At 71.5% G+C, this 57,388-nt stretch carries 46 protein-coding genes, 1 tRNA gene, 1 rRNA gene and 2 pseudogenes (1 of these 50 cut by a window edge); 30 read left to right on the plus strand and 20 right to left on the minus strand.

The window, feature by feature from the left end:
* The 3 genes from rrf to ACWC94_RS21240 form a co-directional block, all read left to right on the plus strand.
* Window positions 1–93, plus strand: a 5S ribosomal RNA gene (gene rrf / locus ACWC94_RS21230); the annotation flags it as partial.
* Between the two features lie 115 nt (window positions 94–208).
* A complete protein-coding gene (locus tag ACWC94_RS21235; RefSeq protein ID WP_450798547.1) occupies window positions 209–871 on the plus strand; it encodes a DegT/DnrJ/EryC1/StrS family aminotransferase in 663 nt (220 codons plus the stop codon).
* An 85-nt stretch (window positions 872–956) separates the two neighbouring features.
* Window positions 957–1,029 (plus strand) — tRNA-Thr (locus tag ACWC94_RS21240).
* Window positions 1,030–1,080: 51 nt separating this feature from the next.
* Here the strand turns inward: ACWC94_RS21240 and ACWC94_RS21245 are convergent.
* On the minus strand, window positions 1,081–3,840 hold the full coding sequence (locus tag ACWC94_RS21245; RefSeq protein WP_450798354.1) for a SpoIIE family protein phosphatase: 2,760 nt from the start codon (window positions 3,838–3,840) through the stop codon (window positions 1,081–1,083).
* A gap of 427 nt (window positions 3,841–4,267) precedes the next feature.
* On the opposite strand from ACWC94_RS21245, the gene ACWC94_RS21250 reads away from it, so the two are divergent.
* The 9 genes from ACWC94_RS21250 to ACWC94_RS21290 all read left to right on the plus strand — a co-directional run bounded on the left by ACWC94_RS21250 (window position 4,268) and on the right by ACWC94_RS21290 (window position 18,706).
* Window positions 4,268–9,730 carry a HAMP domain-containing protein gene (locus ACWC94_RS21250; protein ID WP_450798356.1) on the plus strand — a complete coding sequence of 1,821 codons (5,463 nt, stop codon included), beginning with the start codon at window positions 4,268–4,270 and terminating at the stop codon, window positions 9,728–9,730.
* 298 nt (window positions 9,731–10,028) lie between these two features.
* Window positions 10,029–10,709 carry a response regulator gene (locus ACWC94_RS21255; RefSeq protein ID WP_351245186.1) on the plus strand — a complete coding sequence of 227 codons (681 nt, stop codon included), beginning with the start codon at window positions 10,029–10,031 and terminating at the stop codon, window positions 10,707–10,709.
* Between the two features lie 124 nt (window positions 10,710–10,833).
* The gene (locus tag ACWC94_RS21260; protein WP_450798359.1) at window positions 10,834–13,569 is read left to right on the plus strand and encodes a DNA translocase FtsK; all 2,736 of its coding nucleotides are present in this window, start codon (window positions 10,834–10,836) and stop codon (window positions 13,567–13,569) included.
* A gap of 279 nt (window positions 13,570–13,848) precedes the next feature.
* Window positions 13,849–14,694, plus strand: coding sequence for a helix-turn-helix domain-containing protein (locus ACWC94_RS21265; RefSeq protein WP_450798361.1), 846 nt, complete (start codon window positions 13,849–13,851; stop codon window positions 14,692–14,694).
* 95 nt (window positions 14,695–14,789) lie between these two features.
* Complete coding sequence (gene rimO / locus ACWC94_RS21270) at window positions 14,790–16,262, plus strand: 30S ribosomal protein S12 methylthiotransferase RimO (RefSeq protein ID WP_450798363.1); 1,473 nt, start codon at window positions 14,790–14,792, stop codon at window positions 16,260–16,262.
* Window positions 16,259–17,017, plus strand: a complete 759-nt coding sequence (gene pgsA, locus ACWC94_RS21275) for a CDP-diacylglycerol--glycerol-3-phosphate 3-phosphatidyltransferase (RefSeq protein ID WP_450798365.1) — start codon at window positions 16,259–16,261, stop codon at window positions 17,015–17,017. The genes rimO and pgsA overlap by 4 nt, the downstream gene beginning before the upstream one ends.
* Window positions 17,014–17,559 (plus strand): CinA family protein, encoded by a 546-nt coding sequence (locus tag ACWC94_RS21280; protein ID WP_450798367.1) that lies wholly within the window; start codon window positions 17,014–17,016, stop codon window positions 17,557–17,559. The genes pgsA and ACWC94_RS21280 overlap by 4 nt, the downstream gene beginning before the upstream one ends.
* A 109-nt stretch (window positions 17,560–17,668) precedes the next feature.
* Window positions 17,669–18,043 (plus strand): helix-turn-helix domain-containing protein, encoded by a 375-nt coding sequence (locus ACWC94_RS21285; RefSeq protein ID WP_404065948.1) that lies wholly within the window; start codon window positions 17,669–17,671, stop codon window positions 18,041–18,043.
* 192 nt (window positions 18,044–18,235) lie between these two features.
* Window positions 18,236–18,706, plus strand: coding sequence for a Dps family protein (locus ACWC94_RS21290; protein WP_450798370.1), 471 nt, complete (start codon window positions 18,236–18,238; stop codon window positions 18,704–18,706).
* A 349-nt stretch (window positions 18,707–19,055) separates the two neighbouring features.
* Here the strand turns inward: ACWC94_RS21290 and ACWC94_RS21295 are convergent, their stop codons facing one another.
* From ACWC94_RS21295 to ACWC94_RS21305, 3 genes are all read right to left on the minus strand, one after another.
* Window positions 19,056–19,820 carry an SDR family NAD(P)-dependent oxidoreductase gene (locus ACWC94_RS21295; RefSeq protein ID WP_450798371.1) on the minus strand — a complete coding sequence of 255 codons (765 nt, stop codon included), beginning with the start codon at window positions 19,818–19,820 and terminating at the stop codon, window positions 19,056–19,058.
* Between the two features lie 113 nt (window positions 19,821–19,933).
* The gene (locus ACWC94_RS21300; protein ID WP_450798373.1) at window positions 19,934–20,779 is read right to left on the minus strand and encodes an Fpg/Nei family DNA glycosylase; all 846 of its coding nucleotides are present in this window, start codon (window positions 20,777–20,779) and stop codon (window positions 19,934–19,936) included.
* A gap of 188 nt (window positions 20,780–20,967) precedes the next feature.
* Window positions 20,968–25,959 carry an ATP-dependent helicase gene (locus ACWC94_RS21305; RefSeq protein WP_450798375.1) on the minus strand — a complete coding sequence of 1,664 codons (4,992 nt, stop codon included), beginning with the start codon at window positions 25,957–25,959 and terminating at the stop codon, window positions 20,968–20,970.
* Window positions 25,960–26,131: 172 nt separating this feature from the next.
* Between ACWC94_RS21305 and ACWC94_RS21310 the strand changes: the two are divergent.
* Both ACWC94_RS21310 and ACWC94_RS21315 read left to right on the plus strand, forming a co-directional pair.
* Window positions 26,132–26,473 (plus strand): annotated as a pseudogene (locus ACWC94_RS21310) (AzlC family ABC transporter permease); the annotation flags it as partial.
* Window positions 26,470–26,779, plus strand: a pseudogene (locus ACWC94_RS21315) (AzlD domain-containing protein). The pseudogenes ACWC94_RS21310 and ACWC94_RS21315, both read left to right, overlap by 4 nt.
* 112 nt (window positions 26,780–26,891) lie before the next feature.
* Here the strand turns inward: ACWC94_RS21315 and ACWC94_RS21320 are convergent.
* Window positions 26,892–27,836 (minus strand): hypothetical protein, encoded by a 945-nt coding sequence (locus ACWC94_RS21320; RefSeq protein ID WP_450798377.1) that lies wholly within the window; start codon window positions 27,834–27,836, stop codon window positions 26,892–26,894.
* A gap of 80 nt (window positions 27,837–27,916) precedes the next feature.
* On the opposite strand from ACWC94_RS21320, the gene ACWC94_RS21325 reads away from it, so the two are divergent.
* The gene (locus ACWC94_RS21325) at window positions 27,917–28,111 is read left to right on the plus strand and encodes a DUF3046 domain-containing protein (protein WP_450798378.1); all 195 of its coding nucleotides are present in this window, start codon (window positions 27,917–27,919) and stop codon (window positions 28,109–28,111) included.
* A gap of 114 nt (window positions 28,112–28,225) precedes the next feature.
* Entirely contained in the window at window positions 28,226–29,470 is a 1,245-nt protein-coding gene (locus ACWC94_RS21330; RefSeq protein ID WP_450798379.1) for an AI-2E family transporter, read from the plus strand.
* A gap of 43 nt (window positions 29,471–29,513) precedes the next feature.
* Here ACWC94_RS21330 and ACWC94_RS21335 read toward each other — a convergent pair whose 3' ends face one another.
* Entirely contained in the window at window positions 29,514–30,257 is a 744-nt protein-coding gene (locus tag ACWC94_RS21335) for a hypothetical protein (RefSeq protein ID WP_450798380.1), read from the minus strand.
* A gap of 280 nt (window positions 30,258–30,537) precedes the next feature.
* Between ACWC94_RS21335 and recA the strand changes: the two genes are divergently transcribed.
* From recA to ACWC94_RS21350, 3 genes are all read left to right on the plus strand, one after another.
* Window positions 30,538–31,665 carry a recombinase RecA gene (recA, locus tag ACWC94_RS21340; protein ID WP_450798381.1) on the plus strand — a complete coding sequence of 376 codons (1,128 nt, stop codon included), beginning with the start codon at window positions 30,538–30,540 and terminating at the stop codon, window positions 31,663–31,665.
* A 3-nt stretch (window positions 31,666–31,668) separates the two neighbouring features.
* Window positions 31,669–32,520 carry a recombination regulator RecX gene (gene recX / locus ACWC94_RS21345; RefSeq protein ID WP_450798382.1) on the plus strand — a complete coding sequence of 284 codons (852 nt, stop codon included), beginning with the start codon at window positions 31,669–31,671 and terminating at the stop codon, window positions 32,518–32,520.
* A 216-nt stretch (window positions 32,521–32,736) separates the two neighbouring features.
* The gene (locus ACWC94_RS21350; RefSeq protein WP_450798383.1) at window positions 32,737–35,265 is read left to right on the plus strand and encodes an ABC transporter permease; all 2,529 of its coding nucleotides are present in this window, start codon (window positions 32,737–32,739) and stop codon (window positions 35,263–35,265) included.
* Between the two features lie 28 nt (window positions 35,266–35,293).
* Here the strand turns inward: ACWC94_RS21350 and ACWC94_RS21355 are convergent, their stop codons facing one another.
* The 8 genes from ACWC94_RS21355 to ACWC94_RS21390 all read right to left on the minus strand — a co-directional run bounded on the left by ACWC94_RS21355 (window position 35,294) and on the right by ACWC94_RS21390 (window position 41,652).
* The gene (locus ACWC94_RS21355) at window positions 35,294–35,713 is read right to left on the minus strand and encodes a rhodanese-like domain-containing protein (protein WP_450798549.1); all 420 of its coding nucleotides are present in this window, start codon (window positions 35,711–35,713) and stop codon (window positions 35,294–35,296) included.
* Window positions 35,704–36,237 carry a cysteine dioxygenase gene (locus tag ACWC94_RS21360; RefSeq protein ID WP_450798384.1) on the minus strand — a complete coding sequence of 178 codons (534 nt, stop codon included), beginning with the start codon at window positions 36,235–36,237 and terminating at the stop codon, window positions 35,704–35,706. Before ACWC94_RS21360 ends, ACWC94_RS21355 begins: the two co-directional genes overlap by 10 nt.
* A gap of 69 nt (window positions 36,238–36,306) precedes the next feature.
* Complete coding sequence (locus ACWC94_RS21365; protein ID WP_313960178.1) at window positions 36,307–36,393, minus strand: putative leader peptide; 87 nt, start codon at window positions 36,391–36,393, stop codon at window positions 36,307–36,309.
* A gap of 77 nt (window positions 36,394–36,470) precedes the next feature.
* Window positions 36,471–38,093, minus strand: coding sequence for an FAD-dependent monooxygenase (locus tag ACWC94_RS21370; protein ID WP_450798385.1), 1,623 nt, complete (start codon window positions 38,091–38,093; stop codon window positions 36,471–36,473).
* Between the two features lie 176 nt (window positions 38,094–38,269).
* Window positions 38,270–39,226, minus strand: coding sequence for an amino acid ABC transporter permease (locus tag ACWC94_RS21375; protein ID WP_450798386.1), 957 nt, complete (start codon window positions 39,224–39,226; stop codon window positions 38,270–38,272).
* The gene (locus ACWC94_RS21380; protein ID WP_450798388.1) at window positions 39,223–39,888 is read right to left on the minus strand and encodes an amino acid ABC transporter permease; all 666 of its coding nucleotides are present in this window, start codon (window positions 39,886–39,888) and stop codon (window positions 39,223–39,225) included. Before ACWC94_RS21380 ends, ACWC94_RS21375 begins: the two co-directional genes overlap by 4 nt.
* 75 nt (window positions 39,889–39,963) lie before the next feature.
* Complete coding sequence (locus ACWC94_RS21385) at window positions 39,964–40,797, minus strand: glutamate ABC transporter substrate-binding protein (RefSeq protein WP_450798389.1); 834 nt, start codon at window positions 40,795–40,797, stop codon at window positions 39,964–39,966.
* A 75-nt stretch (window positions 40,798–40,872) separates the two neighbouring features.
* On the minus strand, window positions 40,873–41,652 hold the full coding sequence (locus ACWC94_RS21390; RefSeq protein ID WP_450798391.1) for an amino acid ABC transporter ATP-binding protein: 780 nt from the start codon (window positions 41,650–41,652) through the stop codon (window positions 40,873–40,875).
* A 289-nt stretch (window positions 41,653–41,941) separates the two neighbouring features.
* Here ACWC94_RS21390 and ACWC94_RS21395 point away from each other — a divergent pair, with 289 nt between their 5' ends.
* Together ACWC94_RS21395 and ACWC94_RS21400 are read left to right on the plus strand one after the other, a co-directional pair.
* Window positions 41,942–42,628, plus strand: coding sequence for a response regulator transcription factor (locus ACWC94_RS21395; protein WP_450798392.1), 687 nt, complete (start codon window positions 41,942–41,944; stop codon window positions 42,626–42,628).
* A 9-nt stretch (window positions 42,629–42,637) separates the two neighbouring features.
* The gene (locus ACWC94_RS21400; protein ID WP_450798393.1) at window positions 42,638–44,041 is read left to right on the plus strand and encodes a sensor histidine kinase; all 1,404 of its coding nucleotides are present in this window, start codon (window positions 42,638–42,640) and stop codon (window positions 44,039–44,041) included.
* 283 nt (window positions 44,042–44,324) lie between these two features.
* Here the strand turns inward: ACWC94_RS21400 and ACWC94_RS21405 are convergent, their stop codons facing one another.
* Window positions 44,325–45,323, minus strand: coding sequence for a TAXI family TRAP transporter solute-binding subunit (locus ACWC94_RS21405; RefSeq protein WP_450798394.1), 999 nt, complete (start codon window positions 45,321–45,323; stop codon window positions 44,325–44,327).
* A 106-nt stretch (window positions 45,324–45,429) separates the two neighbouring features.
* Between ACWC94_RS21405 and ACWC94_RS21410 the strand changes: the two genes are divergently transcribed.
* Entirely contained in the window at window positions 45,430–45,882 is a 453-nt protein-coding gene (locus ACWC94_RS21410) for a pyrophosphohydrolase domain-containing protein (protein ID WP_450798395.1), read from the plus strand.
* On the opposite strand, the gene ACWC94_RS21415 is transcribed toward ACWC94_RS21410, so the two are convergent.
* The 3 genes from ACWC94_RS21415 to ACWC94_RS21425 form a co-directional block, all read right to left on the minus strand.
* Window positions 45,879–47,309, minus strand: coding sequence for a hypothetical protein (locus tag ACWC94_RS21415; protein WP_450798396.1), 1,431 nt, complete (start codon window positions 47,307–47,309; stop codon window positions 45,879–45,881). The two genes, ACWC94_RS21410 and ACWC94_RS21415, sit on opposite strands and share 4 nt — an antisense overlap.
* A gap of 234 nt (window positions 47,310–47,543) precedes the next feature.
* Complete coding sequence (locus tag ACWC94_RS21420) at window positions 47,544–47,987, minus strand: MarR family winged helix-turn-helix transcriptional regulator (protein WP_450798397.1); 444 nt, start codon at window positions 47,985–47,987, stop codon at window positions 47,544–47,546.
* A gap of 78 nt (window positions 47,988–48,065) precedes the next feature.
* Complete coding sequence (locus tag ACWC94_RS21425) at window positions 48,066–48,425, minus strand: DUF6204 family protein (RefSeq protein ID WP_450798398.1); 360 nt, start codon at window positions 48,423–48,425, stop codon at window positions 48,066–48,068.
* Window positions 48,426–48,625: 200 nt separating this feature from the next.
* Here ACWC94_RS21425 and ACWC94_RS21430 point away from each other — a divergent pair, with 200 nt between their 5' ends.
* Both ACWC94_RS21430 and ACWC94_RS21435 read left to right on the plus strand, forming a co-directional pair.
* Window positions 48,626–49,375 carry a PP2C family protein-serine/threonine phosphatase gene (locus tag ACWC94_RS21430; protein ID WP_450798399.1) on the plus strand — a complete coding sequence of 250 codons (750 nt, stop codon included), beginning with the start codon at window positions 48,626–48,628 and terminating at the stop codon, window positions 49,373–49,375.
* A gap of 104 nt (window positions 49,376–49,479) precedes the next feature.
* A complete protein-coding gene (locus ACWC94_RS21435; protein WP_450798400.1) occupies window positions 49,480–49,758 on the plus strand; it encodes a hypothetical protein in 279 nt (92 codons plus the stop codon).
* Window positions 49,759–49,807: 49 nt separating this feature from the next.
* Here ACWC94_RS21435 and ACWC94_RS21440 read toward each other — a convergent pair whose 3' ends face one another.
* Window positions 49,808–50,233: an SRPBCC family protein gene (locus ACWC94_RS21440; RefSeq protein ID WP_450798401.1), complete on the minus strand. Its 426-nt coding sequence runs from the start codon at window positions 50,231–50,233 to the stop codon at window positions 49,808–49,810.
* Window positions 50,234–50,611: 378 nt separating this feature from the next.
* On the opposite strand from ACWC94_RS21440, the gene ACWC94_RS21445 reads away from it, so the two are divergent.
* The 5 genes from ACWC94_RS21445 (at window position 50,612) to ACWC94_RS21465 (ending at window position 55,339) form a co-directional block, all read left to right on the plus strand.
* A complete protein-coding gene (locus tag ACWC94_RS21445) occupies window positions 50,612–51,487 on the plus strand; it encodes an ATP-binding cassette domain-containing protein (protein WP_450798402.1) in 876 nt (291 codons plus the stop codon).
* A complete protein-coding gene (locus ACWC94_RS21450) occupies window positions 51,484–52,143 on the plus strand; it encodes a hypothetical protein (protein ID WP_450798403.1) in 660 nt (219 codons plus the stop codon). The genes ACWC94_RS21445 and ACWC94_RS21450 overlap by 4 nt, the downstream gene beginning before the upstream one ends.
* A 285-nt stretch (window positions 52,144–52,428) precedes the next feature.
* Window positions 52,429–53,961, plus strand: a complete 1,533-nt coding sequence (gene miaB / locus ACWC94_RS21455; RefSeq protein WP_450798404.1) for a tRNA (N6-isopentenyl adenosine(37)-C2)-methylthiotransferase MiaB — start codon at window positions 52,429–52,431, stop codon at window positions 53,959–53,961.
* A 57-nt stretch (window positions 53,962–54,018) separates the two neighbouring features.
* A complete protein-coding gene (locus ACWC94_RS21460; protein WP_450798405.1) occupies window positions 54,019–54,306 on the plus strand; it encodes a hypothetical protein in 288 nt (95 codons plus the stop codon).
* Window positions 54,307–54,625: 319 nt separating this feature from the next.
* Window positions 54,626–55,339 (plus strand): class III extradiol dioxygenase subunit B-like domain-containing protein, encoded by a 714-nt coding sequence (locus ACWC94_RS21465; protein ID WP_450798406.1) that lies wholly within the window; start codon window positions 54,626–54,628, stop codon window positions 55,337–55,339.
* A 236-nt stretch (window positions 55,340–55,575) separates the two neighbouring features.
* On the opposite strand, the gene ACWC94_RS21470 is transcribed toward ACWC94_RS21465, so the two are convergent.
* Entirely contained in the window at window positions 55,576–56,406 is an 831-nt protein-coding gene (locus ACWC94_RS21470; protein ID WP_450798407.1) for a dienelactone hydrolase family protein, read from the minus strand.
* Window positions 56,407–56,549: 143 nt separating this feature from the next.
* Between ACWC94_RS21470 and ACWC94_RS21475 the strand changes: the two genes are divergently transcribed.
* Window positions 56,550–57,388, plus strand: partial view of a GlxA family transcriptional regulator gene (locus ACWC94_RS21475; RefSeq protein ID WP_450798408.1) — the 5' portion only. It continues 208 nt past the right edge of the window; the window shows 839 of its 1,047 coding nt (coding positions 1–839); it begins with the start codon at window positions 56,550–56,552; its stop codon lies off the right edge, out of view.

Consider the following 57,388-nt stretch of genomic DNA (forward strand, 5'->3'; position numbering starts at 1 on the left):
ACGCCCGGTTACATTCCGAACCCGGAAGCTAAGCCTCACAGCGCCGATGGTACTGCAGGGGGGACCCTGTGGGAGAGTAGGACACCGCCGAACAATCTTTCAAAAAGGTCGGATCCTGAACTTCGGTTCGGGGTCCGACCTTTTTATGTTTTCCTTAACGTGTCGTTCACGTCGCGCCCCCAGCATCCAGCACATGGGAACTGCTGCAATGCTCAGGGCCGCCGGTGTCGGAGTCGGAGACGAAGTCGTCGTGCCGGCCTTCGGGAACGTCGAGGTCGCCGAGGCGGTGACCCTGGCCGGTGCCCTCCCGGTGTTCGCCGACATAGACCCGGTGACGTACTGCCTCGACCCCGGCGCTGTCGAGGCAGCGGCAACTCCCCGTACCGCCGCCGTCGTTGTCGTACACCGCTTCGGGCGGGGGGCCGACCTGGGGCGGTTGCACGCGATCGGGCAGCGGCAGGGGCTGCTGGTGCTAGAGCAGGGCGAGTCCGAGGCGCCGTACGACGAGATAGCGCAGCGCAGGGAGAGAGCGGCGTATCTCGATGCCAAGTTGAAGGGTGTGCGGACGCCGGACGGTGGGGACGGGCACACCTATCAGCAGTACGTCGTGCGGGTGCCGGGGAACGGCCGGCCGGACCGGGACGCCTTCGCGCTGGCCTTGCGCGCCAAGGGAGTTGAGTGCCGGGTGCCGGTCAAGACACCCGTGCACCGGCTGCCGGAGTTCCGTCGGTGCGTGTCCCTGCCGGAGACCGAGCTGGCCGCCGACGAGACACTGACGCTGCCCGTCGACGCCTCCCTCACCAAGCGGGAGATGCAGCGGATCGTGTCCGCCTGCAACGCCCTGGGGGGCCTGCTCCAGCCCGCCTTCTGAGCGGGCACCCGAACGCATTTGGGAACTCGGGCCTGCTCGGGGTACAGTTTCTTCGTCGCCGCGAGGGAAACCTCCACAACGACAGGCCCCTATAGCTCAGTCGGCAGAGCGTCTCCATGGTAAGGAGAAGGTCAACGGTTCGATTCCGTTTGGGGGCTCAATGAAAAAGACCCCGCCCTTCCGGGCGGGGTCTTTTTCATGCCCTCTGCTCAGGCCTCCTTGTGGATTCCCGGGACGCGCATCGCCAGGATCGCCATGTCGTCCGACGGGGCGTCCGACGCGAAGCGTTCCACCGCGCGCATGATGCGTGCCGCGACCGCGCCCGCCGTGAGACCCGTGCAGGTCGTGAGGACATCGGCGAGGCCGTCGTCGCCCAGCATGCGTGCCCCCTCACGGCGTTCGGTGACGCCGTCGGTGACACAGAGCAGCACGTCACCGGGGTCGAGGGTGACCGTCTCCTCGTGCAGCTCCAGATCCTCGATCACGCCCAGCAGGGGCTGCGGCTCGGCGGCCGCCGTGACCGTGCCGTCCTGGCGCAGGCGCAGCGGGAGCGGGTGGCCGGCGCAGACCACCTTCAGCTCGGCGCTGCCGTCCTCCTGCGGGCGCATCTCGCCGTACAGGAGGGTCAGGAAGCGGCTGCGGTCGCCCTCGTCGAGGATCGCGGAGTTCAGGCGCTGCAGGACCGCGGGGCCGCTCAGGCCCTCGCGGGCCAGCAGGCGCAGGGCGTGCCGGGCGAGGCCCGTGACCGCCGCCGCGTTCGGGCCCGTACCGCACACGTCGCCGATGGCGAAGCCGTAGGCGCCGTTGCCGATCGGGAAAAGGTCGTAGAAGTCACCGCCGACCTCGTTGCCCTCGCCGGCCGCGCGGTAGATGACCTCGACCTCGACGCCGTCGATGTGCGGTGTACCCGGTGGGAGCAGGCTGCGCTGGAGGGCCTGGCTGATGGCCGTGCGCTCCGAGTAGAGACGGGCGTTGTCCAGGGCGAGGGCGGCCCGGCGGGAGAGGTCCTCGGCCAGTTCCAGGATCTCCTGGCGGAAGTGTTCGTCGGTGGGCTTGCCGAGGACCAGCATGCCGATGACGCGGTTGCGGGCGACGAGCGGGAGCACGACCGTCTCACCGCCCACCGCGGAGGCCGTGGCGAGGGTCGGGCCGATGCCCGCGGAGATCTGGTGCGTGGGTCCACCGGCCAGGCCGAGGCTGCGCATGGAGCTGCGCAGTGCGGCCTGGTGGGCGACCTCGGCGGGGGTCGTCCAGACACGGGCGCCCGGCGTCGGTACCGGGTCCGGCGGCGCGATCTTCGAAAGCAACGACTTGATGCCGTCGATCAGTTCCTCGTCCTCGTGCAGGACGTACGACAGGTACGGTTCCGAGGCCTGGTCGGCGATCGTGTAGACGGCACACCAGGTGGCCAGGGTGGGGACCGTCATCTGGGCCATCAGGGCGAGCGTCTGGTCGCGGTCCAGGGTGCCGGCCAGCAGGTCGGAGGCCTCGACCAGGAAGCTCAGGGAGCCGCGGCGCAGCCGCTCCAGCTCGCCCAGGCGGGCCGACTCGACGGCCAGGGCGATGCGGTCGGCGGCGAACTGCAGGCGCAGTGCCTCCTCGTTGGAGTACCGGCCGGGTGCCTCGGCGGCGACGCCGAGGGAGCCGGTCAGGCGGCCCTCGACCTTCAGCGGGACCGTGACGACCGAGCGCATGCCGGTGCCGTTCAGCAGTGGGACGGCGCCGGGGACGGCCGTGAGGTCGTCGTGGACGGCCGGCATGCGTGCGGAGCCGTAGCGGCCGGGGCCGGCCTCGACGGGCACGCGCGCGAAGCGCTGTCGGGCGGAGGGCAGGCCGGTGGAGGCGCGCACCTCCAGCTCGGTCTCGTCGTCGGTGGCCAGCAGCAGGAACGCGGAGTCCCCGTCGAGCATGTCGCGGGCGCGCTCCACCGTGCGCTGCAGCAGGCCGTCGAGGTCGTCCGGGGCGGGGGAGCCGATGAACACCTCGAAGGGGTCGGTGTTCTGGCCGTCGGAGGTCTGGCTCTGGTCGCCGGCCGGGACGCGCGGCGGGCTCTGCAGGACGGCGCGTTCGTGGTCGCGGACCAGGAGGCAGACGGTGGAGGGTTCGCCGCCCGTGTCGCGGACCCGGAGGTGGGAGGCGTAGACCGGGGCCACGCGGCCGTCGGCGCCGCGGATGCCGTAGCTGCCCTCCCAGCGGGAGAGTTGGAGGGCCTCGGCCACGCCGGTGCTGGTGCCCGGGGTGTGCGGCCAGGCCGCGAGTTCGGTGAGGGGCCTGCCGACGACCTCGGCGGCGGCATGGCCGAAGAGGTCCTCGGCGTCCTCGTTCCAGGAGGTGACGGAGCCCTTGCGGTCGACCTGGACGACGGCGACGCGGACCCGGCCGTCGGCCAGCGGCAGCAGGTCGGCGGGGAGGGACGGGCCGGCGGTGCGGGTGCCGACCACGCGTTCGGGCAGGTTGAGCTGGAACCAGACGTTCTTGTGGGTGGGGGTGTAGTCGACGCCCCAGCGGGTGGCCAGGGCCGCGCACAGCTGGAGGCCTCGGCCGCCCTCGCGGTCGGGGCTGCCCATCGTGGCGGCGCTGTTCTGGAGGGGGACCTCGCGCTCGGGATAGCGGTCGGAGACCTCGATGCGTACGCCGTCCTCGGTGCGCAGGCACAGGACGTCCGCGTGCGTGCCCGCGTGTACGACGGCGTTCGTCACGAGCTCGCTGGTGAGGACGACGGCGTCGTCGACGATGTCGGCGAAGCCCCAGCCCTGCAGGGTGTCGCGGACGAAGGACCGGGCGGTCGCGACCGATCGCCCGACGGGCTCGAAGGTGGCGGCCGCGCGCGCGGTGATCACAGAACTCCTCGGCCGGTTGTCTACGTGCAGGGCTGCGTGGCCGGCCGGCTCGCTCCGCTGCTGCGGCATCGGCGCGCCCGTCGGCTGTGGCTCCGGGGGCTGTCCCCCGGGGATGACTCCGGTGGTCATGGTCTGCGGCCGCCCCTCCGATGCCCGCTCGTTCTCGTGCCACCGCCCAGGCCGGTCGGACCGGTGCGGCTGGACAGCCGCATGCAAGGTTACTTACCTTCGCCGTCCGAGCGGGTGCCGGTCGCCGGTGTTTACCCCCCAGGGTGTGCGGACGATGTGCGAAGCTGCCGAACTGTTATGGCCTGGTTCGGGCAGGGTGAAACACTGGGCAGGCTTGTGATGAAGGTCTGGGTCGGGCTGCGTGTGTTCCGTGTACGGCGGGCAGCAGCCCCTGGTGTGGCCGGATCTCGTCTGGCAGAAATACGCAGCAGTAACAGATACGCAGCAGTAAGAGGTACGCAGAGGTGACCGGCACGCCGACGACCGGCGCGCCGGGCCGAAGCGGCCGAGCACAGCAGTGACGGTCTACCCCTCCGGGAGGGACACAGTGGAGTCTGGCGCGGCGACGCGTGGCACGAAGACGCGCGCGAAAGGCGGACCGTCCCTGGGCAGGCGCGGCGGCACCACCGAAGTGGACACGGCTGCCCTGAACCGGCTGTTGGTGGCTCTCGTCTCGATGCGTGACGGGAACTTCCGCAAGCGGCTCACCGTCTCCGGCGACGGTGTGATGTCGGAGATCGCGGCCGTCTTCAACGAGGTGGCCGACCGGAATCTGCATCTGACCGGTGAGCTGTCCCGGGTGCGGCGCATGGTGGGCCGTGAGGGAAAACTCACGGAACGGCTGGAGACGGGGGCCTGTGAGGGCTCCTGGGCGTCCGCGATCGACGCTTCCAACGCGCTGGTGGACGATCTCGTCTGGCCGGTCTCGGAGGTCGGCCGGGTGCTCACGGCCGTGGCCGAGGGTGATCTTTCGCCGCGGATGGAGCTGCGGACGCAGGCACCGGACGACGGTACGGGGCATCCGCTGCGCGGTGAGTTCCTGAAGGTCGGCCGTACGGTCAACAACCTGGTCGACCAGTTGTCGACGTTCACGGACGAGGTCACGCGCGTGGCCAGCGAGGTCGGTACCGAGGGCAAGCTCGGCGGTCAGGCCCAGCTGCGCGGTATGTCGGGTTCCTGGAAGGACCTGACCGAGTCCGTCAACACCATGGCCAATCGGCTGACCGCGCAGGTGCGCGACATCGCGCTGGTGACGACGGCCGTCGCGCGCGGTGACCTGTCACGCAAGGTCACCGTCCATGTCGCGGGCGAGATGCTGGAGCTGAAGAACACCGTCAACACGATGGTGGAGCAGCTGTCGTCCTTCTCCTCGGAGGTCACGCGCGTGGCCCGCGAGGTGGGCACCGAGGGCATCCTCGGGGGGCAGGCGCAGGTGCCGGGTGTGGCCGGTGTGTGGAAGGAGCTGACCGACTCCGTCAACACGATGGCGGGCAACCTGACCGCGCAGGTCCGTGGGATCTCGCAGGTCACGACCGCTGTGGCCAACGGTGATCTGTCGCGGAAGGTGACGGTGCCGGCGCGCGGCGAGGTGGCGCAGCTCGCCGAGACGATCAACCAGATGACCGAGACGCTGCGGATCTTCGCGGACGAGGTCACGCGCGTCGCGGACGAGGTCGGCGAGGAGGGCCGGCTGGGTGGTCAGGCGAACGTGCCGGGCGCGGCCGGTACGTGGAAGGACCTGACGGACTCGGTCAACACGGTCTTCCGGAACCTGACCACGCAGGTGCGGGACATCGCCACCGTGACGACGGCTGTGGCCAGCGGCGATCTGTCGCAGAAGGTCACGGTCGACGTGGCCGGCGAGATGCTGGAGCTCAAGAACACCGTCAACGGGATGGTGGACCAGCTGTCGGCGTTCGGTGCCGAGGTGACCCGGGTCGCCCGGGAGATCGGTGTCGAGGGTGAGCTGGGCGGTCAGGCGCAGGTGCCGGGCGCGGCCGGCGCCTGGAAGGATCTGACCGACTCCGTCAACACCGCGTTCCGCAACCTCACCGGGCAGGTGCGCAACATCGCGCAGGTGACCACGGCGGTGGCCAACGGCGATCTGTCCCAGAAGGTCACCGTGGACGTCTCCGGCGAGATGCTCCAGCTGAAGAACACCGTGAACACGATGGTGGACCAGCTGTCGAGCTTCGCCGACCAGGTCACGCGGATGGCCAGGGACGTGGGTACGGAGGGCCGGCTGGGCGGTCAGGCCCGGGTGGACGGCGTGTCCGGCACGTGGAAGGAGCTGACGGACTCCGTCAACTTCATGGCCGGCAACCTGACCTCCCAGGTGCGGCAGATCGCCCAGGTGACGACGGCCGTGGCGCGCGGTGACCTGTCGCAGAAGATCGACGTCGACGCGCGCGGCGAGATCCTCGAGCTGAAGAACACGATCAACACGATGGTTGATCAGCTGTCCGCCTTCGCCGACCAGGTGACGCGGGTGGCGCGTGACGTGGGTACGGAGGGCCGCCTCGGCGGTCAGGCGCAGGTGCCCGGTGTCGCCGGTGTGTGGCGCGACCTGACCGACTCGGTGAACGGCATGGCCGGCAACCTGACGGCCCAGGTGCGCAACATCGCGCAGGTCGCCACCGCGGTGGCCCGTGGTGACCTCTCCCAGAAGATCACCGTGGACGCGCGCGGGGAGATCCTGGAGCTGAAGAACACGCTGAACACGATGGTGGACCAGCTGTCGTCGTTCGCCCAGGAGGTCACGCGGGTGGCCCGTGAGGTGGGTACGGAGGGCATCCTCGGCGGTCAGGCCGAGGTGCAGGGGGTCTCCGGCACCTGGAAGGACCTCACGCAGTCCGTGAACTTCATGGCGAACAACCTGACGATCCAGGTGCGCAACATCGCCGAGGTCACGACCGCGGTCGCCAAGGGTGACCTGTCGAAGAAGATCACTGTTGACGCGAAGGGCGAGATCCTTGAGCTCGTCACGACGGTCAACACGATGGTTGATCAGCTGTCCAGCTTCGCCGAGCAGGTGACCCGGGTGGCCCGCGAGGTGGGCACCGAGGGCATCCTGGGCGGCCAGGCGCACGTGCCGGGCGTCACCGGCATCTGGAAGGACCTCAGCAACAACGTCAACCTGATGGCCAACAACCTGACCATGCAGGTGCGCAACATCTCGCAGGTGGCCGCGGCCGTCGCCAACGGTGACCTGACGCGTCAGGTCACCATCGAGGCGCGCGGTGAGGTCGCGCAGCTCGCCGACACCATCAACACGATGGTGAAGACGCTGAGCTCGTTCGCCGACCAGGTCACCAAGGTGGCCCGCGAGGTGGGCACGGACGGCATCCTGGGCGGCCAGGCGCACGTGCCGGGTGTGGCCGGCACCTGGAAGGACCTCACCGAGTCCGTGAACCAGATGGCGTCCAACCTCACCGGTCAGGTGCGCAACATCGCCATGGTCACCACGGCCATCGCCAAGGGTGACCTGACGAAGAAGATCGACATTGACGCCCGCGGCGAGATCCTCGAGCTGAAGACGACGATCAACACGATGGTCGACCAGCTGTCCAGCTTCGCGGAGGAGGTCACGCGCGTGGCCCGCGAGGTGGGCACGGAAGGACAGCTCGGCGGTCAGGCACGCGTGCGTGACGTCGACGGGACCTGGCGGGACCTCACCGAGTCCGTGAACGAGATGGCCGGGAACCTGACCCGGCAGGTGCGTGCCATCGCGCGCGTGGCGACCGCGGTGACCCGCGGCGACCTGAACCTGAAGATCGACGTCGACGCCTCCGGCGAGATCCAGGAACTGCAGGACTACATCAACAAGATGATCGCCAACCTGCGCGACACGACGATCGCGAACGAGGAGCAGGACTGGCTCAAGGGCAACCTCGCCCGTATCTCCGCGCTGATGCAGGGACGCCGGGACCTGGAGGACGTCGCCTCACTGATCATGAGCGAGCTGACGCCGGTGGTCTCCGCCCAGCACGGCGCGTTCTTCGTGGCGATGTCCCTCATGGAGGGCCAGGAGCTGAGCGGGGAGGCCGAGGACCGGTACGAGCTGCGCATGCTCGGCTCGTACGGCTACTCGATGGGCTCCATGCCGACGTCGTTCCGGCCGGGTGAGGCGCTGGTCGGCACGGCCGCGCAGGAGAAGCGCACGATCCTGGTCGAGAACGCGCCCAGCGGGTATCTGAAGATCTCCTCGGGGCTCGGCGAGGCCCCGCCGGCGCAGGTGATCGTGCTGCCCGTGCTGTTCGAGGGCACGGTGCTCGGTGTGATCGAGCTGGCCTCCTTCACGCCGTTCACGCAGATCCAGAAGGACTTCCTCAACCAGATCGCCGAGATGATCGCTACGAGCGTCAACACCATCTCGGTCAACACCAAGACCGAGCAGCTGCTGAAGCAGTCGCAGGAGTTGACGGAGCAACTGCGCGAGCGGTCGGCCGAGCTGGAGAACCGGCAGAAGGCGCTGCAGGCCTCCAACGCCGAACTGGAGGAGAAGGCCGAGCTGCTGGCCCGGCAGAACCGCGACATCGAGGTGAAGAACACCGAGATCGAGGAGGCCCGGCAGGTCCTGGAGGAGCGCGCCGAGCAGCTCGCGGTGTCGATGCGCTACAAGAGCGAGTTCCTCGCCAACATGTCGCACGAGCTGCGTACGCCGCTCAACTCGCTGCTGATCCTGGCGAAGTTGCTCGCCGACAACGCCGAGGGCAACCTCTCGCCCAAGCAGGTGGAGTTCGCCGAGACCATCCACGGTGCGGGCTCGGATCTGCTGCAGCTGATCAACGACATCCTCGACCTGTCGAAGGTCGAGGCGGGCAAGATGGACGTCTCGCCGACGCGTATCGCGCTCGTACAGCTCGTGGACTACGTGGAGGCCACTTTCCGGCCGCTGACCGCGGAGAAGGGCCTGGATCTGTCCGTACGGGTCTCCCCGGAGCTGCCGGCGACCCTGCACACCGACGAGCAGCGGCTGCTGCAGGTGCTGCGCAACCTGCTGTCGAACGCGGTGAAGTTCACCGACTCCGGGTCGGTGGAACTGGTGATCAGGCCGGCCGGCGCGGATGTGCCGGTGGGTATCCGGGAGCAGTTGCTGGAGGCCGGCTCGCTGACCATTGCGGACGCACCCCTGATCGCGTTCTCGGTGACGGACACCGGCATCGGTATCGCGGCCAGCAAGATGCGGGTGATCTTCGAGGCGTTCAAACAGGCGGACGGCACGACCAGCCGCAAGTACGGCGGTACCGGCCTCGGCCTGTCCATCTCCCGGGAGATCGCCCAGCTGCTCGGCGGTGAGATCCACGCGCAGAGCGAACCGGGCCGCGGCTCGACGTTCACGCTGTACCTGCCGCTGCACCCGAGTGAACTGCCGCCGCAGGGCTACCAGCAGTCCGTGCCCGCGCTGGAGGCCGGCGAGCTGCTCGCCTCCGAGGCACAGCAGTCCTTGGAGCTGTCCGCCGTGGAGATCGAGACCCCGGCCGAGGTGAAGTCGTACCGCGAGACGCAGAACGGTCCCGCGGCGCTCTTCCGGCGCCGGCGGCGGGGTCTGCCGCAGGACGAGCAGCGGACCGAGCACCGGTTGGCGGCCCCGGAGCCGGAGAGCGCGGCGCAGTCCGCGCACGGGGTACGGTTCGGCGGCGAGAAGGTCCTGATCGTCGACGACGACATCCGCAACGTGTTCGCGCTGACCAGCGTCCTGGAACAGCACGGTCTTTCGGTGCTGTACGCCGAGAACGGCCGCGAGGGCATCGAGGTGCTGGAGCAGCACGACGACGTGGCGGTCGTGCTGATGGACATCATGATGCCGGAGATGGACGGGTACGCGACGACCACGGCGATCCGCAGGATGCCGCAGTTCGCCGGGCTGCCGATCATCGCGCTGACCGCGAAGGCGATGAAGGGCGACCGGGAGAAGGCGATCGAGTCCGGGGCCTCCGACTACGTGACCAAGCCGGTCGACCCGGATCATCTGCTGGCCGTGATGCAGCAGTGGATGGGCGGGGAGTGACAAGATCGGCACACCCGGATGTGAACGGCCGGGGAACCCTGGGCGGGTGTCGGGAGTTGCCCATGTGAGGTGACTGCGTACGGACGGCTTAGGGTGACGGGAGACGTATGGGAATGCGGGATTCCGGGAACCATCCTGGCCTCCGCCGCGTTTCGGGTACGTGCACAGTGACATCGCGGTGACAGGGTGTGGCGACAGGCGGGGTGCGGCTACGATGACCGGCACAAGGACGGGCGGCGAAAGGGAGTCGTCCCCTGGGGCGGCGCCCGGTGTACCGCCGGGGCGAGGAGGGCGGGCCATGGTGCAGAAGGCCAAGATCCTCCTGGTCGATGACCGGCCGGAGAATCTGCTGGCGCTGGAGGCCATTCTCTCTGCGCTCGATCAGACGCTGGTGCGGGCATCGAGCGGGGAGGAAGCGCTCAAAGCACTGCTCACGGACGATTTCGCGGTCATTCTGCTGGACGTCCAGATGCCGGGCATGGACGGGTTCGAGACGGCCGCGCACATCAAGCGGCGCGAGCGGACCCGGGACATCCCGATCATCTTCCTCACGGCGATCAACCACGGCCCGCACCACACCTTCCGCGGGTACGCGGCGGGTGCGGTCGACTACATCTCCAAGCCGTTCGACCCGTGGGTGCTGCGCGCGAAGGTCTCGGTGTTCGTCGAGCTGTACATGAAGAACTGCCAGCTGCGGGAGCAGGCGGCGCTGTTGCGGCTGCAGTTGGAGGGCGGCGGCAAGGGCGCGGTCGGCGGCAAGGAGTCCGCCGGGCTGCTGGCCGAGCTGTCCGCGCGGCTCGCGGCCGTCGAGGAGCAGGCCGAGGCGCTGTCCAAGCAGCTGGACGACGACTCGGCGGATGCGGCCGCGGTGGCCACGGCGGCCCATCTGGAGCGGAAGCTCACCGGGTTGCGGCGCGCCCTGGACGCCCTGGAGCCGGGCGCCGGCACCGGCGGTTCGTCGGTTCCGGCGCAGAACTGACATACGCCCGGGCGGCGGTTACTCATGAGCGTGCGTCAGTTCCGTGCCTCTGCGGGGGCGACACGAACGGGTGAAGCTGTGGGCACACGTGTCCGCCGTCGTCTGCCCCGGTAACCTCACACCCATGGCCTCACGTCCCTCCGCAGCCAAGAAGCAGCCCGCCAAGAAGGCGGCTGCTCCCGCGAAGGCTCCGGCGAAGAAGGCCGCAGCGAAGAAGGCCCCGGCCAAGAAGGCGCCCGCCAAGAAGGCCCCGGCCAAGAAGGCCGCGCCGAGGCCGGCGCCGAGCCCCACCGGGGGCGTGTACCGACTCGTACGCGCCCTCTGGCTGGGCCTCGCGCACACCGTCGGCGCCGTCTTCCGCGGCATAGGGCAGGGCGCGAGGAACCTCGACCCGGCCCACCGAAAGGACGGCATCGCGCTGCTGCTGTTCGGTATCGCGCTGATCGTCGCCGCCGGCACCTGGGCCGACCTGAAGGGCCCCGTCGGGGATCTCGTGGAGATCCTCGTCACCGGTGCCTTCGGCCGGCTCGACCTGCTGGTGCCGATCCTGCTCGCGGTGATCGCCGTACGGTTCATCCGGCACCCGGAGCAGCCGGAGGCCAACGGACGGATCGTGATCGGCCTGTCGGCGCTCGTCATCGGCGTGCTCGGCCAGGTCCACATCGCCTGCGGCTCGCCCGCGCGCAGCGACGGCATGCAGGCCATAAGGGACGCCGGCGGCCTCATCGGCTGGGCGGCGGCCACCCCGCTGACGTACACCATGACCGACATGCTGGCCGTACCCCTGCTGGTGCTGCTGACGGTCTTCGGTCTGCTCGTGGTGACCGCCACCCCGGTCAACGCCGTCCCGCAGCGGCTGCGGGCACTGGGTGTGCGCCTGGGCGTGCTGCACGACCACGAGGCGCAGGAGTTCACCGAGGACGACGCGCGCTACGACGAGCAGTGGCGCGAGGCGCTGCCCGCGCGCCCCCGTAAGCGCTCGTCCGCCCCCCGCGCGTACGACCCGGACAGCGCCGAGCAGGAGGCCCTCTCGCAGCGCCGCGGCCGCCCCCGGCGTTCCGCGGTGCCCCAGCCGGATCCGCAGCGCCAGATGGACGCCGTGGACGTGGCCGCGGCGGCCGCCGCGGCGCTCGACGGCGCGGTGCTGCACGGCATGCCGCCCTCCCCGCTGGTCGCCGACCTCACCCAGGGCGTCAGCGTCGGCGACCGGGAGGAGACCACGCCGGTGCCCGCGCCGGCGCCGGAACCCATGCCCTCGCCGGTCCCGGCCGCGCGGCCCAAGGAGGGAAAGCCCAAGGCCGGAATCGTCCCCGACCTGACCAAGAAGGCCCCCGAGGAGCCGCGCGACCTGCCGCCGCGGGCGGAGCAGCTCCAGCTGTCCGGGGACATCACCTACGCGCTGCCGTCGCTGGACCTCCTCACGCGCGGCGGGCCCGGCAAGGCGCGCAGCGAGGCCAACGACGCGGTCGTCGCCTCGCTCACCCAGGTCTTCACCGAGTTCAAGGTCGACGCCGCCGTCACCGGCTTCACGCGCGGCCCGACGGTCACCCGCTACGAGGTCGAGCTCGGCCCCGCCGTGAAGGTCGAGCGCATCACCGCGCTGACCAAGAACATCGCGTACGCCGTCGCCAGCCCCGACGTGCGGATCATCAGCCCCATCCCCGGCAAGTCCGCGGTGGGCATCGAGATCCCGAACACCGACCGGGAGATGGTCAACCTCGGTGACGTGCTGCGTCTCGCGGAGTCCGCCGAGGACGACGACCCGATGCTGGTCGCCTTCGGCAAGGACGTCGAGGGCGGGTACGTGATGCACTCGCTGGCGAAGATGCCGCACATGCTGGTCGCCGGTGCCACCGGTTCCGGCAAGTCGTCCTGCATCAACTGCCTGATCACCTCGGTCATGATGCGGGCGACCCCCGAGGACGTCCGGATGATCCTGGTCGACCCCAAGCGCGTCGAGCTGACCGCCTACGAGGGCATCCCGCACCTGATCACGCCGATCATCACCAACCCCAAGCGGGCCGCCGAGGCGCTGCAGTGGGTGGTGCGCGAGATGGACCTGCGCTACGACGACCTCGCGGCCTACGGCTACCGGCACATCGACGACTTCAACCGGGCCGTCCGCGAGGGCAAGGTCCAGCCGCCTCAGGGCAGCGAACGGGAGCTGCAGCCGTACCCGTACCTGCTGGTGATCGTGGACGAGCTGGCCGACCTGATGATGGTCGCCCCGCGCGACGTCGAGGACGCCATCGTGCGCATCACCCAGCTCGCGCGCGCGGCCGGCATCCACCTGGTGCTCGCCACCCAGCGGCCCTCGGTGGACGTCGTGACGGGTCTCATCAAGGCCAACGTTCCCTCCCGGCTGGCCTTCGCCACCTCCTCGCTCGCCGACTCCCGGGTCATCCTCGACCAGCCCGGCGCCGAGAAGCTGATCGGCAAGGGCGACGGCCTGTTCCTGCCGATGGGCGCGAACAAGCCGACCCGTATGCAGGGCGCGTTCGTCACCGAGGCCGAGGTCGCGGCCGTCGTCCAGCACTGCAAGGACCAGATGGCGCCCGTCTTCCGCGACGACGTCACGGTCGGCAGCAAGCAGAAGAAGGAGATCGACGAGGACATCGGCGACGACCTCGACCTCCTGTGTCAGGCGGCCGAGCTGGTCGTCTCCACCCAGTTCGGATCGACCTCCATGCTCCAGCGCAAGCTGCGGGTCGGCTTCGCCAAGGCGGGGCGGCTCATGGACCTCATGGAGTCCCGCAACATCGTGGGACCGAGCGAGGGCTCCAAGGCGCGCGACGTGCTGGTGAAGCCCGACGAGCTGGACGGTGTGCTCGCCGTGATCCGAGGGGAATCGGGGGAGTAGGGCGAAGGGCCGTCCGGCGGACGCTGTCTACGCCGGGTGGCCGGATCGCCGTGATCCACCTGTTAGAGAACGGCGAGCAACCGTTTCCCTTTGTCGTACGTCCAGTTGAGCGAGAGGACAGGTAGTAGTCCCATCATGGGGTATGTGCCTGTCAAGCCCTCGGTGCGTCCGGCCGTTCCGATGGCGTACAAAGTCCCACCGCCCGGTTGCCCCACCCTTTCGTACCACCCCTAGACTGAGCTTCCAGCACAGGTGGCTACACGCTCGAAAGGCGCCCCCGTGTCCATCGGCAACTCCCCTGAAGACGAGCGTCCGTTCCCCGACGAGTCCCGGGAGGCCCGTGTCTCCGTGGGCCGTGCCCTGCAGCAGGCGCGGATCGCGGCCGGGCTCACCGTGGACGACGTCAGCAGCGCCACTCGTGTCCGTATCGCCATCGTGCACGCCATCGAGGCGGACGACTTCGCCCCGTGCGGCGGCGACGTGTACGCCCGCGGGCACATCCGTACGCTGGCCAGGGCCGTCCGACTCGATCCCGCCACCCTGATCGCCCAGTACGACGCCGAGCACGGCGGCCGTCCCGCGCCCACCCCGGCCGCACCCCTGTTCGAGGCGGAGCGCATCCGGCCCGAGCGGCGCGGCCCGAACTGGACGGCGGCCATGGTGGCCGCGATCGTCGTCGTGATCGGTTTCGTCGGTTTCACCGCGGTCAGCGGCGGCGGCTCCGGAAACGACGCGAAGTCGCAGGTCGCCCAGGGCAGCGGTACACCCGCCGCGAGCAGGTCCGCCTCGCCCACGCCGAAGAAGGACAAGCCCGCGGCGCCGAGCACCGAGCCCTCCGACAGCGCCATCGCCGCCGCGCCCCAGGACAAGGTGACCGTCCAGGTCAGCGCACCCAACGGACGCAGCTGGATCTCGGCCAAGGACCACAACGGCCGGATGCTCTTCGACGGACTGCTGAAGAAGGGCCAGTCCAAGACCTTCCAGGACGGCTCGAAGATCAACCTGATCCTCGGTGACGCCGGCGCGATCGAGCTGTACGTCAACGGCAAGAAGATCGACGACAATTTCCAGCCGGGCGCTGTGGAACGCCTGACCTACACCAAGGGCGACCCCGTCGCGGGCTAGGCGGCCCTTCGGGAACAGCGTGTGTGACGGGGTTGGCCAAGATCGGCCAACCCCGTCGACATGGGCTGTCAGTGAGACGAAGTAGTCTTGAGCCCATGCCTGAACGCCGTACCGTCGCCCTCGTCACTCTTGGCTGCGCCCGTAATGAGGTGGACTCCGAGGAGCTCGCAGGCCGTTTGGAGGCGGACGGCTGGCAGCTCGTGGAGGACGCCGCGGACGCCGACGTCGCCGTGGTCAACACCTGTGGCTTCGTCGAGGCCGCCAAGAAGGACTCCGTCGACGCCCTCCTCGAGGCCAATGACCTCAAGGATCATGGCAGAACCCAGGCCGTCGTGGCGGTGGGCTGCATGGCCGAGCGGTACGGCAAGGAGCTGGCCGAGGCGCTGCCCGAGGCCGACGGCGTGCTCGGCTTCGACGACTACGCCGACATCTCCGACCGCCTGCAGACCATCCTGTCCGGTGGCATCCACGCCTCCCACACCCCGCGCGACCGCCGCAAGCTGCTCCCGATCAGCCCGGCCGAGCGGCAGGAATCGGCCGCCTCCGTCGCGCTGCCCGGCCACGGCCCGGCCGACCTCCCGGAGGGCGTCGCGCCCGCCTCCGGTCCGCGCGCCCCCCTGCGCCGCCGCCTCGACGGCTCCCCGGTCGCCTCGGTGAAGCTCGCTTCGGGTTGCGACCGGCGCTGCTCCTTCTGCGCCATCCCGTCCTTCCGGGGCTCCTTCATCTCCCGCCGCCCCAGCGACGTGCTGAACGAGACCCGCTGGCTGGCCGAGCAGGGTGTGAAGGAGATCATGCTCGTCTCCGAGAACAACACCTCCTACGGCAAGGACCTGGGCGACATCCGCCTGCTGGAGTCCCTGCTGCCCGACCTCGCCGAGGTCGACGGCATCGAGCGGGTGCGGGTGAGCTACCTGCAGCCGGCCGAGATGCGCCCGGGACTCATCGACGTGCTGACCTCCACCGCGAAGGTCGTCCCGTACTTCGACCTGTCCTTCCAGCACTCCGCGCCCGACGTGCTGCGGGCCATGCGCCGCTTCGGCGACACCGACCGCTTCCTGGAGCTGCTCGACACGATCCGCTCCAAGGCCCCCGAGGCCGGCGTGCGCTCGAACTTCATCGTCGGCTTCCCCGGCGAGAGCGAGGCGGACCTGGCCGAACTGGAGCGTTTCCTGAACGGCGCCCGCCTGGACGCCATCGGTGTCTTCGGCTACTCCGACGAGGAGGGCACGGAGGCGGCGACGTACGCGGACAAGCTCGACGAGGACGTCGTCGCCGAGCGCCTCGCACGGGTGTCCCGGCTGGCCGAGGAGCTCGTCTCGCAGCGCGCCGAGGAGCGCGTCGGGGAAACCGTGCGCGTCCTGGTCGAGGCTGTCGACGAGGAGGAGGGCGTGTACGGCCGCGCCGCACACCAGGCCCCCGAGACCGACGGGCAGGTGCTCCTCACGAGCGGCGAAGGCCTGAGTGTCGGACGTATGGTCGAGGCGAAGGTGGTCGGTACGGAAGGTGTCGACCTGGTCGCCGAGCCGCTGACCGGCTCGCTCGCGTGTAGTGAGGAGGCGGGCAGATGACCGGAGTCCCGGCATCCGCCGCGGGCGGCTCCTCCGGCGCGCACGGTGCCCGGGGGTCCGCCGCCGCTGCCGACGGCGCCGCGTCCGAGGTCTCCGGTTCTGCTTCAGGTCCCGAGGGCGGCGGCAGGGCACCGCGCGGCGGGAAGATCGCGGCCGCGGCCGTCAACCAGGCCAGCGTCTGGAACGTCGCCAATCTGCTGACCATGCTCCGGCTGGTCCTCGTGCCCGGCTTCGTGGCGCTGATGCTGGCGAACGGCGGATACGACCCGGCCTGGCGCTCGCTGGCCTGGGCGGCCTTCGCCGTCGCCATGATCACCGACCTGTTCGACGGACATCTGGCGCGCACGTACAACCTGGTCACGGACTTCGGGAAGATCGCCGACCCCATCGCCGACAAGGCCATCATGGGCGCGGCGCTCATCTGTCTGTCGGGTCTGGGCGACCTGCCGTGGTGGGTGACGGCCGTGATCCTCGGCCGGGAACTCGGCATCACCCTGCTGCGTTTCCTGGTCATTCGCTACGGCGTGATCCCGGCCAGTCGGGGGGGCAAGCTCAAGACCCTCACCCAGGGGGTGGCGGTCGGGATGTACGTCCTGGCGCTGACGGGGTGGCTGGCCACTCTGAGGTTCTGGGTGATGGCCGCGGCCGTCGTCCTCACCGTCGTCACCGGCCTTGACTACGTAAGACAAGCCATTGTGCTGCGCCGACGGGGAATCGCCGAGCGCGCGGCAGCGTTGGAGGAGAAGGACGCGTGAGCTCACAGGCCACCGAACTGGTGCGACTACTGACCGTGAGGGGCGAGACCCTCGCTGTCGCCGAGTCGCTCACCGGTGGTCTGGTGGCGGCGGAGATCACAGCAGTGCCCGGGGCGTCCAAGGTGTTCCGGGGGTCGGTCACCGCCTACGCCACCGAGCTGAAGCATGAGCTGCTGAATGTCGACGCCACCCTGCTGGCCCAGCGGGGAGCGGTGGATCCGCAGGTCGCGGGCCAGATGGCAGCCGGAGTGCGGAAGGCTCTGGGCGCCGACTGGGGCGTCGCGACCACCGGCGTCGCCGGCCCCGACCCGCAGGACGGCAAGCCCGTCGGGACGGTCTTCGCGGCCGTGGACGGGCCGCTGACGGACCGCCTCGGTTCTGCCGCTGGCGGAAAAGTGGAGGCCCTGCGGTTGAACGGCAGCCGTGCGGAAATTCGTATGGAGAGTGTACGGAGCGTACTCGCACTGCTTCTGAGAGAGCTTGCGGGCGAACAGACCGGGAATGAGCGGGCACAGGATACGGAACGGAACGGGGGGTTTTGATGTTTGCAGCCCTGAGTGAACACGACATCGCTCCCCGCACGGCCGCGGCGCAAGGCGGTACGGTGGGGCGAGAAGGATGCGGCTACGCGGTCCGAGGAGGGAGCCACCGATGATTCTGCTCCGTCGCCTGCTGGGTGACGTGCTGCGTCGGCAGCGCCAACGCCAGGGCCGTACTCTGCGCGAAGTCTCCTCGTCCGCCCGAGTCTCACTCGGCTATCTCTCCGAGGTGGAGCGGGGGCAGAAGGAGGCTTCCTCCGAGCTGCTCTCCGCCATCTGCGACGCGCTGGACGTACGGATGTCGGAACTCATGCGGGAAGTGAGCGACGAGCTGGCGCTCGCCGAACTGGCCCAGTCCGCCCGGGCCACCGAGCCCGTACCAACGCCGGTCCGTCCGATGCTGGGTTCGGTGTCGGTGTCCGGTGTGCCACCGGAACGGGTGACCATCAAGGCGCCCGCGGAGGCGGTGGACGTGGTCGCCGCGTGACGTACGCGCGCGCGGTCTAACGAACGTTCGAGGCCCCGGCCGGCTTCTCGGGACGAAACCGAGGAGCGTGGCCGGGGTTTTCGTTTTCCGGTCGCATATGCGACTTGCGTCACTTTTGCCCGCGTTTGCCGGGTCCGGTCGGTGCGGTCATGGTGGAGGGACGTGACGGCGCAAAGGCACCGGAGGAAGCGGATGTACGTCGTGAAGAGCCAGTTGGCCGACGCGGACCTGAGGACCGTGACCGAGGCGCTGCAGGGTGCCCTCGTCGACCTGGTGGACCTCTCGCTGGTCGCCAAGCAGATCCACTGGAACGTCGTCGGGCCCCGCTTCCGCTCCATCCACCTCCAGCTCGACGAGGTCGTCGCCTCCGCGCGTACCCACTCCGACACGGTGGCGGAGCGGGCCTCGGCCCTGGGGGTGCCGCCCGACGGGCGCGCCGCCACGGTGGCCTCCGGCAGCGGCATCAAGACCACTCCGGCGGGCTGGATCAAGGACACGGACGCCGTCGGGACCATGGTGGACGCGCTGGGCGCCGTGATCACCCGGATGCGGGAGCGCGTGGGCGCGACGGGGGAGCCGGATCCGGTGTCCCAGGACATCTTCATCGGGATCACCGCCGACCTGGAGAAGCACCACTGGATGTTCCAGGCGGAGAACGCGTAAGCGGTTCGGGGTGGGACGGGGCGCCCGCAGGGACTGTTTTCGCTGCTGCATCCGTGAGCCCTCGGTGCGCCTCCCGCGCGGCTGGTGTGGCGGTCTAGCGTCCGGCGGGAGGTGGTGGCGGGCATGGTGGGACGGATAGTGCGCCGGGGGGCCGTCCTGGCGCTGGGGGCCGTGTGGTGGTGGGCCGTGCTGCGGATCGCCCTGGGGCAGGGCGCGGGTGTCCTGGAAGGCGCCGTCGCGGCCGGCGGATGGGGGGTGAGTCTGCTGCCGGTGCACTGTGTGCCCAAGGGGCAGGCGGCCGACGCGTTGTCGGCGGGGCGCTGGTTGGCCGCATGGCGGGTGGGTGACGCTACCAGGGCATCGCGACACCCCCGTTCGGGCGAAGTATCTGACCGGTCGTGAACGCCGACGCGTCCGACGCCAGGTACAGCACCGCGTGAGCGACGTCCTCCGGCTCGCCGACCCGGCCCAGCGGTGACATCCGGGCCATCACGCCCTCGGTGTGCGCCTGCGCCTCGCCGTCGTGCCGGTCGGTCATCGGGGTGCGGATCCAGCCCGGCGCGATCGCGTTGACCCGGATGCCGTGCCGTCCGACCTCGGTGGCCAGCGTCTTGGTCAGCTGGACCACGGCCGCCTTCGCCACGCCGTAGCAGAGCAGCCCGGGGCCGCCGGTGTCGACCGCGCCGGATGCCATGGTGACGATGCTCCCCCGCGTGGCACGGGCCAGCATCAGACGGGCCGCCTCCTGGCAGGCGTACAGCACGCCCTTGAAGTTGACGTCCAGGACCCGGTCGAGATCCTCGTCGCGGGTCTCCAGCACGGGGCTGCTGTGCATGATCCCGGCGATCGCCGCCATCACGTCCAGACGCTCGCAGGAGCGGACCGCCTCGGCCAGGGCCGCCCGGTCGGTGACGTCCAGGACATGCGTACGGGCCGTGCCGCCGCGTTTTTCGACCAGCTCCGCCGTGCCGCGCAGACCGTCCGCGTCCCGGTCGGCGCAGTGCACCGCCGCGCCCGCCTCGGCGAGCAGGACGGCGGAGGCCCGGCCGATCCCGCCGGCGGCGCCGGTGACGAATGCGGTGCGCCCGGTGAGGTCGTACGGGGTGAGGGACATGGAAGGACCGTACGAGCATTTCTGACGGATCGTCAATTAGTTGGCGGTGGCCACTGGTTCGGATGCCGTTCGGCCTGGTGGCGTACCAGGTGCGCGACGGGGGCGACGCGTCGTCAGGGGGTGCGGCGGGGATAGCGGTCCCGCCAGCGCTGCGGCGCGCCGGGAGCGGGGGCGGGGCCGGTCTGGCAGGCGGGGCACCAGTAGGTGGGGCGTTCCTGGGTGCCGTCGCCCTGGTCGGCCACCCGGACCGGTGTGTGGCAGCGCAGGCAGGGTCGGGGTGCGCGGCCGTAGACGAACAGGTCGTGCCGGTGCAGTCCCGTGGTCTGCCGGACCGGGCGGTCGCGGTTCGCCTCCAGGAGTCTCTTGGCGAGCGCGGGCAGCTTCTCGGCGCGGTCCGGGGGCAGCTCCCCGGCAGGGAGCCACGGCGTGACGCCCAGCAGGAAGCACAGCTCGCTCTTGTAGACGTTGCCGATGCCGGCGAGATTGCGCTGGTCGAGCAGGGCCTCGCCGAGCGGGCGGGCGGGATCGGCGAGGAGGTTGGCCAGCGCGCGCCCGGGGTCCCAGTCCGGTCCGAGCAGGTCGGGGCCCAGATGGCCGACCACCCGCTCCTCCTCGCCCGTGCGCAGCAGCTCCAGAACCTGGAGGCGGTAGCCCACGGCCGTACGGTCGGGGGTGCCGAGGATCACACGGATCTGGTGTGCCGGGCCGCCCCGCCAGCGTTCGTCCGCGCCGTACACCTTCCAGGTCCCCTCCATCCGCAGATGGGTGTGCAGGGTCAGGCCGCCCTCGAACCGGGTGAGGAGGTGTTTGCCGCGCGGGATCGTGCTGAGCACCGTACGGCCGGTGAGGTCGACCGTCGCGTACTTCGGCACCCGGAAGTCGCTGCGGGTCAGCGCCTTGCCGGCGAGGGCCTCGTGCAGCCGCCTCGCGGCCTGCCAGACCGTGTCACCTTCGGGCATGCGTCAAGGGTGCCACGGGCGGCCCCCGGGGGCGCGGGGCTGCCCCTGGTCTGCGGCTACCGCCGCGATGGGGGTCCCCCGGGGCCGAGCGCAGCCGGGAACCCGGGGGAGCGCCCAGCCGCGAGGGTGCCGCAGACGGAGGACGGCATGCCGCGGCACTTCCGGACGTCCCGGCACCTGGCGGAGCGTCACGCTCTCAGGCGCAGTCCGCGGGGTGTGGCCACGAAGCCCGCTGCCTCGAGGAGGGCGCCTATGGGCGAGGTCAGGGCCTGGGCGCCGTTGATCCGCTCGACCGTGACCGTGCCGAGGGAGCCCGCGCGTGCCGCCGCGGCCAGGGCATCCGCGGCCATCCGCAGGCGGGGGTCGTCGGGAGGCGCGATGTCCGGGCCGGCCGGCCAGGCCAGCAGCGTCTTGCCACCGCGCTCCATGTACACGGTCAGCTCGCCCTCGACCAGGACGACGAGCGAACCCGCCTTGCGGCCCGGTTTGTGCCCGGCACCGGACGGTGGCTCGGGCCAGGACAGGGCGGCGCCGTAGGCGTTGGCGGGGTCGGCCGCGGCGAGGACCACGGCCCGGGGGTCGGGCGAGGACGTGCCCGTACGACCGCTGCCGTACGCCCGGTACGCCGGCGAGCCGTAGGGGCCGCCTCCGCCTCCTCGGGGGCCGCCGTAGCCGGGGGAACCGAAGGGGTCGGCGAGGTCGCGGGGGGAGACGTAGTCGCCGGCGGCGGAAGGGGGATCCGCCGGTGGCCAGGTGAAGTCGCCGTCGAGGCCGGGGTGCGCGAAGCCGCCGCCCGACCCGTCGAAGGCGCCGGGCAGGGGGTGTTCGTGGGGTGCGCCGTCGCTTCCACCGAAGCCGTTCGGGAACGCCGGTGCGGCAAAGCCGCTCGAGGGAGGTGGGTAGCCGTTCCCGGGGGTCGCTGTGGCCAGGCCCTCACCGCGTTCGCGGGCGTTGGACACCGCGCGGAGCCGGTCCACCGCGCCGTCCATGGCGAACTGGGCCGCGCCGAGGCCCTCGACCACGTAACCGCGCCGCGCCTGACCGCTCTCCTCGAAGGCGGACAGCACGCGGTACACCGCCGAGAACCCGCCCTCGACCCCCTCCGCGGCGACCGCCCCGCGAGTGACCACGCCGTGCCGGTCCAGGAGGGTACGGGCCAGCGCGTGGGCCCGCACCGTGGCATCCGGCTCGGCCGCGGGGAGCAGGGACCAGCGGCCGGCGACCGTGGGCGGGCCCGTACGAGACGCGGTGCGCGCGGCGGCCGTCAGGGAGCCGTAGCGCCCGCGTGGCACGGCGCGCTTGGCGCGATGTGCGGTCGACCCCGCCGTACGGCCCGAGCCGAGCAGGGAGCGCATCGGCGCGAGGGTGTCGTTGGTGAGCCGGCCCGACCAGGCCAGGTCCCAGAGCGAGTCCGCCAGTTGGGGGTCGGTGGCATCGGGGTGGGTGGTGGCCCGGACCTGGTCGGCGATCTGACGGAAGAACAGGCCGTAGCCGCCGGAGAGTGCGTCCAGGACGGACTGGTGAAGCGCGGTCAGTTCCAGGGGATGCGGCGGCGGGAGCAGCAGGGGGGCCGCGTCCGCCAGACAGAGGGAGACCCAGCCGTCCTTGCCGGGCAGCGCACCCGCGCCGGCCCACACCACTTCACCCGCGGCGGTCAGCTCGTCGAGCATCGAGGGCGTGTAGTTCGCCACGCGGGAGGGCAGGACCAGTTTCTCCAGCGCGGAGGCGGGTACGGAGGCACCCTGCACCTGCTCGATGGCGCGCACCAGTCCGTCGATGCCGCGCAGGCCATGACCCGTGCCGATGTGCTGCCACTGGGGCAGGAACTGGGCGAACGCGGCCGGTGGCACGGGCTCCAGCTCGTGGCGCAGGGCCGCCAGGGAGCGGCGGCGCAGACGGCGCAGTACGGCCGCGTCGCACCACTCCTGACCGATGCCCGCCGGGTGGAACTCGCCCTGCACCACCCGGCCGTTCGCGGCGAGCCGCTGCAGGGCACCCTCGGTGACCGCCACGCCCAGGCCGAAGCGGGCCGCCGCCGTGGCGGACGTGAACGGGCCGTGCGTGCGGGCATAGCGCGCCAGGAGATCACCGAGCGGGTCCTTGACCGGCTCGGTGAAGGCCTCGGGCACGCCGACCGGCAGCGCCGTGCCGAGCGCGTCGCGCAGCCGGCCCGCGTCCTCGACGGCCGCCCAGTGGTCGGCGCCGGCGATCCGGACCTTGATGGCCCGGCGCGCGCCGGCCAGCTCAGGCGCCCACTGCGGGTCCGCGCCCCGCGCGACCAGCTCGGCGTCGGTCAGCGGGCCGAGCAGCCGCAGCACGTCGGCCACACCCTCCACGTCCTTGACCCGTCGGTCCTCGGTGAGCCACTGCAGCTCGCGCTCCAGCTCGGTCAGTACCTCGGCGTCCAGCAGTTCGCGCAGTTCTGCCTGGCCCAGCAGCTCGGCCAGCAGCCGCGAGTCCAGGGAGAGCGCGGCGGCACGGCGCTCGGCCAGCGGGGAGTCGCCCTCGTACAGGAACTGGGCGACGTACCCGAACAGGAGCGAGCGGGCGAACGGGGACGGCTCGGGGGTGCTGACCTCGACCAGGCGCACCTTGCGGGACTCGATGTCACCCATCAGCTCGACGAGGCCGGGGACGTCGAAGACGTCCTGGAGACATTCGCGGACCGCTTCCAGGACGATCGGGAACGAGCCGAACTCGCTCGCCACCTGCAGCAGCTGGGCCGCGCGCTGGCGCTGCTGCCACAGCGGGGTGCGCTTGCCGGGGCTGCGGCGCGGCAGCAGCAGCGCGCGGGCGGCGCACTCACGGAACCGGGAGGCGAACAGGGCGGAGCCACCCACCTGGTCGGTGACGATCTGGTCGACCTCGCCCTTGTCGAAGGCGACGTCCGCCGCGCCGACGGGTGCCTGTTCGCTGTCGTACTCCGTGCCGGCCTTCACCGGTGCCTGGTCGAGCAGGTCCAGGCCCATCAGATCGGCATCCGGCAGGCGCAGCACGATGCCGTCGTCGGCGTGCATGACCTGCGCGTCCATGCCGTACCGCTCGGACAGGCGGGCGCCGAGCGCGAGGGCCCAGGGGGCGTGCACCTGGGCGCCGAAGGGGGAGTGGACGACGACCCGCCAGTCGCCCAGCTCGTCGCGGAAGCGCTCCACGACGATCGTGCGGTCGTCCGGGACATGACCGCAGGCCTCGCGCTGCTCGTCCAGGTACGACAGGACGTTGTCCGCAGCCCAGGTGTCGAGGCCCGCTGCCAGCAGGCGCAGCCGGGCGTCGTCCTTGGGGAGCGATCCGACCTCGCGCAGGAACGCGCCCACCGCGCGGCCCAGTTCGAGCGGCCGGCCCAGCTGGTCGCCCTTCCAGAAGGGCAGCCGGCCCGGAACGCCGGGCGCGGGGGAGACCAGGACCCGGTCGCGGGTGATGTCCTCGATGCGCCAGGAACTCGTGCCCAGCGTGAAGACGTCGCCCACCCGGGACTCGTAGACCATCTCCTCGTCCAGCTCGCCGACCCGGCCGCCGCCCTTCTTCGGGTCGGAACCGGCGAGGAAGACGCCGAAGAGGCCGCGGTCGGGGATCGTGCCGCCGGAGGTGACGGCGAGGCGCTGGGCGCCCGGACGGCCGGTGATCTCGCCGGTCACGCGGTCCCACACCACGCGCGGGCGCAGCTCCGCGAACGCGTCGGACGGGTAGCGGCCCGCGAGCATGTCGAGGACCGCCGTGAACGCCGACTCGGGAAGCGAGGCGAAGGGAGCCGCACGGCGGACCAGGGCGAGGAGGTCGTCGAACTGCCAGGTGTCCAGCGCCGTCATCGCGACCAGCTGCTGCGCGAGGACGTCCAGCGGGTTCGCGGGCACCTTCAGGGACTCGATCGAGCCCGAGCGCATCCGCTCGGTGACCACGGCCGCCTGGACGAGATCACCGCGGTACTTGGGGAAGACGACACCGGTGGAGACGGCGCCCACCTGGTGTCCCGCACGGCCGACGCGCTGCAGCCCGGAGGCGACCGACGGCGGGGACTCGACCTGCACGACCAGGTCGACGGCGCCCATGTCGATGCCCAGCTCCAGGCTGGACGTGGCGACCACGGCGGGCAGCCGGCCCGCCTTCAGGTCCTCCTCGACCAGGGCGCGCTGCTCCTTGGAGACCGAGCCGTGGTGCGCCCGGGCGATCACCGGGGGCGCACCCTGGGCCGCGCCGGAGCCGCCCATCAGCTGGGCCGGGGAGTGGTGCTCGTCGAGCGACTCGCCGGTCGCCCGCTCGTAGGCGATCTCGTTCAACCGGTTGCACAGCCGCTCGGCGAGGCGCCGGGAGTTGGCGAACACGATCGTGGAGCGGTGGGACTGGACCAGGTCGGCGATCCGCTCCTCCACGTGCGGCCAGATCGACGGCCGCTCGGCGCCCTCGCTCGCGTCGGCCGCCGGAGCGCCGCTCAGCTCGCCCATGTCCTCGACCGGGACGACCACGGACAGGTCGAACTCCTTCCCGGACTCCGGCTGGACGATCTCCACCTTGCGACGCGGGGACAGATACCGGGCGATCTCGTCGACCGGGCGGACGGTCGCCGACAGGCCGATCCGGCGGGCCGGCCGCGGCAGCAGCTCGTCGAGCCGCTCCAGGGAGAGCGCGAGATGGGCACCGCGCTTGGTGCCCGCGACCGCGTGCACCTCGTCGAGGATCACCGTCTCCACACCCGTCAGCGCGTCGCGCGTGGCCGAGGTCAGCATCAGGAACAGCGACTCGGGAGTGGTGATCAGGATGTCCGGCGGACGGGTGGACATGGCGCGCCGCTCGGCCGCCGGTGTGTCGCCGGAGCGGATGCCGACCCTGACCTCGGGCTCGGGCAGGCCCAGGCGCACGGACTCCTGCCGGATGCCGGTGAGGGGGCTGCGCAGATTCCGCTCGACGTCGACCGCGAGGGCCTTCAGCGGGGACACGTAGAGAACCCGGCAGCGCTTCTTCGGGTCGGCCGGGGGCGGGGCCGAGGCCAGCTGGTCCAGGGCGGCGAGGAACGCGGCCAGTGTCTTGCCCGAGCCGGTCGGGGCCACCACCAGCACGTCCGAACCCGCACCGATGGCCTGCCACGCGCCGGCCTGGGCCGCGGTGGGCGCGGAGAACGCCCCCGTGAACCAGCCGCGGGTCGCGGGGGAGAAGCCGTCGAGGGCTCGGTGTGCGGAGCTGACCATGCGTCCATCCTGCACCCGGCCACTGACAATCGCGCTGACCTGGGCGAACGCCGTGCGGCGGGAGGGACGGGGCCGGTCGCGGGCGGTGGGGCGGAGAACGGGCGCATGGCGGGCCGAACGGGGCGCGGTGACGAACGGACCGGTGCCGAGGGGCAGGCGGGCTCGGCCGGCGCTGTACGCGCTCGGGAACCTCACCACGCTGCTCGGCGCGCTCGGCGCCAAGGCGATCGGCGACACGCGCGCGTGGGGCCTGGACGCGGCCGGGCCCGCCGTGTTCCTCGCTCTGCTCGCGCCCATGCTGAAGACGGCCACCGAGCGCGCGGTCGCGGCCCTCGCGATCCTGCTGGGCCTCGGCCTGCTGCCCGTCCTGCCGGCCGGCGTCCCGGTCCTGGTGGCGGCACTCGCGGCACCGATCGCCCTCGTCGCCGAGGGCGGCCGCGCGGGACGCCCCAGAGGCGACGTGGGAGCCGCGGAGGGGGCGCGCGGGACGACGGGGGCGGCGGAGGACCGGTGAACACCTGGATCGCGATCGGCCTGGCCGCCCTCGGCTGCTACGCCGTCAAGCTCGCCGGGCTGCTGGTGCCCGCGGGTGTCATGGAGCGGCCGTTCGTACGGCGGCTCGCCGCCCTGCTGCCCGTCGCCCTGCTCGCGGCACTCACGGCTCAGCAGACGTTCGCCGACGGGCACGCGCTGGTGCTAGGACGCACGGGTCCCCGGGCTCGGCGCGGCCGCCGTGGCGTTGGTGCTGCGCGCGCCGTTCCTGCCGGTCGTCGCGACCGCCATGGTGGCGACGGCGGGAGTACGCGCCGTGGGCGGGTGACGACACGGGACCGAAGCCGGAGGGTCGGCCCGGCTCACGCGGCGGCTCCGCGCGCGAAGCCACCCGCTCCGGCCGGCGCACACGGCGTGGTCAACCGCCCCAGGACGCCGGCTCAGCCCACGAAACGGCCGTACGACCGCAGCGTGCGCAGCGCCTCGATGGTGACCATGGCGCGTGCCTCCAGTGCGGGGGCCGGTGCCCACTGGCGCCATCGGACCGGCCAGCCGCCGTCGTCCTGCTGCTCGGCGGCCAGGTGATCAAGGGACCGTGCCATCTCGTCGTCCGTGAACCACGCGCGCGCAAGTGACTCCGGACTCCTGGCGAAGTCGTGAGGGAAGTGGTGCTCGCCGGGGGCGTAACCGGACGCGACCGGATACGCGTCGAGCCGGTCCGGGTCGAGTGCCGCGAGCCGTTGCTCGCGCACCATGCGGCCGAGCCGGTCCGCGGCGGCCTCCGCCCGCGAGCGGTCGGGAGCGGAGTCCAGGAACGCCACGGCGGCCTCCACCTCGTACGGGTGGGACTTGTCCAGGGACTCCACGGCCTGCCAGCAGAAGTCGGTGGCCCGGAACAGCCAGGCGTGCCACACCTCGTTGCGGTGCAGCAGCCCGACCACCGGCCCGGTGGCGAGCAGCTCGCTGGGAGGATCGTCGACGACCGGGACGAACGGTGCCGTCGGATACCCGCGCTGGCTGGGACGGATCGCCGGCAGGGCGCCGTCCGCCGTGGAGACCGAGGTCAGATAGCGGCACACGCGCTCGACCCGCTGCCCGCCGCAGCGCCCGACGGCGTCCAGGACGCGCAGCGCGTGCGCGGTGTGCAGAGGCTGGCTCACGGGGCCGCGCAGATCGGGCTCCAGCGCGTGCCCGTATCCGCCGTCCTCGTTGCGGTAGGCGTCCAGCGCCGCTTCCACCGCGTCCGGGGCGCCGTGCAGGAAGTGGTACGCGAAGAGGCGCTGCTCCAGCACGCGCGCGGTGAGCCACACGAACTGCTCGGCGCGGAAGAGCGGGGAGCGCGCCGGGGGCGGGGAGGGGAGTGGGGAAGCTCCGGTTTCGGCCATGGGTCAGACCGTAGGACGGAAAGCGGTCTCGGCAAGCGCTCCGGGCCGGGGCCCACCCCCAGGGGCGGGATACTGGAGTCATGCGGTTGACGGTCTTCTGGCAGCGGATGGCGGAACACTTCGGTTCGGGGTACGCCGACACCTTCGCGCGCGATCACGTCATGTCGGAGCTGGGCGAGCGCACGGTGCACGAGGCGCTGGACGCCGGCTGGGACGCGAAGGACGTGTGGCGCGTGGTCTGCACGGTCATGGACGTGCCCGGCGAGCGGCGCTGACCGCTGCCCGGAACGCCCCGATCATCCCTGGACACGGTCGGCCCTACGGCACCGATCGGTCACGAAGATCGCAGGTGGACGCCGGTTGTCGGCGGTGTGGGCGAGACTTGGCGCGTGGCACCCACTGACGAGACCCACGAGCCGCTGCCCCGGCAGGCGGCACCGACCGGTACGACACCGCCCGACCGGCCCCCGGCCCCCGGTGCCGTCGCCCCGGGCGGCCGCATGCCGCGCTGGCTGCCGCGCGCCATGGTGCTCGCGCTCGCGTTGATCGCCGCGTTCCAGCTCGGCAGCTGGGCCTTCCACCAGCTGACCGGGCTGTTGATCAACATATTGATCGCGTTCTTCCTGGCGCTCGCCATAGAGCCCGCGGTGAGCCGCATGGCCGCCCGCGGCATGCGCCGGGGGCTCGCCACGTTCCTGGTCTTCCTCGGGCTGACGATCGCCGTCGCCGGGTTCGTCACCCTGCTCGGCTCCATGCTGGCCGGCCAGATCATCAAGATGGTCGAGGGTTTCCCGGACTACCTTGACTCACTCATCAACTGGATCAATGAGACCTTCCACACCGAGCTCCGGCGCGTGGACGTCCAGGAGGGCCTGCTCCACTCCGACTGGCTGCGCAAGTACGCGCAGAACAGCGCCGCCGGTGTCCTCGACGTCTCCGCACAGGTGCTCGGCGGGCTGTTCCAGCTGCTGACGGTGGGGCTGTTCTCCTTCTACTTCGCGGCCGACGGCCCCCGGCTGCGCCGCGCCCTGTGCTCCGTCCTGCCGCCCGCACGCCAGGCGGAGGTGCTGCGTGCCTGGGAGATCGCCGTCGACAAGACGGGCGGCTATCTCTACTCGCGCGGCCTGATGGCGCTCATCTCCGGCATCGCCCACTACATCCTGCTCCAGTCCCTGGGCGTGCCGTACGCGCCCGTGCTCGGTGTCTGGGTGGGCCTGGTCTCGCAGTTCATCCCGACCATCGGCACCTACCTCGCGGGGGCGCTGCCGATGCTGATCGCGTTCACCGTCGAGCCCTGGTACGCGGTGTGGGTGCTGGTGTTCGTCGTGGTCTACCAGCAGTTCGAGAACTACATGCTCCAGCCCAAGCTGACGGCCAGGACGGTCGACATCCACCCGGCGGTCGCCTTCGGCTCCGTCATCGCGGGGACCGCGCTGCTGGGCGCCGTCGGAGCGCTGATCGCCATCCCGGCGGTGGCCACCCTGCAGGCCTTCCTCGGGGCGTATGTGAGGCGGTACGACGTCACGGACGATCCCAGGGTGCACGGGCACCGCGGCCGGGGGGCGGGCGGTCCCGGGATGCTGGCCCGCATGCGCCGGCTGCGGACCGGGCAGCCGGAGGCGGAGGAGTCGTAGGGCCGGTGAGCCCAGGGGGACCGACGCCGCCTCGGTCCCGTCTTCAGTACGTCAGCACCGCCCACACAGCCGCTCCGGCGACCGCGGCCGCGTAGCAGCCGACCGCCGCGGTCACGATCCGGCGCCGTGTCCGTTCGCTCCAGGGCGAGCGGGACAACAGCCGGGCGAGCGCGGGCAGGACGAGCACGGCATGCAGGCTCACACCGTGCAGGGGCTTGAACGGTGCCGTCGAGTGGTAGGCGGCCTCCTGGTAACCGGTCCTGGTCAGTACGACCCCGCGCGCGATCATCGCCGCCCCGGAGGCCGGCGCCAGCAGCAGGATCGCGAACCCGGAGCGGACGGCGAGCGGCATGCCGGCGGGGCCCGCCGGGCGGCGCCGGAAGGACGCGACGGCGAAGACCGTGAGCAGGACGACGAGGACACCACCGCCCACCGCGAGCGTCATGGACACGGCGGTGTCGAACCGGGTCTCCATGTTCAGGTGCGAGGGCACGCGGCGCCACGCCTGGAGGGTGATCCCGGCGACCTCCACCACGCAGTCGACGGCGAAGACGAGCAGCAGGGCCGAGCGCGGCCTGGGGCCGGCGCGCAGGTACGACGTGACCCAGGTGACCGCCGTCAACGTCAGCCCGAAGGCAAGCCCGAACGTGACGGGCTTGCGCCAGGACACCGGACCGTCCCACGGGCCGCCGTCGACCGCGAACACCAGCAGGTGTACGAGACCGGACAGGACGAGGAGCAGCCCCGTCGCATGACAGAGGCGGTCGGCGACGCGGGGATTCTTCATGGGCCAAGGCTCCCGGGAAGGGCCGGCGCGGTCGTCGTCCGGCGGAAGACACCCGCCGTACACCACCGGGAGCAGCGGTGCCCGTGCGCTTGACACAAAAATCGAACATCCATTCTTATGGGGGCTCAGGCGAGGCTTTCGGCGGTGGATTTCGCCCCGTTTTGCGGGAGGAAGTCCCTCGGTTATCCACAGGCTGGGCCTGCGTCGGGGCGCATTGTCAGTGGCAGGGGTTAGCGTCTTTGACGTGAAGCGATCGACTCAAGCAAACCGGGTGGAACCCATGGCAGGAACCGACCGCGAGAAGGCGCTCGACGCCGCGCTCGCACAGATTGAACGGCAATTCGGCAAGGGCGCGGTCATGCGCATGGGCGAGCGGTCGAAGGAGCCCATCGAGGTCATCCCGACCGGGTCGACCGCACTCGACGTCGCCCTCGGTGTCGGTGGCCTGCCGCGCGGCCGTGTCGTGGAGATCTACGGACCGGAGTCCTCCGGTAAGACGACCCTGACCCTGCACGCGGTGGCGAACGCGCAGAAGGCCGGCGGCCAGGTCGCCTTCGTGGACGCCGAACACGCCCTCGACCCCGAGTACGCGCGCAAGCTCGGCGTCGACATCGACAACCTGATCCTCTCCCAGCCGGACAACGGCGAGCAGGCTCTGGAGATCGTGGACATGCTCGTCCGCTCCGGCGCGCTCGACCTCATCGTCATCGACTCCGTCGCCGCGCTCGTCCCGCGCGCGGAGATCGAGGGCGAGATGGGCGACTCGCACGTGGGTCTGCAGGCCCGCCTGATGAGCCAGGCCCTCCGTAAGATCACCAGCGCGCTCAACCAGTCGAAGACCACCGCGATCTTCATCAACCAGCTCCGCGAGAAGATCGGCGTGATGTTCGGTTCCCCGGAGACCACGACGGGTGGCCGGGCGCTGAAGTTCTACGCCTCGGTGCGCATCGACATCCGCCGCATCGAGACCCTGAAGGACGGCACGGAGGCGGTCGGCAACCGCACCCGCTGCAAGGTCGTCAAGAACAAGGTCGCCCCGCCCTTCAAGCAGGCCGAGTTCGACATCCTCTACGGCCAGGGCATCAGCCGCGAGGGCGGTCTGATCGACATGGGCGTGGAGCACGGCTTCGTCCGCAAGGCCGGCGCCTGGTACACCTACGAGGGCGACCAGCTCGGCCAGGGCAAGGAGAACGCGCGCAACTTCCTCAAGGACAACCCCGACCTGGCCAACGAGATCGAGAAGAAGATCAAGGAGAAGCTGGGCGTCGGTGTCCGGTCGGAGGAGCCCGCCGCCGAGCCGGGCGCGGACGCGGCGGTCACCACCGCGGCCGGCGACGACACCAAGACGGTGTCCGCCCCGGCAGCCGCCAAGGCCACCAAGCCCAAGGCCGCCGCAGCCAAGAGCTGACCCGTGACACGACGAACCGACTGGGCCGAGTACGCGTACGACACCCCCGGCGCCCCCCGGGGGAGGGGCACCGGGGGCTACCCGGACTCCACCTCGGGCGGTGACGACGGATACCGGGACGACGGGCACGGCGAGTACCGCGGAGCGGGGGGACACGGCGATGACGGCCACCTCCAGCCGGGCGACCCGGGCGGCGAGCCGTTCGGGGGTGGCTCGCCCGGCCGCGGCTCCGGCAGTGACGTCGGCCCGCGCGGCGGCCGGGGGCGTGGCCGGCGACGGCGCGGCTTCGGGGACGCGCCCGGTGAGGACGAAGGCGCCCCTTCCTCGTCGAGGGCCGAGCGGGGGGAGTCTTCAGGGGACCCGGCTGAGCGGGCACGGGCGATCTGCCTGCGCCTGCTCACCGGGACCCCACGCACCCGCAAGCAGCTCGCGGACGCCCTGCGCAAGCGGGAGATCCCCGAGGACGTGGCCGAGGAGGTGCTGTCGCGGTTCGAGGAGGTCGGGCTGATCGACGACAGCGCGTTCGCGGACGCCTGGGTGGAGTCCCGGCACCATGGCCGGGGACTCGCGCGCCGGGCGCTGGCCCGGGAGCTGCGCACCAAGGGGGTCGAGTCCGCGCTGATCGACGAGGCCGTCTCCCAGCTCGACTCCGATCAGGAGGAGGCGACGGCCCGCGAGCTGGTGGCCCGCAAACTGCGCGCCACCCGAGGCCTCGACCGGGACAAGCGGCGCCGCCGCCTCGCCGGCATGCTGGCCCGCAAGGGCTACCCCGAGGGCATGGCCCTCCGCGTCGTCCGCCAGGCCCTGGAGGAGGAGGGCGAGGACACGGACTTCCTCGGAGAAGGGGACTACTGAGCCGACGGGGCGGGTCGGCTCCGGATCGCGGGTCTCCCTCAGTTCCTGAAGGTCCTCGGTGGGGTTAACCCCCGCCGAAGACGCCGGGCCACCGCAATGCTCTCCCGGGCACGCACGGACGAACCTGTACGCACGCTCCGGACCACGGCACGCACCGTGTCGAGGCCGGCCGCGTACGACCCCATCCGACGCGTACAACAGAAGAGAGCCCGCTCGATGATGCTGCGATACGCCCTCCGGACAGTCCGCGCCCGAAAGGCGGGATTTCTCGGTGCTTTTCTCGCGCTGATGTGCGCGGCCGCTCTGATCACCGCCTGCGGGACCCTCCTCGACACCGGCCTGCGCGGCACCATCCGCACCGAGCGCTACGCCGCCGCTCCCGTCGTGGTCTCCGGCGACCAGTACGTCCACCAGACCACCGTCAAGCACAAAAAAGGCAAGACCAAGGTCAAGCACAAGGCGAAGCCCATCGCCGAACGCGCCTGGCTCCCGGAGGGACTGCGCACCAGACTCTCCCACGTTCCCGGCGTGGCCCGGGTGGTGCCGGAACTCACCTTCCTCGCCCAGCCGTTGACCCCGGCAGGCACCGGCGGCCGTACCGCCTACGGGCACGCCTGGGAGTCCGCCGCGCTGACGCCGTACCGACTGACCGCCGGCAGCGCGCCCAGGTCCGACGGCGAACTGGTCATCGACAGCGGTCTCGCGGCACGGTCCGGGCTGCGGCCGGGTGACCGGCTCACCGTGCAGTCCACGCGAGCCCCGCGTGATTACCACATCACCGGTATCGCCACCCCGGCCACTGTCGTACGCCACCAGACGTCCCTGTTCTTCTCCGCCGCCGAGGCCCGCCGGCTGGCCGCGCACCCGGGACAGGTCAGCGCGTTCGGCGTGCTGCCGGCCAAGGGGACGGACCCCGAGCGGGTGCGGAACGCCGTGGCGCAGGCTCTGCACGGCACCACCGCCCAGGTCAGCACCGGCGCCGCCCGCGGGCCCGTCGAGTTCCTGGACGCGGCTGCCGCCCGCACCCGGCTGGTCAGCATGGGCGGTGCCATGGGCGGGACCTCGCTGCTGGTGGCGGTGCTCGTGGTCGTCGGCACCTTCGCGCTCACCGTGCAGCAGCGCCACCGCGAACTGGCCCTGCTCCGCGCCATCGCCGCCACATCCGGACAGATCCGCACACTGCTCGGCCGGGAGGCACTGATCGTCGGAGCGGCGGCAGGCACCACGGGCGCGCTGCTCGGGCTGCCGCTGGGGGGCTGGCTGCACTCCAGGTTCGTCGCCCTGGGCGCCGTACCCGACACGCTCGAGCACACCGTCAGTGTCTTCCCGCCGCTCGCCGCCCTCGCCGCCACCCTGCTCGGCGCCTGGGCCGCGGCCCGGATCGCCTCCCGCAGGATCGCCCGGATCCGCCCGACCGAGGCCCTGGCCGAGGCCAGGACCGAGCGGACCCGTCCCGCCTGGGGCCGGATCGCCGCCGGACTGCTGCTTCTCGCCGGTGGAGTCGTCCTCGTCGTCGTCCTCACCTCCCTGCGCACCGAGCCCGCCTCGACTCCCGTGACCTTCCTCGCCGTCGTCGTCCTGTCCACCTCCGTCGCCCTGCTCGGTCCCCTGCTGGTCAGGGCGGCTACGCTGCTGCTCGCCGGCCCGCTCCGGCTCACCGGCCACGGCGGCCGCCTCGCCACCGCCAACCTGCGCGGCAACGCCGCCCGTATGGCCTCCGTCGTCACCCCCCTCACCCTGCTCATCGGCATGACCTGCACCGTGCTGTTCGTCCAGTCGACGCTCGGCGACGCCGCCCGCAGCCAGGTCCGGGACGGCGTCCGAGCCGACTGGGTCGTCGCCGCGCAGGGACCGGGCGTCCCCGCCGAGGCCGCACAACGGCTGCGCGCAGGACACGACACCGTCACCGAGGTCGTCCGTACGACGGTCCGCGTCGGCCTCGACAAGTACCCCGCGCAGGGCGTCACCCCGGCGGGCCTGGCCCGCACCTGGGACCCCCAGGTCACCGCCGGCTCCCTCGAACGGCTCGGTTCCGGCACGGTCGCCGTCAGTCAACTGGCCGCGGACCAGCAGCACGTGAAGCCCGGCAGCACCCTGAAGCTCACCCTCGGCGACGGCACGCCCGCCACGCTCACCGTCGCCGCCGTCTATGCCCGCGGTCTCGGCTTCGGTGACCTCACCTTCTCCCACGACCTCGTCGCCCGCCACGTCGACAACCCGCTCGCCTCCTCCGTCCTCGTCGGCACGACCCGTACACAGACAGAACTCGCGACTACCCTCCGTGAGTTCCCGGGGCTGCGGGTTCTTTCGCCGGCCGATGCCGACGCCCTGCAGGCCGACCGGCAGCGGACGAACGCCGAGGTCAACTATCTCGCCATGGGGCTCGTGCTGGCGTTCACCGCCATCGCCGTCGTCAACACCCTCGCCATGTCCGTGGCGGAGCGTGTCCGGGAGTTCGCCCTGCTCCGCCTCGCCGGCGCGACCCGCCGTCAGGTGCTCCGCATGCTGCGCACCGAGGTGCTGTCCGTCCTGTTCCTCGCCACCTCGCTCGGCAGCGGGATCGCGCTCGCCGTGCTCACCGCGTTCAGTGCCGGGATGACGGGCCGGGCGGCGCCGACGGTCACGCCCCTGCTCTATGTCGCCGTCGTGGGGATCGCCGGCCTCCTCGCGCTCACGGCCAGTGCCCTTCCGGGGCGGGCGGTACTCCGGGTGCGGGCGGTGACGGTGGCCACGGCGAAGGAGTAGGAGCCGGCGAGGTCCCCGCCGCCCGGGATCAGGGGCGTGCCGGCTCCACCGGGAGTCCCTCCGCCCGCCACGCCTGGAAGCCGCCCACCAGGTCCGTTGCCCGGTGCAGGCCCAGTTGGTGGAGGGAGGCCGCGGCGAGGCTGGAGGCGTAGCCCTCGTTGCAGATCACCACGGCGCGCAGGTCGTGGCCGGTGGCCTCGGGGACGCGGTGGCTGCCCTGCGGATCGAGGCGCCACTCCAGTTCGTTGCGCTCGATGACGAGGGCCCCGGGAATCAGCCCGTCCCGCTCGCGCAGGGCCGCGTACCGGATGTCGACCAGCAGCGCCTCGCCCGTCCGCGCCGCCTCGTGCGCCTCACGTGCCTCGATGCGCCGGTAGCCCGCGCGCACCCGCTCCAGCAACTCGTCGATGCCGACCGGCGGTCGGCCGATGGTCCCGCTCACTGCCAGTCCTCCGGGCGTTCGACCTGCTCCAGGCGCAGCATCTGGCCGGTGCGGCTGTAGCGGCGGATGCGCGGCAGCGGCGGGTAGTAGGCGTGGACGGAGATCGCGTGGCGGTCGCGGGACTCGTTGAGGACCTCGTGGACATGGTGGCGGCCGAAGGTGCGGCCCTGGCCGGCCGGCAGCCGGCGTTCGCGGTCCACGTGCTCGGCGAGTTCCAGGGTCTTCCAGCCGTCGGTCGGCAGCCGGGCGGCGAGCGAGTTCTCCCTGAGCTCACCGGAGGCCGTGAGGAACGCGCCGACCGAGTCGGCGTGGTCGTGCCAGCCCGTGCCGGTGCCGGGCGGCCAGCCGATCAGCCAGGCCTCGCTGCCGCCCGGCCCCTCCAGCCGCACCCAGGTGCGGCCCTCCGGGTCGAGGGGGAGGGAGGCGATCAGCTCGGTGTCGGCGGCCGTACGCCGCACGAAGTCGAGGAGGTCCGTCTGTGTGGGTGCCGAGCCGACGGCAGGCGAGACGGAAGGAGAGGGGACAGACACGTACACACCGTCCTGAAGAGCGTTCGCGGAACGGGCGCACGACGGCGCCCGGAAAAAGGGGAGGCGAATTCAGCAGGACGGGCGACACACGCAGCCCGCATAGCGGACGAGGTCCATATGGACCCTCCGCCACAGGCGCACGCAGGTGTCGGTCATGGTCCGGAGTACAGCATGTCGGTGCACTTCGGTCAACTCACTGTCACCATCTGGACGGAGGGTGACAGGGCGCACGGTCAGCGCACGCCGGAGCCGGCCTCCGCCCCCGCCTCCTCCTTCTCGTTCTCCTTCACCGCGCCGCCCAGTGTCGCCTCCGCCGCCGCGTACAGGTCGGCCGGGCGGACCCCGCTCAGCGCGGTGACCAGGTGGCCGTCGGGGCGCACGAGCAGCACGCTGTGCGCCGGCGCACCCGGGTAGCTCTCGGCGACCAGCAGCTCGGCGGGGTGCGGCAGCGCGGTCACCGCGGCGGCGAGCCGGGGCATCACGCCGGCGGAGACCCAGTGCTTGCGGTCCCACACACCCGTGCCCGGGGCGATCAGGACGACGAGGAGGGCGCCGCGACCGAGCCGGTCGCGTAGTTGCACGAAGGAACCGTCCTCCGCGGTGACCCGTACGTCGGTGACCTGCGCGCCGGGCGGGGTCTCGACCGGGATCTCGGCCTCCAGGTGCCGGGGCGCCAGCGGAGAGTCGGCGTACGCCCCCGGCGCACCGAGCGGCCCGCGCCCCAGGTGACCGTCCGTGAGCAGCACATCGTGGCCCCGGGCCGTGCCCGGGACGATCTGACGCAGCCCGCCGGCGCCGCGCAGCACCGGCAGCACCTGGTCGGCGGCGCGCAGCCGGGCGGCGACCTGCGCGCGCCGCTCGGTCTGGTAGCTGTCCAGCAGCGCCTCGTGCGGGCCGCGGTGCCAGGTCACGCCCAGCTTCCAGGCGAGATTGTCGACGTCCCGGAGGCCCTCGTCGAGCCCTTGGGTGCCGAGTGCGCCGAGGAGATGGGCCGCGTCCCCGGCGACCAGGACCCGGCCGACGCGCCATCGGCGGGCCAGCCGGTGGTGCACCGTGTGGACACCGGTGTCGAGCAACTCGTACGCCGGTGCGGGGCCGTCCGTCCAGGCCGCGAGGGTCTCGCGGATCCTGGCCACCAGGATCTCGGGCGTGACGAGGTCCTTGCCCGGTGGCAGCAGCCAGTCCAGGCGCCACGCGCCGTCCGGGAGGGGGCGGGCGATCACCTCCCCGGCCGGGGGCCCGGACTGCCGCCACGGCGGCATCCGATGGAGCAACGCACGGCCCTCCCACGGCAGTTCCACCCGCAGCGCGGCCACCGCGTGCCGCTCCACCGCCGTACGGCCCGGGAAGCGGATGTCCTGGAGTTTGCGCACGGTGGAGCGCGGCCCGTCGCAGCCGACCAGATAACTGCCCCGCCACCAGGTGCCCTTGGGTCCGCGGGTGTGCGCGGTGACGCCGGAACGGTCCTGCTCGATCCCGTCCAGACGGCTGTCCACGGCCGTCCTCACCAGCGGCTCGTCGGCGACGGCCGCGCGCAGGGCGCCCGTGATCACATGCTGGGCGATGTGCAGCGGGGCGGCGAGGTCCGCCTCGCCGAAGGTGATCTCGCTCATCACCTGCTTGCGCCGCAGGGACCGCCATCCGGCCCAGCGCACGCCGTGCTCACCGAGCGCCACCCCGGACAACCGTTCCAGCAGGGCGGCCGTGTCCTCGCGCAGCACGACGGTGCGCGCCGGGCGGGGTTCGTCCTTGCCGGGGCCCTCGTCCAGGACGATGGACGGCACGTCCTGGCGGGCCAGCGCCAGGGCGAGCGTGAGCCCGACGGGCCCCGCTCCGACGATGATCACCGGATCCACGGCGCGGCGCCTCCTGCCCGTGACGATGCCCTGACAGGGACAAGTGAACAGGAAGGTGGAGCGGGGTGCACGATCACAGAACGTATGCAACCCATTGGCAGAGTTTGCGTCAAGCGACCGGGGGCAGTGGCGATCACACCACTGCCCCCGGGTGGCTCATGTCACCTGAATGAGCGTCAGTTCCCTTGGCCGTCGCCGCGGTGACCGCCGACGAAGGGGCCGCTGAGGTCCACGCCGCCGACGGCGCCTCCGGCTCCGGTCGCCGCCGTACCCGCGATGTCCGCCACGTCCTGGAACCCCAGCACCGCGCCGGTCGACTTCTTGCGCCTCCGCAGCCGGCCCTCCAGCCAGCCGGCGAACGAGGTCAGGGAGAAGTTGATGAGGATGTAGATCACCGCCACGACGGTGAGGGAAGCGATGATGTTGCCGTAGTAGCCGGCCATCGTGTTGGCCGAGGACAGCAGTTCGGGGAAGGTGAGGACCGCGCCGCCGAGGGCGGTGTCCTTCACGATGACCACCAGCTGGCTGACGATGGCCGGGAGCATCGCGGTGACCGACTGCGGCAGCAGGATGAGCCGCATGACCTGACCCTTGCGCAGGCCGATCGCCATGGCGGCCTCGGACTGGCCCTTCGGCAGGGTGAGGATGCCCGCGCGGACGATCTCCGCGAGCACGGACGCGTTGTACAGCACCAGACCGGTCACGACCGCGTAGAACGGACGGTCGTCCGAACTGACGTCGGTGTACTGGGCGAAGAGCGCGAGCCCGAAGATCATCAGGACCAGGACGGGGATCGCCCGGAAGAACTCGACCACGATCGCGGCCGGCACACGCACCCACACGTGGTCCGAGAGCCGGGCGATACCGAGGACGGCACCCAGCGGAAGCGCGATGACCATCGCCAGCGCCGCCGCCTCCAGGGTGTTCTCCAGACCGGGCCAGATGTACGTCGAGTACGCCTCGGTGCCGCTGAAGAAGGGCTTCCACAGGGCCCAGTCCAGCTGTCCCTTGTCGTCGAGAGCCTTGTACACCCACCACACGACGGCCGCCATGGCGACCAGGAAGAGCGCTGTGTACAGGACGTTGCGCCGCTTGGCGCGCGGGCCCTGGGCGTCGTACAGAACCGAAGTCATCGCTTGACCGCCACCTTCTTGCCCACCCAGCCGAGGATCAGACCGGTCGGCAGGGTCAGGCAGACGAACCCGAAGGCGATGACCGCGGAGATCGCCAGCAGCTCTGCCTCGTTCTCGATCATCTTCTTCATCAGGAAGGCCGCCTCCGCCACGCCGATCGCGGCGGCCACCGTCGTGTTCTTCGTCAACGCGATCAGCACGTTGGTCAGCGGGCCGACGGCCGCGCGGAAGGCCTGCGGCAGCACGACCAGGAACAGCACCTGGGTGAAGCTCAGACCGATGGCGCGGGCGGCCTCCGCCTGGCCGACCGGCACCGTGTTGATGCCGGCCCGGATCGCCTCGCACACGAAGGTCGCGGTGTAGACGGTCAGACCGAGCACGGCCAGCCGGAAGCCCTGGATCTCGAAGTCGTGCGCTCCGAGGGTGATCCCCAGCGTCTGGCTGAGGCCCAGCGAGGAGAACAGGATGATCACCGTGAGCGGGATGTTCCGCACGATGTTCACGTAGGCGGTGGCGAACCCGCGCATCAGCGGTACCGGGCCCACCCGCATGGCGGCCAGCAGAGTGCCCCAGACCAGGGAGCCCGCGGCCGACAGCAGCGTCAGCTGCACCGTCGTCCAGAAGGCTCCCAGCACGTCGTACTTGTCAAGAAAGTCGAACACTGTCTCCCGCGCTTCCGCGTGTAAGGATGCCCCGGTGCGCCGCCGTCAGGAGCGGCGCACCGGGCCGGGGTTGCCTCAGCTCTTGATGTCGCCGATCTTCGGGGCGGGCTCGTTCTTGTAGTTGGCCGGGCCGAAGTTCTTCTGCACGGCCGCCTTCCAGGAACCGTCGGAGACCATCTCCTCGAGGGCCTTGTTGATCTTGGCCTTGAGGTCGCTGCCCTTCTTGACGCCGATGCCGTAGTTCTCGTTGGTCATCTTGAAGCCGCCGAGCTTGAACTTGCCCTTGAACTGGGGCTGGGCGGCGTAACCGGCGAGGATCGAGTCGTCCGTGGTGAGGGCTTCGATGGCGCCGCTCTGCAGGCCCGACATGCAGGCCGAGTAGGTCGGGTATGTCACGAGGTTGGGCTTGAGGCCCAGCTTGGTCTTGAGGTTCTGGGCCGAGGTCGAGCCGGCCACCGAACACAGGTTCTTGCCGTTCAGGTCCTTGGGGGACTTGATCTTGTTGTCGTCCGTGCGTAGCAGCACGTCCTGGTGGGCCAGCAGGTAGGGACCGGCGAAGTCCACCTTCTGCTGACGCTCCGGTGTGATCGAGTAGGTCGCGGCGATGAACTGCACGTCACCGCGCTGCAGCATGGTCTCGCGGTCGGCGCTCTTCGACTGCTTCCACTCGATCTGGTCGGCGCTGTAACCGAGCTTCTTGGCGACATAGGTGGCCACGTCGACGTCGAAGCCCGCGTAGCCCTGCGGGGTCTGCTGGCCGAGTCCCGGCTGGTCGAACTTGATACCGATGGCGATCTTCTTGCCGCCGCCGGAGCCGTTGTCGTCCTTCTTGCCGCCGCCGCACGCGGTGGCGCCCACGGCGAGGGCGAGTACGGCGGCCGAGGCGGCGGTGACCTTGCGGAGCTTCATGCTGAACATCCTTCGAATGGTGAGGAACGAGGTCCGTGGGAAAAGGCGACCCAGGGCGGTCCGGGTGGCGTGCCGTCAGTGGTGCAGGATCTTGGACAGGAAGTCCTTGGCCCGGTCGCTGCGCGGGTTGCTGAAGAACTGGTCGGGCGCAGCCTGTTCGACGATCCGGCCGTCGGCCATGAAGACCACACGGTTCGCGGCCGATCGTGCGAAGCCCATCTCGTGGGTGACGACGACCATCGTCATGCCCTCGCGGGCGAGCTGCTGCATGACCTCGAGGACCTCGTTGATCATCTCGGGGTCGAGGGCGGAGGTCGGCTCGTCGAAGAGCATGACCTTCGGGCCCATCGCCAGCGCGCGTGCGATCGCCACGCGCTGCTGCTGGCCGCCGGACAGCTGGGCGGGGTACTTGTCGGCCTGGGTGCCCACGCCGACCCGGTCGAGCAGGGCCCGGGCCTTCTCCTCGGCCTGCTTCTTGTCCGTCTTGCGGACCTTGAGCTGCCCCAGCATCACGTTCTCGAGCACGGTCTTGTGCGCGAAGAGGTTGAAGGACTGGAAGACCATCCCGACGTCCGCCCGCAGCCGCGCCAGCTCCTTGCCCTCCTGGGGCAGGGGCTTGCCGTCGATCGTGATGGTGCCCGAGTCGATCGTCTCCAGGCGGTTGATGGTGCGGCACAGAGTCGACTTTCCGGACCCGGAGGGCCCGATGACCACAACGACCTCGCCGCGGGCGATCGTCAGGTCGATGTCCTGGAGTACGTGCAACGCGCCGAAGTGCTTGTTGACGCTCTTCAGGACGACCAGTTCGTCGGACGTGACCACAGTGTCTTCCTTGGTCACCGATACATTGGTCATCGCTCTCGGGCTCCGTCCTCCTCGGTTTCGGAGGACAGTAGTGAGGCGCTGTGACCTGCGTCATCACATCTGAGGGAGATCTGAGCATCACGATCCGATAGCAAACGGACACGTGTCGTAGCACTTGCCCCCCGTGCGCGTATCGGCCGCATAACGGAACCGACGGGCAACCGGAACGCTCTTGACGCCGTCCTAGTCCATCGGCGTCACTGCCATGGTGCACGCGCGCGTGAGCTACACACGGCGCGCGAACCCAGACCGTACGACCGCTGAACCGGAGGGGGCCGGAGTGAGACTGCTGCTCGTCGAGGACGACAACCACGTCGCCGCGGCCCTGTCCGCGGTGCTCGCGCGACACGGCTTCGACGTCACCCACGCGCGCAGCGGCGAGGAGGCCCTCCAGGCGCTCGTCCCCGAGGGCGCCGGCTTCGGCGTGGTCCTGCTCGACCTGGGCCTGCCCGACCAGGACGGCTACGAGGTCTGCGGCAAGATCCGCAAACGCACCAGCACCCCGGTGATCATGGTCACCGCCCGCTCCGACGTCCGCTCCCGCATCCACGGGCTCAACCTGGGCGCCGACGACTACGTGGTGAAGCCGTACGACACCGGCGAACTGCTCGCCCGTATCCACGCCGTCAGCCGGCGCACCGTCCAGGACGAGCCGGGGACCGGTGGCGAGAGCGCCCTGCACCTCGGTCCCGTGCACATCGAACTGCCCACCCGGCAGGTCACCGTGGACGGTTCGGTTGTCCAACTGACCCGCAAGGAGTTCGACCTGCTCGCCCTGCTCGCGCAGCGGCCCGGCGTGGTCTTCCGGCGGGAACAGATCATCAGCGAGGTCTGGCGCACCAGTTGGGAGGGCACCGGCCGCACCCTGGAAGTGCACGTCGCCTCGCTGCGCGCCAAACTGCGCATGCCCGCGCTGATCGAGACCGTACGCGGCGTCGGCTACCGGCTCGTCGCCCCGGCCGCCTAGCGGGGACGGGTGCGCACACGGCTCCTGCCGCTGCTCATCATCCTGATGGCGGCCGTCCTCCTCGCCCTCGGGCTTCCGCTCGCCCTCAGCCTGGCCGCCGCCCAGCAGCAGAAGGTCGTCGTCGACCGCATCGACGACACGGCACGCTTCGCGGCGCTCGCCCAGTTCGTCACCGCCGGTCCCAGCGGGTCGCGCCGCACCGGCACCGACGAGCGCCTGGAGGCCCTGCGCAGCGAACTGGACAGCTATTACGGCGTCTACGGCATCCGCGCCGGCGTGTTCTACCGCAACGGCTCGGCGATGGCCAACGCCCCCGGCGACTGGTTCGTACCGCGGAGGGGGGAGATGCGGGAGGCCTTCGACGAGGCGCTGCTCAGCCGGCGCAGCCACGACCCCAAGCAGGTGTGGCCCTGGCAGCGGAGCCGGCTGGTCGTCGCCTCGCCGGTGATCCGGGACGGGGACGTCGTGGCGGTCGTGGTCACCGACTCGCCCACGGGGCAGATGCGTTCGCGGACCCTGCGCGGCTGGCTGCTCATCGGGGCCGGCGAGAGCGCGGCGATGCTGCTCGCCGTCGGCGCGGCGCTGCGGCTGACCGGCTGGGTGCTCAGACCGGTACGGGTGCTGGACGCCACCACCCACGACATCGCCACCGGGCGGCTGAAGTCCCGCGTCGCGGTCGCCGGTGGCCCGCCGGAACTCAGACGGCTGGCCCGTTCGTTCAACGAGATGGCGGACAACGTCGAGGACGTGCTGGAGCAGCAGCGGGCCTTCGTCGCGGACGCCTCGCACCAGTTGCGCAACCCGCTCTCGGCGCTGCTGCTGCGTATCGAACTGCTCGCCCTCGAACTCCCCGAGGGCAACGAGGAGATCGCCTCGGTCCGCACCGAGGGCAAGCGTCTCGCGCAGGTCCTGGACGACCTGCTCGACCTGGCGCTGGCCGAGCACGCCGACGCGGATCTCACGCTGACCGACGTCGGGGCGCTCACCGAGGAGCGGCTCGCCGCCTGGTCACCGGTCGCCGAGACCAAGGGGGTCCGGCTGACCGGGGACTGTCCGCCCACGACCGCGTGGGCGGACCCGATCACCCTGTCCAGCGCCCTGGACGCGGTGATCGACAACGCCGTGAAGTTCACCCCCGAGGGCGGCACGGTGGAGGTCACCGTCGTCGCCGACGGCGACACCTCCTCGGTCGTCGTCACCGACACGGGGCCCGGCCTCACCGACGAGGAACTCGCGCGCGTCGGCGACCGGTTCTGGCGCAGTGGCCGCCACCAGAACATCAAGGGCTCGGGTCTGGGCCTGTCCATCACCCGAGCCCTGCTGGCGGCGGGCGGCGGCTCGATCGAGTACGCCCACCATGAGCCACGGGGGCTGCGGGTGACGGTGTCGGTGCCTCGGCAGGGGGATTCCTGAGGAGGGAGCCGAGCCAGGGGCGGCACGGGAGCCGGGGCCGGCCTCGCCGGGCCGGTGAGGGGACGGGTGCGGTCCGGCTGGTGGCCGTGGCCGCCTGCGGCGGTTCTTGCGCGGCCCGGACGCCGGCCGGGGCCTTGGGCCGACGGTCCTTCACGTCCGCTGGGCGGTGGGTGGTGGAACGGGGCGGGGTGCGGGGCGGCGGCCCTGGCTCACTCGGCCAGAGGACCACTGCTGGTGCCCGGTCCCTGCTCCGGGGCCCGCCGACCGAAGGTCTCGCCTCGGGCTAGGGCTTCATCGAGCGGTAGTAGCGTCGGGCGCCCTCCTGCAAGGGCAGGGGGTCGGTGTAGATGGCGGTGCGCAGGTCGACCAGTTGGGCGGAGTGGACATGGGCGCCGATGCCGTCGCGGCTCTTGATGACGGTGCGGGTCACCCACTCGGTCAGCCGGGGGTCGACGTCCGTGCGGGTCATCAGGAGGTTGGACACGGCGATCGTCGGGACCTCACTGCCCTGTTGCACGGTCGGGTAGGCCGACTCGGGGATGTTGGTGGCCCGGTAGTAGCGATCGGCCTGGCCCTCGCCGTGCAGCTTGGTGACGAGGTCGCCCTCGATCGGCACGAACTTGAAGGCGGACTTCTTCGCCAGCGTGACCAGCCCCTTGGTGGGCAGACCGCCCGACCAGAAGAAGGCGTCGATCTTGTGCTGCGCCAGCTGGTCGGGCCCGGTGTCGATGCCGTCCGCGGCCGGGACGATGTCCTTGCGCGGATCGATGCGGGCGGCCTTCAGGATCCGCTCGGCGATCAGCCGCACCCCCGAGTCGGGCAGCCCGGTCGCCACCCGCTTGTGCCGCAGGTCCGCGATGCTCCTGATGTCCGAGTCCCTGCGCACGACGAGTTGCACATAGTCGTCGTAGAGCCGGGCCACCCCGCGCAGCCGCCCGGCGCCGCGCCCGTGTGCCAGCTGGTACGCCTCCACCGCGTCGGCCGCCGCGATGGTGAAGTCGGCCTCGCCGGTGGCCACCCGCTGCACGTTCTCCTGCGAACCGGCGCTGTTGAGCAGCTTCACCTTCAGGTCGGGCATGTCCTTGGCGAACTCGGCGCGCAGCCGCTCGCCGTACTCCTGGTAGACCCCCCGGGGAGTGCCCGTGCTGAAGACGATCGTCCCGCTCGGCGGCTTCTCGCCCAGCGGCAGCAGCCACCACAGCAGCAGCCCGAGCAGCACGGCACCGGCGACCGCGGCGGGCAGCGCCCGGCGCCGGCCGATTCGGGGGAACACCTTGGACATGCGGCGATCCTGCCAGGCCGGGAGCGCCGCTGACCAGGGCCGAGGTCACTCCGGACCCGGAGGCGGACCGCGGGGCTCTGTCAGTGGCGGCCGTTACAGTCGTCGCATGAGCACTTCTCCCGCCGGCCTCGTCCGTGAGTTCCACCGCGCCTTCGGCCTCGACGCCCGCAGTACGCCGACGGAGGTGGACCCCGAACTGGCCGCGCACCGTGGGGAACTGCTCGCCGAGGAGGCCGCGGAGGTCGCCGAGGTGGCGGTCGACGGCCCGCTGGACAAGCTCGCGCACGAACTGGCGGACGTGGTCTACGTGGCGTACGGCACGGCTCTGGTCCACGGCATCGACCTCGACGAGGTGATCGCCGAGATCCACCGGGCCAACATGAGCAAGCTCGGCCCGGACGGGCAGGTCGCCCGCCGGGCCGACGGCAAGGTTCTCAAGGGGAAGCACTACCGGGCGCCGGACGTGTCGTCCGTCCTGCGCCGCCAGGGCTGGACATCGGCGGCGCAGGACGGTTCTCCGCAGGCGAGCGCACAGGAGCTTTCGCCGCCGAGCGCCTAGAAGGTGCCGCCCGCCAGCTTCCACTCGCGGTTCAGGGTGCCCAGCGGGATGCTCCGCTGGATGACCGGTGTGCCGAAGACGGACAGTTGGAGCCGTAGGGTCCCGGACAGGTCGACCCCGCCGTACACCTCCCAGGTGCCCTTGGCCTTCACCCCGCCGCCGTCGGATGAGGTGGTGACCGTGCCGGAGGCCTCGCCGCGCAGATACGGGGCCAGGTCGGCGGTGACACCGACGGCGCCGTAGAGGCCGACCGAGGCCTCGGCGCCGAGCGCCGTCTTCACCGTCCCGGCGGTGGTGACGGAGGCGTGCACGGGCGTGCTCGTCATGTTCGACGAGTTGACCGGTGTCCAGCCCTTGGCCGGTCCGAAGGTGCCGCCCGCCTTGAAGTCGCCCTTGAGGTTCTGCTCGACGTCGACGGTGACCTTTCCGTCGCCGCTGATCTGGAAGTAGCACGTCAGATCGAGGTTGACGACGACGGGGACGGGGCCGACCTGCAGGACCGGGTCGGCGTGCAGCTTGGCGAAGGGGATCCGCAGCGGGGTGCCGGTGCTCATGGCGGCCCGCCCCCTGACCGCCCAGCCGGAGGTCCAGTCGCCGGAGACGCCGAGGAAGGCGGAGCCGGGCGGCGCGTCGGTTCCGGCGCCGCCGTAGGTGAAGTCGACCTGCGGGGCGACCTGGACGAATCCGTGCACCGAGGCGGTGGCCGGGGCGGGGGTGTCCTGGGCCGTCGGTATGCCGGCGCTCACGTCGAGGCGGAGGCTGCCGAGCGGCACCGTCGCCCCCTTGGGGCCGACGTGCACGTCACCGGCCTTCGCCCAGGACACCTTCACATCGGGGAGCAGCTTGTCGACGGTGAAGGACGACGGGTCGACCGGCACCTCGCCCTTCGCCGTCTCGTCGCCGAGCAGCGCGTTGAGCGTGGCCGGTTCCGTCTGCACCTCGGTGCCGCCGTCCTTCTCGCCGACCACCTTGGTGACCTTGGCGAGCAGTCCGTGCGGCGCCCCGGGCGCGGGCGCACTGGCGATCACGTCGCCGACGGCGGCCTTGTGCGGGGTGCCGGAGGGGGCGGGGGAGGGAGAACCGTGTGAACTCCCCGGGTGCGCGGGCCTGTCGGAGAGCACGGCCCGCCGGGTGTGGCCGTCGTACGAGCTGATGGCGAGGGCCGTCTTGTGCGCCCGCCGTCCGGAACCGGCCGGTCCCGCCGTGGCGGTGGCGGTGGCGGCGGTGGTGGGAGCGGCGGCGACGGCGAGCGAGCGGTCCGCGTCGTCGGCGGGTTTGTCGGCGACCCTGACCTGCGGGCGGCCGTTCCCGGTGGTTCCCGACGGTTCGGCGTGCGGCGGGGGCGAGGAGCAGCCCGTGGCGATGAAGAGGGCGGTTACGGCGAGGGCGGGCAGCAGGGCGCGTCTGTGCCGCATGCGTCTGCGCATGGAAGGTCCTGTGTGGAGTGGGGGGTGGCAGAGAGGTACCGGGCAAGCGGGCTACTCAGAGGTAGAACCGGCCGGTAACTCGTGACGAGCCCTGAGCATGCCATGCCCGTGTGCAGGGTTCCCTCACAAACCGGCCACAACTCAACGTGACCTGCACCACGGCGAGTTCGGTTCCGCCGTGACGGAAACAGCCGAACCGGCAGGCGGGTTGGCGGGCGGGCCGGGCTTCGCGGGTCAGCGGCCGGCCAGGCCCGTTCCGCCGAGCCGGGCCAGCAGGGAAGACAACCGGGCGATGTCCTCGGCGCTCCAGGCCGGGGCGGTGAAGATCTCGGTGGCGGTCTCCTCGGCCGTGACGCGCATCTCCCGCAGTCGCCGTCGGCCGGTCGTGGTCAGCGACGCGTAGGCCACGCGCGCGTCCCGGGCGTCCGCTTCGCGGGTCACCAGCCCGATCCGCTCCAGCGGGGCCAGCCCGCGCGTGACCCCGGACGCCGTCAGGCCCAGTGCCTCGGCCAGGTCGACCCGGCGCATGCGTCCCCCGGGCGCCTGTCCCAGCCGTAGCAGCAACGTGAAGTCGGCGAGGCTGACGCCGTGCAAGCCGCTCAGCCGGGAGTCGAAGCGCCGTACGAGCGCCGCCTGGGCCCGTACCAGCCGCAGCGCCGCGTCCAGGGTGTCACTCATCGCCGCAGCTCACGTCCCTTCCGCGCCCGTCCCGGCGTTCACGCCGGTGGTCATTGCGATGTCCTTGAGTACTCAAGTTCATACACTGTTCGAACGGGCCGCGCGCCGCTGCCGTTTGCCCATCGGCGCCTGGGAGAGGTCCTCGGCGGTGGAACGGAGGTGCTTGAAGCCGTAGCCGCGCTCGGCCAGCCAGGCCTTCGCCGTCTCCTCGGCCCGCTCGGTCGCCTCCAGGATGTCCTCTTCTTCCTCCCCGGTGTCGGAGAAACGGAAGACGAAGGCCGGGCGCGCGGCGATGTCGTAGGTGAGGGTGCCCTCGGACGTGAACGCGGCGCGCAGCACGTCGTGCTCGGCGGCGTCGGCCAGCAACGCCGCCCGCTGGGCGTCGGTGAGGCCGTCGAAGACGCCGCGGACGGTGATCCGGAAGGTGCGTGTACTCATCCCGCGACCCTAGGCTCAGCGGGCCCGCCGCCTCCACCGGATTTCCGCGGGCACCACCGCGTCGTGCCGTCACCGTCATTCACCGTCAGTCACCGGAAGCGGCTCCCGGTGCCCGGCCGCCCTGGAGCGCGATGGCGCTGAGGCACGGCTCGGTCCTTCCGGAGCGCCTACGCTGGAGCCGTGGAGGCGGTGGCTGTTCCATGCGGTACGTGGCGGTGAGTGCGCTGAGCCATCCCGGGCTGCTTCGCGAACGGAACGAGGACAGCCTCGTGGCCGGGCCGTGGACCCTGTGCGCCACGGTGACGGAGAGTCCGCAGACCCTGGTCTTCCCGCTCGGCACGCCCCTGGTCGTCGCCGTCGCCGACGGGCTCGGCGGGCATCCCGGCGGCGACGTGGCCAGCGCCCTGGTGGCCCGCCGGATCGCGTCCATCGGAGCCGCCATGAGCAGCGAGGACGCCGTCCGCGACGCCTTGAACGGCTGCAATCGCGTCGTGTACGAGGCCGCCGGCGGCGACGCGGGAGGTGCGCTGTCGGCCATGGGGACGACCATCGCCGGCACCGTCGTACAGCCCGGCTCCCTGCTGGTGTTCAACGTCGGCGACAGCCGGGTCTTCGCGGTCTCCCGTGACGGGTTGCGCCAGGTGAGCGTCGATGACAGCCCTCCCCTCGAACCCGGCCGCCGTACCACGTCCATCGTCACCCAGTGCCTGGGCGGCAGCCGCTCGTACCGTGCCATCCGCCCGCACGTGACCGCCGCGCCGCTGTCTCCCGGCGACCGCTACCTCATCTGCACCGACGGTCTGACCGATCCCGTGCCGCAGGAGGTGCTCGACGAGGTGATACGTGAGCACGACGACGGCCGGGCGGCCTTCGAGCTGTGGAAGGCCGCCATCGGCGCGGGCGGCCCCGACAACATCACGCTGGCGGTCGTGCGCATCGCGGACGCATAGGGATCGCCGCGTCCGCCGGTTCGGTCCGGCCAAGCCGGTCGGTGCGCCGGTTCGTCGCCGGTTCGGTCCGCCGGTTCGGTCTCAGGACCGCCTACGGTGGATACATGACCGAGATCGTCGTCTACGAAGTCGACAAACCGGTGACACCGCGCTCCTCCACCGGATCGACGAGTGGCGTGGAACGGCGCGTCCGCAAGGTGCACGTGGCCCCCGCGGCCCCGGGTTCGCACACCACCGCGGGACCGCGGACCCTCTGCGGCAAGGACACCTTCGCCATGGAGACGGCCCGCTGGACGCCCTCCGAACAGCCCGGAGCGCCCTGGTACCCGGCGGAATACGCATCCCTGGCCTGCCCGGAGTGCGCTGCCGTGATCGAGATCTGACCGGCGCACCGGCCTGCCCGGCATCGCCGGGCCACCGTGCTCCGGCCGCTCAGCCTCGTTCCACGTACTCCTTGAAGTGCTCCAGATCGCTGCGGACGAGCCGTTGGATCGCGTTGGTCTGTGCGAACCCCTTGGGCCCGCCGAAGGTGACCCGGACCGTGCCGGGGTCGTACTCCAGCCGCGCCTGGATCCGGGTGTGGTTCTGGTCGATCGGCTGCACCGAAAAGGAACCCGTCAGTTCGGGGGTGCTCGTGGTGAGCCACTCCATCACGCGCTCACCGCGGTCGGTGACCTCGGCCTCGATCTCCCGGGCCCGGCCGCCTGCCTCGACGTCCAGATGGGCACGGCCCCCCGCCTCCGTACGCGCGCCCCGTACGCCGTCCAGGAAGCGCGGATAGTTCTCCACCCGGTGAAGTGTCTCCCAGGCCTTGTCGACCGGAACCCCGACGTCGACGTGCAGTTCGAGGGTGCTCATGGCTCACCTCCATGTGCGGCTCATGGCGCATGCCCTTCTGCTTACAGTGTGCGCCAAGCGGGAGGGGAGACGAGCCGGGACAGGGGCGACAGGGCTCTTCCGGCGGCGCGCCGGCAGGACGGCCGTCGGCAGCCCGGCCGTGCGCCGGCGACCGGTGGTGATCACGGGGGGAAGGGGCGGGCGGGGGTGGCGGGGTTTGTCCGCCGCGTTCTGCCCCCACGAGAGGACGCCGGAGCGTTCCTAGGGCTCGAACGGCCATGGCGGCAGGGTGCGTTCGCGGTGACGGTGCTGAGTCTCCGGCCGGGCCACCCACCGTAGTCTGCATGCGGCTGAGGACGGTGACCGGACGGAGGAGTTCGCTTGTTACGACTTCAAGCGGTGAGCAAGCGCTATGGCCGTGGCGACTGGATCCTGCGAGACGTCGATGTGGAGATCCCGGCGGGAGAGGTCGTCGCGTTCACAGGGGGAAACGGTTCGGGGAAGTCGACGCTGCTGCGGATCGCGGTGGGCCTGTCCCGGCCGACCCGCGGCCGGGTGACCGCGCGGCCACCGGTCGTGGGCTATGTGCCCGACCGTTTTTCCCCCAACGAACGCATGTCGGCGGTGGCCTACTTGACCCATGTGGGACGCGTGCGCGGGCTGACCACCCCGGTCGCCTCGTCGCGGGCGCACGGGCTGCTGGACAGGCTGGCGCTGGTGGGCGGCAGGCAGACCCCGCTGCGGAGCCTGTCCAAGGGCAACGCCCAGAAGGTGGCGGTGGCCCAGGCCCTGTTGGTGGAGCCCGGGTTGCTCGTCCTCGACGAGCCGTGGTCGGGGCTGGACGCCGACGCCCACGGTGTCCTGGCCGAGATCATGACCGAGGTCGCCGACACCGGGGGAACGGTGATCTTCACCGACCACCGCGAGTCGGTGACGCGGGCCCGTGCCACTCGGACGTACGGCGTCAGCAAGGGCCAGGTGTCGTTGCGCGGGCCGGAGTCCCGGGAGAACGGGCACCGGCCCTCCTGCGACGTCGTCCTGACCGCGTGCCCGGGCGGCCGCGTGCCACAGGACCTCGTCTGGGAGGAGCTGGACGGCGTGCTGACGGTGAGCCGCACGGCCCCGGGCGTCCGGGTGAGAGTGGCCCGCGAGACCACCGACGCCCTGCTGCTCACCGCGCTCCAGCACGGCTGGTCGGTGGAACGGGTGGTGGGGACGGCGGTGGAGCTCCTGGCGCGGGACGCCGCGACGACGACGAAAGGGGGCACGCGGTGATCGCCCTCATCCGCTACACGTTCGCCACCGTGCTGCACACACAGCGCTACGTCGCCCCGTTGCTGCTGTTCATGGGGCTGATGGGCGTGCTGACGGTGAACGGCAGCGGCCCCTTGCCCCCCGCGTACGCGTCCTCCGCCGGTGCGCTGTTCGTCTGCTCGACCTGGTTGACCGTCGCGCTGATGAGCCTGGACGAACCGGCACAGCGGGCGATCGTCGTCGTCTCGTCCGGCGGCCGGTCGCTCAAGGTCCTGCTCGCGGCGATCGGCACGGCTCTGCTGAGCTGTCTGGTGCTGATGGTCTTCGGCCTGCTCTTCCCGTTGTGGATGGGGCGCTACCACGTCACCGTGGGCGATCTCCTGCTGGGAGTCGAGGCCCAGCTCACGTGCGCGTTCGTGGGCATCGCCATCGGCGTGCTGTGCTCGCGGCCGGTCTTCGGGCGCCAGGGGTACGCGGTGCTGTCCGCCGTCGCGCTGCTGATGGCAGCCCTCTTCGTCAAGGGCATGCCCCCGGTCAACCGACTCTTCACCCTGATGTCGACGACGCCCCACGCGGCGAAGCTGCTGGCTCCCACGGCCGGCATGCTGGCGATCGCGGCCGGGATCCTGGTCGCGTTCACGGCCGTCACCCACTTCGTCGCCGCGCGGAGGGAGTGACGACCGGGAGGCGGGCTGTTCGAGCTCGGACGCGTGGAATTCGAGCTCGGACGCGTGGAAGCGGCGTCGCCGCTTGTCGCGGCACCGGTTCGCCGGTACCGCGATGCGCCGCTCCGTGCGGGCCGGCAGGGGCCGCCCTTCCGGGCCGGCCCGCGGATGCCCGCCGCCCGCACCGTGGCGGCGGCCCTGCGCGGTCCGCCCACGACCGCGACGCCGTGATCGGGATCCGACCGGGTGAACACCCTGGGCCGGTGGGCTGCCCCGGCGAGCGCCTACCCTTGAGCCATGACCAGCAGCAGTGACCGGGCCGGAGCGGTGGACGAAGTGGACGTTACTCGAAGCTACGAGATCCGCACCTATGGGTGCCAGATGAACGTCCACGACTCCGAACGGTTGGCCGGGCTGCTCGAAGACGCCGGGTACGTGCGGGCCCCCGAGGGATCGGACGGGGACGCGGACGTGGTCGTGTTCAACACGTGCGCCGTCCGCGAGAACGCCGACAACCGGCTCTACGGCAACCTCGGCCGGCTCGCGCCGAGGAAGGCCTCCCGGCCCGGCATGCAGATCGCGGTCGGCGGCTGCCTCGCGCAGAAGGACCGGGACACCATCGTGAAGAAGGCGCCCTGGGTGGACGTCGTCTTCGGCACGCACAACATCGGCAAGCTGCCGGTCCTGCTGGAGCGCGCCCGCGTGCAGGAGGAGGCGCAGGTCGAGATCGCCGAGTCGCTGGAGGCCTTCCCGTCCACCCTGCCGACCCGGCGCGAGAGCGCCTACGCGGCCTGGGTGTCGATCTCCGTCGGCTGCAACAACACCTGCACCTTCTGTATCGTCCCGGCCCTGCGCGGCAAGGAGAAGGACCGCCGCCCCGGCGACATCCTCGCCGAGGTCGAGGCGCTGGTCACCGAGGGCGTCTCCGAGATCACGCTGCTCGGCCAGAACGTCAACGCCTACGGCTCCGACATCGGCGACCGCGAGGCCTTCAGCAAGCTGCTGCGCGCCTGCGGCAACGTCGAGGGCCTGGAGCGCGTCCGCTTCACCTCCCCGCATCCGCGTGACTTCACCGACGACGTCATCGCCGCCATGGCCGAGACGCCGAACGTCATGCCGCAGCTGCACATGCCGCTGCAGTCCGGTTCGGACACGGTCCTGAAGGCGATGCGCCGCTCGTACCGGCAGGAGCGCTACCTCGGGATCATCGAGAAGGTGCGCGCCGCCATCCCGCACGCCGCGATCACCACCGACATCATCGTGGGCTTCCCCGGCGAGACCGAGGAGGACTTCGAGCAGACCCTGCACGTCGTCCGCGAGGCGCGGTTCGCGCAGGCGTTCACCTTCCAGTACTCCAAGCGGCCCGGCACCCCGGCCGCGACCATGGAGAACCAGATCCCCAAGGAGGTCGTCCAGGCGCGCTACGAGCGGCTCGTCGCCCTCCAGGAGGAGATCTCCTGGGAGGAGAACAAGAAGCAGGTCGGCCGCACGCTGGAGCTGATGGTCGCCGAGGGCGAGGGCCGCAAGGACGGCGCCACGCACCGCCTGTCCGGCCGCGCCCCCGACAACCGGCTGGTCCACTTCACCAAGCCGGAGCAGGAGGTCCGTCCCGGTGACGTGGTCACGGTCGAGGTGACGTACGCCGCCCCGCACCACCTCCTCGCGGAGGGTGCCGTCCTCGGCGTGCGCCGCACGCGTGCGGGAGACGCCTGGGAGAAGCGCAACGCCGCCGAGGCCGCCAAGCCGGCGGGTGTCATGCTGGGCCTGCCGAAGATCGGCGTACCGGCCCCGCTGCCGGTCGCCACGGGCTCCGGCTGCGGCTGCGACTGACCCGGCCCAGCCTGACTACTTGTCGACAATGTGCACACGGGGGACGGGGACGGGCTGATGCCTCGATGGGCGCTGCTGCTGGACAAACCGCCGGGTGAGGGGCCGTACCGCAGGCAGTACGAGCTGATGGCCACGATCGACGGCACGCGCGAGGAGGCCGAGGCACGGTTCGGGGAGCTGGTACGCCTGTACCAGCCCCGGCACCCGCGGTATCCGGTGCGGATGCGCCGGTACCGCACCGGTGACGGCTGGATGCTGGTCGGGGACGGTTCGGCCGGCGGGGTGTTCACGTACCACTTCCTGTTCACCGAGCTGGAGTGGGACTCGGGACCGATCACCTACTGACCACCGGAACACCGGGCTGCCGGACCGCTGCGCTGCGGGGCCGCCGAAGCGCTGCGCTGCGGGACCGCCAGGCCGCGATCCGTCTGATCGCCACCGGTCGGGCCCGCCGACCGTGAGGGCGTCAGACTGTCGAGGTGTCCGACCGGCGACCGCGGGCCGCCGCCGCCCTGATCGCCCCTGATCGCCACCACCCGCCTGATCGCTGCCGGGCCGTCAGGCCGTCCGACCACTGGTCCCGGACCTGCCGGATCCCCGACCGCCACACCAGTCCGCCGGACGGCCACGGCGTCGGACCGCCCGACCGCGTACCCTGCCGCTCATGCTTGTCGCCGCCGCAGTCTGTCCCTGTCCTCCGCTGCTCGTACCCGAGGTCGCCGCGGGTGCCGCACCCGAGATGGACGACGCGCGCTCGGCCTGTGCCGACGCGCTCGGTGTGCTCGCGGCGGCCCGCCCGGACCTCCTGGTGGTGGTCGGACCCGCCGAGCAGGGCGGGCGCGGATCGTTTCCGCAGGGCGCCCGGGGATCCTTCCGCGGGTTCGGGGTCGACCTGGACGTACGGCTCGGTCCCGTGACGGACCCCGTCGCCGGACGCGAGCTGCCGCCTTCGCTGGCGGTCGGCGCGTGGCTGCTGCAGCGGACGGGGTGGGCGGATGCCCCGATCGAGGGGCTCGGTGTCGGGGAACCGCTCGCGCCTGAGCGGTGCATCGAAGTCGGCAGGGAGATCGGCGCCCGGGCCGGGCGGGTGGCGCTGCTGGTGATGGGGGACGCCAGCGCGTGCCGCACGGTCAAGGCCCCGGGTTACCTGGACGAGCGGGCCGCACCCTTCGACGCGGAGGTCGCGCGGGCGCTGGGTGCGGCGGACGTGGCGGCCGTCCAGGCACTGGACGCCGGGCTGGCGTACGAACTGAAGGCCTCCGGGCGGGCCCCCTGGCAGGTCCTGTCCGGCGCCGCCGAGGGCGCGGACCTCGCCGGCGCGCTGCTGTACGAGGACGCGCCGTACGGCGTCGGGTACGTGGTCGTGACCTGGTCCTAGCGACTTCGTGCCGGCGACCTGTCCCCCGCGAGGGTCGTCGCGGCCCCTTGGCCCGGCGGCGTACGGGGTGGCGATCTGGCGCTGCCCGGGTACGGGGAGGCGATCCGGCCCCGGCGGGGTCCGTCTCGGCCACGTGGCCCCAGCTGGGTTGTCGATCACTGAGCGGGCCGGGCGAGGGTGCCGGTGCGGGGAGATGACCGCGAGGCGGCGGCGTCCGGCGGACCGGGCAGGCCCGGTCAGCCGGCGGGCAGTGGCCGGTTCCCGTGCGGGTGCAGGCGGTCGGTGAGGAAGGCGAGGATCTCGTCACGGGCCCGGACCGTGGGATGGCCGGCCTCGTCGACGAGATGGGCGGTGACGACGCTGTGCGGGGTGCCGACCAGGTCGGCGAAGAAGGGCGGCGGGGCCGGGTTGGCGGCGCTGTCCGGCAGGACGCGCCCGTCGAAGGCGTCGCCGAGCAGCGCGCGGTAGGCGGCGAACCGCTGCCCCGTGCACCAGCGGTCGCCCTCGAAGCGGTAGGCGAGGACGGTGAGTCCGTCGCGGTCGAGCCGGTCGCGCACCGCGCGCGCGTCCGCCGCGTCGAGTTCCAGTCCGCCGGGGTCGTCGAGCGGCAGCGACGGGTGGTTGACCACCGGGGCGATCACCGCCGGCTCCAGGGCCATGGTGAGGGCGAAGTTGCCGGTGAAGCACAGGCCGATCGCGCCCACCCCCGGCCCACCGCACGCGCTGTGGGCCTGGCGCGCCAGGCCGCGCAGCCAGACCGTCACCGGGCTGGTGCCGCCCCCGGCGAAGGCGCGGAACTCCGCGCTGACACAGGCGCGGCGGACTACGTCCCGGCCGCCCTCGACCGTGGGGAAGGCGCCGTCCGTCCCGAACAGGGAGGGCACATGGACAGTGAAGCCCGTGTCCCGCACCCAGCGTGCGAGCCGCAGGACGTCGGGACTGATGCCCGGCATCTCGGGCAGCACCACGACCGCGGGCCCGGCCCCGGCCACGTACACCGTCTTCTCCACCCCCTCCACGGCCACGCTCCGGCGGGTGAAGTCGGTCATCGGATCGTCGTCGCTCATGGGGCCAGCCTGGTCCTGGGGCCGCCCGCCGGGTGAGGGGCGGGATCGCCGAGGCCGGGGGTAATCTCGCCACACGCGATCGGGCGAGCGGTACGCGATCCGTCCGCGACCCGGGGCGGGGGACACGAGGGGGTACGGGAGCGATGGCGGAGGTGGTGCGGCAGGCGGGGGACGGCGCGGCTCCGGGCGCCGGACCGGGTGCGCTGCGGATCGGGGTCCTGGCGTACCCGGGCTGCTTCGCGTCCGAGGTGTTCGGCGTCCCCGACCTGTTGACGATGGCCGGGCATGTCGCCGGACCGGACGCGCCCGGCTACCGGGTGGCGGTCGTCTCGCCCCGCCGCCGGGTCACCGCCTCGGGCGGCGCGAGCCTGGACGTGCGTCCCTTGCGCGAGGTCGACGTCCTGGTGGTCCCCGGCTTCGAACTGCGCCCGGACGCGGACCTCGACGCCCGGCTCGCCCGGCTCGCCCCCGAGATCGCGGCGATCCGCGCGCAGGCCGCCGCCGGTACCGCCGTCGTCTCCCTCTGCGTCGGCGCGTTCCTGCTCGCCGAGGCCGGGCTCCTCGACCGGCGCCGGGCCACCACCTCCTGGCTGTACGCCGGTGAACTGGCCAGGCGCTGCCCGGACGCCGACGTGCGGCCCGAGTACCTGGTCGTCACCGACACGGGGGTGACGACCACGGCCGCCTTCAGCGCCATGTACGACTTCGCGCTGGACCTGATCCGCCGGCACGACGGCGCCCGGGTGGCCCGCACCACCGCACGGCTGGCGCTCGTCGACGACGTGCGGACCTCCCAGACCCCGTACGTCGACCAGCGCCTCCTCCCGCAGCCCGGCCGGGAGTTCTCCCAGCGGGTCATGCGGCGGCTCGACCAGAACCTCGCCGAGCGGTACGACCTCGCCGCTCTCGCGGACGCCTTCCGGGTCAGCACCCGCACGCTGCTGCGCCGCTTCGCCGAAGAGACCGGGCGCAGCCCGCTGGC

The organism is Streptomyces sp. NPDC001135 (genome assembly GCF_053598395.1).

Coding starts and splice junctions, on each gene's coding strand:
- ACWC94_RS21470 (WP_450798407.1), bottom strand. CDS start 56,406: ATGAGCGACGACGATCCGATGACCGACTTCACCCGCCGGAGCGTGGCC.
- ACWC94_RS21465 (WP_450798406.1), top strand. CDS start 54,626: ATGCTTGTCGCCGCCGCAGTCTGTCCCTGTCCTCCGCTGCTCGTACCC.
- ACWC94_RS21430 (WP_450798399.1), top strand. CDS start 48,626: ATGCGGTACGTGGCGGTGAGTGCGCTGAGCCATCCCGGGCTGCTTCGC.
- ACWC94_RS21255 (WP_351245186.1), top strand. CDS start 10,029: ATGGTGCAGAAGGCCAAGATCCTCCTGGTCGATGACCGGCCGGAGAAT.
- ACWC94_RS21295 (WP_450798371.1), bottom strand. CDS start 19,820: ATGTCCCTCACCCCGTACGACCTCACCGGGCGCACCGCATTCGTCACC.
- ACWC94_RS21420 (WP_450798397.1), bottom strand. CDS start 47,987: ATGAGTGACACCCTGGACGCGGCGCTGCGGCTGGTACGGGCCCAGGCG.
- ACWC94_RS21385 (WP_450798389.1), bottom strand. CDS start 40,797: ATGAAGCTCCGCAAGGTCACCGCCGCCTCGGCCGCCGTACTCGCCCTC.
- recA (WP_450798381.1), top strand. CDS start 30,538: ATGGCAGGAACCGACCGCGAGAAGGCGCTCGACGCCGCGCTCGCACAG.
- ACWC94_RS21305 (WP_450798375.1), bottom strand. CDS start 25,959: ATGGTCAGCTCCGCACACCGAGCCCTCGACGGCTTCTCCCCCGCGACC.
- rimO (WP_450798363.1), top strand. CDS start 14,790: ATGCCTGAACGCCGTACCGTCGCCCTCGTCACTCTTGGCTGCGCCCGT.
- ACWC94_RS21285 (WP_404065948.1), top strand. CDS start 17,669: ATGATTCTGCTCCGTCGCCTGCTGGGTGACGTGCTGCGTCGGCAGCGC.
- ACWC94_RS21365 (WP_313960178.1), bottom strand. CDS start 36,393: ATGACCGACACCTGCGTGCGCCTGTGGCGGAGGGTCCATATGGACCTC.
- ACWC94_RS21350 (WP_450798383.1), top strand. CDS start 32,737: ATGATGCTGCGATACGCCCTCCGGACAGTCCGCGCCCGAAAGGCGGGA.
- ACWC94_RS21235 (WP_450798547.1), top strand. CDS start 209: ATGCTCAGGGCCGCCGGTGTCGGAGTCGGAGACGAAGTCGTCGTGCCG.
- ACWC94_RS21290 (WP_450798370.1), top strand. CDS start 18,236: ATGTACGTCGTGAAGAGCCAGTTGGCCGACGCGGACCTGAGGACCGTG.
- pgsA (WP_450798365.1), top strand. CDS start 16,259: ATGACCGGAGTCCCGGCATCCGCCGCGGGCGGCTCCTCCGGCGCGCAC.
- ACWC94_RS21245 (WP_450798354.1), bottom strand. CDS start 3,840: ATGACCACCGGAGTCATCCCCGGGGGACAGCCCCCGGAGCCACAGCCG.
- ACWC94_RS21460 (WP_450798405.1), top strand. CDS start 54,019: ATGCCTCGATGGGCGCTGCTGCTGGACAAACCGCCGGGTGAGGGGCCG.
- ACWC94_RS21410 (WP_450798395.1), top strand. CDS start 45,430: ATGAGCACTTCTCCCGCCGGCCTCGTCCGTGAGTTCCACCGCGCCTTC.
- ACWC94_RS21325 (WP_450798378.1), top strand. CDS start 27,917: ATGCGGTTGACGGTCTTCTGGCAGCGGATGGCGGAACACTTCGGTTCG.
- ACWC94_RS21375 (WP_450798386.1), bottom strand. CDS start 39,226: ATGACTTCGGTTCTGTACGACGCCCAGGGCCCGCGCGCCAAGCGGCGC.
- ACWC94_RS21300 (WP_450798373.1), bottom strand. CDS start 20,779: ATGCCCGAAGGTGACACGGTCTGGCAGGCCGCGAGGCGGCTGCACGAG.
- ACWC94_RS21390 (WP_450798391.1), bottom strand. CDS start 41,652: ATGACCAATGTATCGGTGACCAAGGAAGACACTGTGGTCACGTCCGAC.
- miaB (WP_450798404.1), top strand. CDS start 52,429: ATGACCAGCAGCAGTGACCGGGCCGGAGCGGTGGACGAAGTGGACGTT.
- ACWC94_RS21260 (WP_450798359.1), top strand. CDS start 10,834: ATGGCCTCACGTCCCTCCGCAGCCAAGAAGCAGCCCGCCAAGAAGGCG.
- ACWC94_RS21435 (WP_450798400.1), top strand. CDS start 49,480: ATGACCGAGATCGTCGTCTACGAAGTCGACAAACCGGTGACACCGCGC.
- ACWC94_RS21320 (WP_450798377.1), bottom strand. CDS start 27,836: ATGGCCGAAACCGGAGCTTCCCCACTCCCCTCCCCGCCCCCGGCGCGC.
- ACWC94_RS21415 (WP_450798396.1), bottom strand. CDS start 47,309: ATGCGCAGACGCATGCGGCACAGACGCGCCCTGCTGCCCGCCCTCGCC.
- ACWC94_RS21440 (WP_450798401.1), bottom strand. CDS start 50,233: ATGAGCACCCTCGAACTGCACGTCGACGTCGGGGTTCCGGTCGACAAG.
- ACWC94_RS21425 (WP_450798398.1), bottom strand. CDS start 48,425: ATGAGTACACGCACCTTCCGGATCACCGTCCGCGGCGTCTTCGACGGC.
- ACWC94_RS21405 (WP_450798394.1), bottom strand. CDS start 45,323: ATGTCCAAGGTGTTCCCCCGAATCGGCCGGCGCCGGGCGCTGCCCGCC.
- ACWC94_RS21335 (WP_450798380.1), bottom strand. CDS start 30,257: ATGAAGAATCCCCGCGTCGCCGACCGCCTCTGTCATGCGACGGGGCTG.